Genomic DNA, 56,248 nt, shown 5'->3' on the forward strand with positions numbered 1-56,248 from the left:
CCCCTCTGACCGGCCTCAGGTAAACTATTTCTCTTCACCAAGAGCCATGTGCACAGCGCGATCTCTGCAACTGCCATTGTCAACATTATTAATACCAGGAAGTGCTCGGGAAATTCGATATCTATGAAGAAGATCGAATATGTGAGGGAGGCAACTATCAACAAAACGCCAAGGAATCTTGGGATATATCCCGACACGAAGACCACATAGCCTAGTAGAAATATATGGGATGCAAAGAAAATATAGCCGACGCCCTTTATGGCGGCATAGCCGTAAGCGTCGATCGTTTGAAAAAGCAGCGCGAGAACTCCAACCATCAATACGACTGCGTATAGCAACCGGAGCGCACCAGTCAGCGCCGCAAGCTTCCTATTCACAGGATTGAGAACAATATAGAGACCAATTCCGATAATGGAGTCGATCACGAGCACAACTAAGTAACCGATCGAGGCGAAAACGAGTACCGTGGGATTTGCCTTAATGTCCCGTGCCAATGCAGACGTGTCTCCGGGCACAACGAAATTGGCAAGTAGAAAGTCATCGACCAGTGTTACAATCAAAACCGATGCTAAGAATGCGATACCAACAACCGTCGCCGCTATTTTAGCGGAAATCGCAGTGGTGAGGCTTTTTGAAACTTGCCGTCCCATTCAAACGTTACGCTCCTAACAGTATCGTTTCGAAATAATAGCGATCTTCCATTTCGCAGGGTTGATTTCTGTCAGATCTGGCGACTGGCGACTGGCGACTGGCGACTGGCGACTGGCGAAAATGTTTGCTTGGTCAGAAGTTCCGCAAAGGCAATCGCTCTCTGGCGTCGGCTTTGGGCTCGAAGCCGCCGTTCGCTGCACTTTGCACCAATGTCCGCTCTGGGCTGGAGCCCACGTCACTTGAGGTCCAAAATCGGGACCGCTTTTAGGACCACAATCTTTAAATGGGCCTCTCGCAAGTATCTATTTTTGAATGATAAATCTGAAGAGTAGATTGCCTCTCCTGGGCACCATTTATTCCCCTAAAAATCTGATACATACGACCACCGTGCAATTTGTGGCCATCTTGCCACGTCCGGCGTCCAGCTGAAGGAATGCCACGCTTTTGGCAGATTTCCCTGGCATCACACGCGGCAGACCGCACGCAAAATGATGAACCGGAGAACCGTCGATGCTTGGAAAACTATTTGGCCGCAATGGTGGTGCAAAGCCGAAAAAGGATGTCGCGATCATCCATCAGTCCGTTCCGGATGAGGTCTTGAACATCCAGCCCGAGCACCCCGAGACGCTGGATACGTCATGGATGGACAGCACAAACATCGTCGATAAGCCCGCGTCCGCAAAAACGCGAACTCCGTCCGCTGCTGCGGTGCAGCCACCAAGCCCCCCTGCCCAGATTCAAATGCCGCCCGCCGCACCCAGCGCATTTGCCAACCCCAAAGCGGCGACCGGCGTGCGCTGTCCCCATGGTTGGCTGGTTGTGGTTGAAGGCCCCGGCGTGGGCGAGTGGTTCGTTCTGGAAGGCGGTGTGTCGCAAATTGGTCAGGATGCGGATCAGACGATCCCGCTGACCTTTGGCGATACCTCCATCGCGCCCAAGTGCCATGCCCAACTTCAACTGGAGCTGACCGCCGGCGGCCTAGATATCCTCGACCAGGACGACGCCGGGCAGTGATTTCAACGCGCCCTTGATCTGCGGCGAAACGGGCCATCCGTCGCCGATAGATACAGTAACGTCTTGCAGAGCGCCCGGCAGCGGCACCGCAAGAGCCGTCAGGCAAACCTCGCCGCGTGTGCGGATCGATTGATCAACCTTGAAGCGTTCCAGCACGGATTGCACCATCTGCACCGCGCCTTCGTCGTCGATCATCACATTCAGTCCGGCCGTCGCAGCATCAACGATCCCGTCAATCGGCGCGACCGAGCGGGCAATGGGATCAAACTGGCCCTCGTTGAACCGGGCTTCCAGCGTCATCACGACCTGCGTGGTTTGCTCGAACACTTTGCGCACGGTCTCGAAGTCGTCGGGGAACAAAGCCATGCCCGAGACCTGACCCGTCGGATCGGAGATGTTCATGCGGAAAAAGCGGGTACCACGACCGGATTTGCGTTCCTGCAAGGCGGTCACCACAACGCCGACCCGCGCAATCGCGGCGCCATCCGCTTCGGCCTTAACCTGCAAGTCCGCGAGGTTCATCAGGCCTTTGCGCTTCAAGGCGGGCGCATAATCATCAAGCGGATGCCCGGAAAGATAGAACCCGATCGCAGTCTGTTCCTGATCCAGCCGCTCATTCGGCAACCAGTCTTCAACCGGTGACAGACGCGGTTCCGGCAAGTCGTCGCCCGCCTCTCCGAACAGGGATACCTGCGCACTGGCGCGCTGCTCGTGGATCGCAGCAGAATACGCGGTCAGGCCGTCCAATGACTGAAATATCCGCCGCCGGTTCGGATCAAGCTGATCGAACGCCCCGGCGCGCGCCAACATCTCCATGGGGCGCTTTCCGACCCGCTTCAGATCGACCCGCCTCGCCAGATCGAAGACATTCACGAACGGCTTGTCTCCGCGCGCCTCGACAATCAGTTTCATCGCCTCGACACCCACGTTCTTCAGCGCGCCAAGGGCATAAACCAGCTTTTGATCTCTGACCGAGAACACGGCCTCGGATCGGTTCACACAGGGTGGCACAATCTCGATTTCCAGCCCGCGCCGCACTTCGTTCGCGTAAACATCCAGCTTCTCGGTCAGGTGCAAATCGCAGTTCATCACACCGGCCATGAATTCGACCGGGTGGTTCGCCTTCAGCCACGCCGTTTGATAGCTGACGACCGCATAGGCAGCAGCGTGTGACTTGTTGAAACCATAGTTCGCGAACTTGTCGAGAAGGTTCCAGACCTCCATAGCTTTCTTCTTGTCGACGCCGTTCTTCGCAGCACCTTCCAGAAATTTCGGACGTTCGGCGTCCATTGCCTCCTGAATTTTCTTACCCATCGCACGGCGCAAAAGGTCAGCACCGCCCAGCGAGTATCCCGCCATTTCCTGCGCGATCTGCATCACCTGTTCCTGATAGACGATGATGCCTTGGGTCTCGTCCAGAATATGGTCAATCGACGGGTGCAAACGCTCGCGCTCGGCACGCGCGTTCTTCACGTCGCAATACTGCGGGATGTTCTCCATCGGTCCCGGACGATACAGCGCGACCAGCGCCACAATGTCCTCGATACAGGTCGGGCGCATCCGCCGAAGTGCATCCATCATGCCCGAGCTTTCCACCTGAAACACCGCGACCGTGCGGGCCTTGGCATAGAGCTCATAGCTTTTCTCGTCATCCAGCGGGATCAGCCCGATATCGTTCTCGGTGCCTGGGTCCGGTTCGTAAAGCCTGGTCCCGTCCGCGGCCACGTCCAGCGACCGACCGCTCGCCAAGATCTGATCAATCGCGTTCTGAATGACCGTCAGCGTTTTCAGGCCCAGAAAGTCGAATTTTACCAACCCGGCTTGCTCGACCCACTTCATATTGAACTGCGTAGCCGGCATTTCGGACCGTGGATCGCGATATAAGGGCACCAGTTTGTCCAAAGGCCGGTCGCCAATCACCACGCCCGCCGCGTGGGTCGAAGCGTTCCTGAGCAGCCCCTCGACCTGTTGACCGTAGTCCAACAGTCGCGCCACAACCTCTTCGGCCTTCGCCTCTTCCCGAAGGCGCGGTTCATCCGCCAATGCCTTCTCGATCGAGACGGGTTTCACGCCCTCAACCGGGATCAGCTTCGACAGGCGATCGACCTGCCCATAGGGCATCTGCAAGACCCGACCCACATCGCGCACGGCGGCCTTCGATAACAAGGCACCAAAGGTGATGATCTGCCCCACTTTATCGCGCCCGTACTTCTCCTGAACATAGCGGATCACCTCTTCGCGGCGATCCATACAGAAATCGATGTCGAAATCTGGCATCGAGACGCGTTCGGGGTTCAAAAACCGCTCGAACAGCAGGGAATAGCGCAAGGGATCAAGGTCGGTGATTGTCAGTGCATAGGCCACCAATGAACCCGCACCCGAGCCACGCCCTGGTCCCACAGGAATGTGGTGGTCTTTGGCCCACTTGATGAAGTCCGCAACGATCAGGAAGTAACCGGGGAACCCCATCCCCTCGATGATCCCAAGCTCGAACTCCAGCCGCTTTTCATATTCCTCGACCGGCGCAACGGCTTCGATAACCGCAAGCCGATTCTTCAGCCCCTCGAATGACTGACGTCGCAATTCTTCGATTTCGTCGTCGGCGAACTTCGGCAGGATCGGGTCGTGCCGCTCGACAGCAAAGGCACAGCGGCGGGCGATTTCGACCGTGTTTTCCAGAGCCTCCGGCAAATCTGCAAAAAGCGTCGCCATCTCGGCAGGCGTCTTGAAATAGTGCTGTGGTGTCAAACGTCGGCGCGGGGCCTGCTGGTCCACATAGGCCCCTTCAGCGATACAAATCAGCGCGTCATGCGCCTCATACATTTTCTGGTCCGTGAAATAGACGTCATTCGTCGCAACCAGAGGCAGGTCCATTGCATAGGCCATTTCGATCTGCGGCGTTTCGGTCAGCTTTTCGGCCTCAGGCACCTGACCGTTCTCGGTCGGATGCCGCTGCAGTTCCACATACAGCCGATCGCCAAATGTGGCTGCCAGTTGCGTCATCAGTCCTTGCGCTTTTGGCTTCTGCCCTGCCCGCAACAACCGCCCGACCGGACCATCAGGCCCGCCCGTGAGACAAATCAGCCCTTCCGAAAACTCGGCCAATTCGTCCAGAGTAACATGCGGATAATCTGCCTCGCGCAGATACAAAGCCGAATTCAGCTTCATCAGGCATTCATAGCCCGCGCGCGTCTGGGCCAGCAAAACAAGCGGCGCGGGGCGCAGGGGCTTTTCACCGGGAGCGGGCGTCTCATACGCCAGATCTACCTGACAGCCGACAATCGGTTGGATCCCGGCATCAAGCGCGGACACGGAAAACTCCAGTGCCGCGAACATATTGTTCGTATCGGTCACCGCAACGGCAGGCATTCCGGCTTTCTCGCAAAGCCCGGGCAGCTTTTTCAGCCGCATCGCCCCCTCAAGAAGCGAATATTCCGTGTGCAGGCGAAGGTGGATGAATTTCGGATCTGTGCTCATCCGACTACCGTATTTTGCGCGTGCGCAGTGGGAAAGCACCAAGTGCAGATCATCCACAGAAATAAGTTAGCTATATGGCTAAGTATCTTGACTCGCGGCGGCGGCATCCATTACTTAGCCATATGACTAACAATCTTGACACCTTCTTCGGAGCCATGTCCGACCCGACCCGCCGCGCGGTGATTGAGCGCCTCGTTTCTGGCCCCGCAGCCGTTAGCGAGCTGCATGCGCCCCACGACATCGCGCTTCCGACATTCATGCGGCATCTCATGGTGCTTGAAGAAAGCGGCCTTGTACGCAGCGAGAAAAAGGGTCGCGTGCGGACAGTTCATATCGAAGCTGCCCCGCTGGCGGCGGCAGAAAGCTGGCTGCAAAAACAGCGTGCCATGTGGGAAGGGCGTCTGGATCGCCTGAGCCTCCTGGCAGAATCCATCGCGAAAGCCGAGAAAGGATAGATTTATGCCGCTAGATACCACTTCCTTTAATGTCATCCGCACCTTGCCCCTTCCGCCTGACCGGTTGTTTTACGTACTCACCGACGCCAAGCACCGCGAGAAATGGGGCGCGCCAGATGCGGATACCGTCCTCATCGTCGAGAAAGAGGACGTCAGGGTCGGTGGCCAAGACCGCCACCGCTGCGGGCCCAAGGACGCCCCGAAATTCCTCGTAGATACGCGATGGTATGATCTTGCCGCACCCGAGCGCGCTGTCTTCACAGAAACGCTTGTCTTTGCCGGACAGGCCGCAATGACCAGCCTTGTGACATACAGCTTAACCCCAAAAGGCAATGGCACAGAACTTGGTGTAACTGTGGCCGTGTCGTCCTTTACCGGGCCCGAAACTCTTGGAGAAGTGCGTGCCGGCTGGGAAGGTGGCCTCGTAAATCTTGAACGGCATGTCAACGGGCTGGACCAATGATCCACTTTGATCCCGAACGCGATCTTCGCATCGAGCAATTCATCAAGGCCTCGCCCGAAACCATATGGCGTTGCTGGCAGGAACCGGACCCCTTCAAGCAATGGTTCACTCCGCCCGGCGTCGAAGTGACTGACGTCGTGAATGACGTACGCTCGGGTGGTCGCGCCTATGTCGTGATGAAGCTTCCCGATGGCACACTCATGCCGAATGAAGGCTGTTTCCTCCACGCTGAATACCCGACGCTTCTGGTTTATGGCGATGCAGTAACGGCCGATTGGCGGCCCGGAAATGCACCCTTCATGACAGCGATCGTCGAATTGATCGCTCAAAACGAAGGCACACTTTATCGTGCCACCGTCCTCCACAACGATGCCGCAACCCGCAAAAAGCACGAAAGTTTCGGATTTCATGACGGCTGGGGCACGACTTTGAAGCAATTGGCTGATCTGGCGAAGGCCCTGTAATCTACTGTTTTAAATGAGTTATCCAGCATCCTCAAAAATATCCGAAGACACTTTCAGAGATCGGGCGCGCGTATTTTCTTGCTAAAAGCCACCTTGACCGCTCACTCTAATTGCACAGACTGAAGGCGCTCGCTCTCTACGCCGCATCGACAGCGCGCACTGGCCTTTTGATCTTCGGGTAACGCGGCAGGATTTCATATGACGATCAGGTTTTCTCTAAACGGGGAAACGGTAGAGGTGGATGTTCCGCCAACCACGACGTTGCTCGACTGGCTGCGCGAGGACCGCGCATTGACCGGAACCAAGGAAGGTTGCAACGAAGGCGACTGTGGCGCTTGCACCGTCATGGTTACCGGAGACGATGGCGCGCGTGCGCTCAACGCCTGCATCCTGTTCATGCCTCAGCTACACGGTAAAGCGGTTCGGACGGTCGAAGGGATCGCAGGGCCAGGCGGGGCGCTTCATCCGGTTCAGCAAGCTATGATCGAGAAACACGGCAGCCAGTGCGGGTTTTGCACACCGGGTTTCGTGGTCTCTATGGCGGTTGGTCATATGCGTGGTCGCAAAGACCACGACGATGTTCTTGCGGGCAACCTTTGCCGTTGCACGGGATATGCGCCAATTGTTCGTGCGGCCGAAGCCGCAAGCACTTTTCCAGTCCCCGACTGGGTACAAGATACGCCGCTCGACGTTGCGCCACTTGGCTTTGCCCCTGAAACATCCGACCAACTTGCGGAATGGTATCAAAAGCACCCGAATGGTACGTTGATCGCCGGAGCTACAGACGTGGGTCTGTGGGTCACCAAACAGCTACGCGAACTTGAAGACGTCGCCTTCCTGAACCGTTGTCGCGATCTTCAGCAGATTGAAGAGCAGGAAGACAAAATCAGAATTGGCGCCGCTGTGACGATGGCCGATCTGGCAATTGTCATAAAAAAACTTCATCCGTCCTATGCGGAACTGATCCGCCGCTATGGCTCGGAACAGGTTCGCCAGGCTGCGACCATCGGCGGGAACGTCGCCAACGGTTCCCCTATCGGGGACAATCCGCCAGCCCTGATTGCGTTAGGGGCAACTCTGGATTTGCGACACGGAGAGACGCGCCGGACGTTGCTGGTCGAGGATTTCTTTCTTGAGTACGGCAAACAAGATCGCAAACCCGGCGAATTCGTCGAGGCCATAACGATCCCGAATTCCGCGCCGGATTTGCGGTGCTACAAGATTTCCAAACGCTTCGATCAGGATATCTCGGCGGTTTGCGGGTGCTTCAACATTAGAATTGAAGACGGAAGGGTGGCGTCGGCCAAGATCGCCTTCGGGGGCATGGCTGGCATCCCGAAACGGGCGTCGCATGTGGAGGCGGCCTTGCAGGGCCAGACATGGTCTGAAGAGACTATTTCAGCCGTATTACCTCAGTTTTGTGATGATTTCACTCCGCTTAGCGATATGCGCGCCAGTGCGGATTATCGCCTGAAAGCAGCCCGGAATCTGTTGGTGAGATACTTCCACGAGATGTCCGGAAACAGCGTTTCCGTGCTGGAGGTGAGCGCATGAGTGTCTCTAAACCGCTCCCACATGATGCTGCGGCTCTGCATGTCACAGGACAGGCACGATACGTCGATGACATACCGCTTCCCAAAGGGGCCTTGCATCTGGCATTCGGTGTTTCAGACGTGGCCCATGGGCACCTCAGGTCAATCGACCTTGCAGCCGTTCTTGCAGCCCCGGACGTGGTGGCTGTACTGACCGCGAAGGACCTTCCCTTCCACAACGACGTGTCGCCATCTCCAAGTCCCGAGCCGCTTCTGGCCGTGGATAAGGTGCACTTTGTTGGGCAGCCCGTGTTTCTTGTTGTTGCGAAGAGCCATCTGGCGGCGCGCAAGGCCACCAGGCTGGGGAAGATTGAGATAGATACGCTGCCAGCCATTCTGACGATCAACGATGCGCTTGTCGCCAAGTCCCATTTTGAGGACGGCCCGCGCATTTATGAGAAAGGCAGCGCCAACGACGCAATCGAGGCGGCCGAGCACATGCTTGAAGGCTCTATCGATATCGGCGGTCAGGAGCATTTCTACCTCGAGGGTCAGGCAGCCGCTGCCTTGCCGCAGGAGGGGGGTGATTTGGTCGTTTACTCCTCGACGCAGCATCCCACGGAAATTCAGCACAAGGTTGCCGAAGCCTTGGGCAAGCCCATGAACGCAGTGCGCTGCGAAATCCGTAGGATGGGAGGCGGATTCGGCGGAAAAGAAAGCCAGGGCAATCACCTGGCCGTGTCCTGCGCCGTTGCGGCGTCGATCACGGGCAAACCCTGTACGATGCGCTATGACCGCGATGACGATATGATGATCACCGGAAAACGGCATGATTTCCGGATCGATTATCGCGTCGGCCACGACGCAGAGGGCCGCATTTCTGGCATTGCTTTCCTGCAGCTCTGTCGATGTGGTTGGTCGATGGACCTGTCTCTGCCGGTTGCAGATCGTGCGATGCTGCACGCCGACAACGCATATAACATCCCGAATATGCGGATTGAGTCGCATCGACTCAAGACGAACACCCAATCCGCCACTGCGTTCAGGGGCTTTGGCGGCCCGCAGGGCATGGTCGGTATCGAACGCGTTTTGGATCATGTCGCGCATGCGGTCGGTCGTGATCCTCTGGAAGTGCGCCGGTTGAATTATTATCGCCCTTCTGGCGATGCCTCCGGCGGGGATATTTCAGCCAAAAAGAAAGTGCAGACGACGCCCTATCACATGCCCGTCGAGGATTTTATTCTGCACGAGTTGACCGACGCCTTGATCAAAAACAGTGGCTATTACGGACGAAAAGAGGCGGTTTCTGAGTGGAACGCGAAGAATGCGATCCTGAAGAAGGGCATTGCGTTCACACCTGTCAAGTTCGGGATCAGCTTTACGCTGACACATCTAAACCAGGCCGGGGCATTGGTGCACGTCTATCAGGACGGCTCGATTCACATGAACCACGGCGGCACCGAAATGGGGCAAGGTTTGTTCCAGAAGGTTGCGCAGGTTGCGGCGTCGCGTTTCGGGGTGGATGTCTCAAAGGTGAAGATCACCGCGACGGATACCGGGAAGGTCCCGAATACCTCGGCGACAGCGGCCTCATCCGGGTCTGATCTGAACGGTATGGCCGTCAAGGCAGCGTGCGACACCATTCGCGATCGGTTGGCTGAATTCGTTGCACGGCGCGCTCAGGCAGATATTGCGACGGTCCGGTTCGAGGACGGTATGGTCACTGTTGCAGGTGAGAGTTTGCCATTCGAGGCCGTCGTGTCCGACGCCTACATGAACCGCATCAGCCTGTCTGCCACCGGGTTTTACAAGACGCCCAAGATCGTTTGGGATCGAATCAAGGGAGAGGGGCGCCCTTTCTTTTATTTTGCTTACGGCGCGGCAGTTACCGAAGTGGTTTTAGACACTCTTACAGGGGAAAACCGCATTTTGCGGACCGATATTCTGCATGATGCAGGCGCGTCTTTGAATCCTGCGCTGGATATTGGTCAGGTCGAAGGCGGCTATGTTCAGGGGGCTGGCTGGCTGACCACGGAAGAACTGGTCTGGGACGACAAGGGCAATCTGCGCACCCATGCGCCGTCCACCTACAAGATCCCAGCGTGTTCGGATCGCCCTGATATTTTCAATGTCGCGCTTTGGGATGGCGCAAATCGCGAAGACACGATCTATCGCTCGAAAGCGGTTGGCGAGCCACCGCTGATGCTTGGGATTTCGGCGTTTCTTGCGTTGTCCGATGCTGTTTCGGCATGTGGTGAGGGTTATCCCGATCTTGAGGCGCCAGCGACGGCTGAACACGTTCTGGAAGCTATCGAAAGGGTGCGGGCATGACGTTTTCCCCGGCCGACATTCGTCGCCTTGCCCCGGTCGCACGGGTGGTCGTTGCCGAGACCAAAGGCTCGGTCCCGCGCGAGGTCGGAGCCTCCATGCTGGTGACCGCAGAAACCTTGGAAGGCACCATCGGTGGCGGCGCTTTGGAGTTTGAAGCGATCAAATCCGCGCGTGCGGCGCTCATTGCCGGAACTGATCGGTTCGAGAGAAAACCGCTTGGCCCGTCTCTTGGTCAATGCTGTGGTGGCGCGGTATCTCTGTTGACTGAAATTTGGAATGAAAGACGCCTTGATGCCCTTGTTAGTGACGTAATTGCACGGCCATTGCCAGGAAGAGCCACTGAACAGCCCTTGGCGGTAAAGCGCGTATTGGCCCATCACCGCTCCAAGGGGATGATGCCGGAACCCGGGATTTTTTCCGGCTGGATGATCGAACCGGTGACACATCCCCGCCGGTCGATCTGGGTCTGGGGCGCTGGGCATGTGGGGCGCGCAATCGTGTCGGTTCTGGCGCCACTTCCTGAGCTTGAAGTGGTCTGGATAGACACCACGCGTGGGCGGTTTCCGACCGATATTCCGAAGAGTGCCAGAACTCTGATCGCGGAAGACCCGGCGCGCCTTGTGCCACATGCGCCAGCGCACGCCGAGCATCTGGTCCTGACCTTCTCGCATGCGCTGGACATGGAGCTTTGCCATGCCGTCCTGTCGCAGGGATTCGGTCATCTCGGGCTGATCGGCTCCGCGACCAAACGCGCGCGGTTTCGGTCCCGGCTTTCAGCGTTGGGACATACATCTGCACAAATTGACCGCATGGAATGCCCTATTGGTGATCCTGCGCTTGGAAAACACCCCCAGGCAATCGCTTTGGGGGTGGCCGCGGCCATACTGAAATCACATCGCGAGGGGACAGAAATGTTGGGTGAACGCGCGTGACGGCTTTGCTGTCCGTTCAGGGTCTACGCAAGGCCTATCCGGGCGTCGTCGCAAATGACGACGTGTCCTTTACTGTCGGAAAAGGCGAGGTCCATGCGCTTCTTGGCGAAAATGGCGCCGGAAAATCGACGCTTGTGAAGATGGTCTATGGGTTGGTCAAACCTGACGAGGGGCAGATGGTCTTCAAAGGCGACCCCTACACGCCCGGAAGTCCGCACGAGGCGCGGTCGACCGGAATCGCGATGGTGTTTCAACACTTCTCGCTGTTCGAAGCTTTGGACGTTGCTGAAAACGTCGCCCTTGGTATGGAAAACCCGCCACCGATGCGCGAGTTGGCCGCAAGCATCCGGGAAGTTTCGGAAACTTACGGCTTGCCGCTGGATCCTTCGCGTCTGGTGGGCGATCTTTCTGCCGGCGAACGTCAGCGTGTCGAAATCATCCGCTGCCTTTTGCAGGATCCGAAGCTCTTGATAATGGATGAACCGACATCGGTTCTGACCCCGCAAGAGGTCGATATTCTGTTCGAGACCCTGCGCAAGCTTCAAGCCGAGGGCACGTCGATCCTCTATATCAGTCACAAACTTGAGGAAATCCGCGCACTTTGTGACGGCGCAACCATTCTGCGGTTAGGCAAAGTCGTCGGGTCCTGTGATCCCAGAGAGAGATCTGCGCGCGAGTTAGCCGAGATGATGGTGGGGACCGAATTGAAGTCACCCGCCGCGACGCGTCATGAGCTAGGAGATGTGTCTCTAACTCTGAAGAATCTGTCTGTGAAGTCGGCTAATCCTTTTGGAACGTCGCTGAAGAACGTGTCGTTCGACGTGCGTGAAGGTGAGGTACTCGGAATTGGGGGCGTTGCGGGAAATGGTCAGGACGAACTGTTGGGTGCGCTTTCGGGTGAATTGAGAACCGCTCCGGACGCAGTGCAGCTTAAAGGTCAACCAATCGGTCATCTAGGCCCGAACCAGCGGCGCAGTCTTGGCGTGCTTGCGGCGCCGGAAGAGCGTTTGGGCCATGCCGCCGCCCCGGATATGAGCCTTGTGGAAAACGCTGCGCTTTCTGGCTGGGTCCGCATGGACATGGTCCGGAACGGGTTCATTGACTGGACGATGGCACGCAATTTTGCCGAGAAAGTCATTGCCGACTATGACGTCAGGACACCCGGTTCGGCCAACGCGGCCCGCGCGCTTTCCGGCGGCAACCTGCAGAAATTCGTCATCGGGCGAGAGATACTTCAAAAGCCGGATATCCTGGTGGTCAATCAGCCGACCTGGGGCGTGGATGCAAGTGCTGCCGCGTTTATCCGTCAGGCAATTCTCGATCTTGCGGCAGGCGGCGCTGCCGTTGTGTGCATCAGTCAGGATCTTGATGAGTTGATGGAGATCTCCAACCGTTTTGCGGCCCTTAACGAGGGCCGTCTGAGCGAACCACGCCCAGCACGAGGGCTTACCATCGACGAGATTGGCCTCATGATGGGGGGCGCGCACGGCATGGAAGTGGCGCACATCCACGAAGAGGAGGGCGCATTATGATCCGACTCGAAAAACGGCCCACACCGTCACAAACATGGGCATATCTAACGCCTTTGGTTGCTGTTGTCGCTACGATGATCGCGGGCGGCGTTCTGTTTGCCTTCCTTGGCAAAGACCCGATTGTTGCGATCCGCACGATCTTCTGGGACCCGGTCTTTGGTGAGTTTGCGTTCTATTACCGCGGTCAACTCTTGGTCAAAGCCGGTCCCTTGATCCTGATCGCGATCGGCCTGTCGCTTGGCTTCAAAGCAGGTATTTGGAATATCGGCGCGGAAGGCCAGTACATCATGGGCGCGATCTTTGGCGCGGCCGTAGGTCTGGCGTTCTATCCGATGGAAGCGCGCTGGCTGATCTTTCCGCTGATGATTGTCGCAGGAGCTTTAGGCGGCTTCCTCTGGGCGATGATTCCCGGCATCCTGAAGACGCGGTTCAACACGAACGAAATCCTCGTATCCTTGCTGTTGGTCTACGTCGCAGAATCCATTCTGGCGTCGATGTCGCTTGGTTTGTTGCGCAATCCCGAAGGCGCAGGCTTTCCCGGATCGCGCAACCTGAGACAGTATGAAAGTGCTGCGAACAACGAGCTTATTGCAGGTTGGGGTATGCATTGGGGTGTCGTCGCGGCATTCATTGCGGTGATCTTCGCCTATATTCTGCTTAGCCGTCACATCATGGGTTTCAACATTCGCCTAACTGGCGAAAGCCCCCGCGCAGCTCGGTTTGCAGGCGTCAATCCGAACCGTTTGATCCTGTTCTGCCTTGGTCTTTCCGGAGCGCTTGCGGGCTTGGCCGGCATGTTCGAAGTCGCGGGCCCGGCGGGTCAAATCAGCATCGACTTCAACGTCGGCTATGGCTTCACCGCCATTATCGTGGCCTTTCTGGGACGACTACATCCGATCGGTATTCTGCTTGCGGGATTGCTTATGGCGCTGACCTACATCGGTGGCGAGGCGGCACAGGCATCACTTGGCCTTCCTGCGGCAGCGATTCAGGCATTTCAGGGGATGCTGTTGTTCTTCCTTCTGGCTTTCGACGTGCTTACGAACTTCAAAGTCCGCTTCGGACGGGAGGCCACGGTATGAACCAAGGCACAAATACCCCTTTGTCAGGCACTATTCCGGCTTCACCCTCATATTCGACGGAGGCGTTCTAGATGGACCTTTCAATCAATCCGATTCTGCTGGTCGCCTCTCTCATGGTTGCCTCAACCCCGATCCTTTTGGCCGCTATCGGCGAAATGGTCGTCGAAAAAGTGGGTGTTCTGAACCTTGGTGTCGAAGGCATGATGATCGTCGGTGCGATCTGCGGTTTTGCGATTGCCGTCGAAACCGGCTCGCCGGCTGTTGGCTTCGCTGCCGCCGCAATCGGTGGCGCAATCTTGTCGATGCTGTTTGGCTTCCTGACCCAGTATTTGCTGTCCAATCAGGTTGCGACGGGCCTTGCGCTGACGCTCTTCGGGCTAGGGCTCTCGAGTCTCATGGGACAAAGCTATGTCGGCATCAAACCACCGTCGACGCCCAAGCTCGATATCCCCCTGCTTGGCGATATCCCCGTCCTCGGCCCGATGCTCTTCAGTCACGATCTGATGGTTTACGTGTCTTTGGCCATTGTCGCCGGCGTCTGGGGTTTCCTCAAATACACGCGTGGCGGTCTGATCTTGCGCGCGGTCGGGGAAAGCCACGATGCGGCGCACGCACTTGGCTACAACGTGATCCTTGTGCGTCTTGCCGCCATTGGCTTCGGTGGCGCGTGTGCTGGCCTTGGCGGCGCCTATCTGAGCCTTGTGCGCGTGCCGCAGTGGACCGAGGGCATGACCGCAGGCGCGGGTTGGATCGCGCTGGCCATTGTCGTATTCGCCTCCTGGCGCGCGGGCCGTGTTTTACTTGGTGCCTATCTTTTCGGCGGGATCACGGTATTGCAGCTGAACTTGCAAGCCGCAGGTGTGGCAATTCCCGTCGAGCTCTTGTCCATGTCGCCATACCTGATAACCATCCTTGTGCTGGTCATAATCTCGTCCGATCGAAATCGCGCGGCGCTCAATGCGCCGGCATCGCTTGGACGGGCCTTTCACGCCTCAAGCTGAGGCACACTGTAGAGTTAATGGGGAGTTAACTATGAAGAAACGTACATTACTACTGACCGGGGTCGCTGCTGCAGCGATTGCCACGGGGGCCTTCGCTGACGGACACGCTCCGCTGAAGGTTGGCTTTGTCTATGTAGGCCCCGTCGGTGACGGCGGCTGGACCTACGAGCACGACCAAGGTCGTCTCGCGGTTGAAGCGCATTTTGGCGACAAGGTCGAAACCGTGTTTCAGGAAAACGTTCCTGAAGGTGCCGACGCCGAGCGCGCCATGACGCAAATGGCGCTTCAAGGCGCGGACCTGATCTTTACGACGTCCTTTGGTTACATGGACCCGACGATTGCCGTCGCCGCCAAGTTCCCGGATGTGAAGTTCGAGCATGCAACCGGCTACAAGCGTGCCGACAACGTGTCGACCTACTCGGCTCGTTTTTACGAAGGCCGCGCCATCCAGGGTCACATCGCGGGTAAGATGACGAAGACCAACAAGATTGGCTACATTGCATCGTTCCCGATTCCCGAAGTGATCCGGGGCATCAACTCGGCGTATCTTCACGCCAAGAAGGTCAATCCGGACGTCGAGTTCTCGGTCGTTTGGGCCTACACATGGTTCGACCCGGCAAAAGAAGCTGACGCAGCCAAAGCTCTGATCGAAAACGGCGCTGACGTGATCCTGCAGCACACCGACTCCACTGCGCCTCAGGCCGCAGCAGCAGAAGCTGGTGGCGTGATCACTTTCGGTCAGGCCTCGGACATGGGCGAATACGCTCCGCTTCCACGGGTGTCCTCAATCATCGACAACTGGGCACCATACTATATCCAGCGCGTTCAGGCCGTCATGGATGGCACTTGGGAAAGCGTTGACACATGGGACGGCATTGGACCGGGCATGGTCGGTATTGGCGAGATCACCGACGCTGTTCCGGCTGACGTCAAAGCTGAAGCGGAAGCGATGCGCGATGCGATTGCAGCGGGCGAGTATCACCCCTTCACCGGCCCCATCAACAAGCAGGATGGCTCGGTTTGGCTGGCAGACGGTGAAATTGCCAGTGACGGCGATCTGGCCGGGATGAGCTTTTACGTTGAAGGTATGACCGGGGAAATCCCCAACTAAGCGCTCGGCGTTATGTGAAGGAAGGCCGCCTGCGGGCGGCCTTTGATTTTGAGCCTCCGGCGGTGGTATTTGAAAAAGGGTGAATGAGCGATGCTGGCGACAATTTCAGGTAAAAAGGCGTCCCGGTTCAGTTTCGGAACGATGCAGTTCGGGGCAAAGGCAAGTGAGGCCGATAGCGCAGAGATGTACGCGGACTGCCGCGCTGCGGGCATCAACTTCTTTGACACGGCTCATGCCTACACCGAGGGCAATTCAGAACGGATTCTGGGCCAGCTTGCCGCTGACGAACGCGATGACGTGTTCATCGCCACAAAATGCGCCGGCACGGTTGTTGCAAAGCCGGATGTCATCCGCGCCGAATTTGACGAAAGCCGCAAGCGGTTGGGGATGGATGGTGTTGATCTTCTCTATCTGCACCGCTGGGATCCGGAGACACCGCTCGAGGCTACTTACGAAGTCATGGCCGAGTGGGTGAAGGAAGGGTCGGTGCGCTATGTCGGTGTGTCCAACTATTCCGCCTGGCAAGTTATGAAGGCGCGACAATTGGCGCAATCCATGGGGATCGATATACACGTCATTCAGCCGATGTATAATCTGGTAAAACGCCAGGTCGAGGTTGAGATTTTGCCGATGGCCATTTCCGAGGGCTTTGCGGTTTGCCCTTATTCTCCACTCGGGGGCGGGCTTTTGACCGGCAAATACGCCGCCGGACAGGGGGGGCGTCTTGAAGATGACCCGATGTACAACAAACGGTATGGCACGGCTTGGATGTATGAAGCGGCGGAGGGGCTTTCGCGGCTGGCATCGAAGGTTGGTGTCGATCCGGCGACACTTGCGGTGTCTTGGGTTGCGCAGCACAAGGGCGTCTATGGTCCGATCATTTCCGCCCGATCTGCCGCGCAACTGGCCCCGTCTTTGGCGGCGGTCACCTTCGAGATGGATAAGGCCATTTACGATGAGATATCAAGGCTATCGCCCACGCCTCCGCCTGCAACTGACCGTTTGGAAGAGGCTGGTTAGGCCGGCTGGCGACAGGAAACTGGACTGTTCGATTTGAGAGCATCATGGATTTAAATGACCCACACCACGGACCCATCGTCGACTTGATAGCACAGGCGAGACGCGTATCGCGCGGATGGTCAGGCTTGTCGGCCTCTGACAGTGTCATGACTGGTGCCGAGCGCGATGTGCTGGATTTTCTAGTCTTCGAAGGCGCCGCGACCGTTCCGCAGATCGCGCGGAGCCGTGGCGTTTCCCGCCAACATATCCAAAAGCGGGCCGACGCCTTGGTCGAAAAGGGGCTGGCGGAGTTCGTGGAAAACCCCGCCCATAAGTCATCCAGGCTTCTTGAAGCCAGCATCAAGGGCGAGCGCACTCATGCGACCGCGTCTCGGGGTGAGGCGAAGGTTTTGCAGCAGTTGTCGGGCAAGATAAGTCCCAAGGATATCGAAACCGCACGTGCGGTCTTTCGGACGATTGCAAAGGCGGTTGAAGACAGCGAATGACTCGCGTTCTGGTCATTGGCGGAGGGATGGCCGGGGCATCTGCTGCTGCGAAAATTTCATTGGACGCGCAAGTCACCCTTCTCGAAGCGGAGCCCGCACTTGGTTACCACGCAAGCGGGCGGTCCGCCGCGATGTTCGAAGAACATTACGGCACACCGACAACCTGTGAACTGAACCGCGCATCGCGCGCCGAACATGAGGCCCGCGGAGTTCTGAGCCCGCGGGGATTGATGCTTATTGGCAAGGACAGCGATCAGTTGCAGTTCGAAGCCGATTTGACGACGATGGGAATGGAGGAATGCGCGGTGGCAAATGCCTTTGTGCGGGTGCCGATCCTTAGCCCGGACGTCACACGGGCGGCAATCCATGAAGACGCGCATGACATCGATACTGACAAGTTGCTGCAGGGTTTTGCGAGAGACGCGCGGGCGAACGGTGCGCAGGTCCTGACGGGCCAGCGTGTCACGGGAATTTCCAGGGGCACGGTGTGGAAAGTGGCCACCGACAGCCGTGAATTCGAGGCCGATATCCTTGTGAACGCCGCAGGCGCCTGGGCTGACCAGATCGCTGAAATGGCCGGTGTTGCACCGATCGGACTTCAACCAAACCGCCGCTCGATGGCACGCCTGCCCGCGCCCGATGGGCATGATGTTTCCAAGTGGCCGATGCTCTTTGGTCCGGGCGAGAGCTGGTACGCCAAGCCGGATGCCGGAGGTTGGATCGTGTCGCCGGGAGATGAGGACCCGATGGATCCGATGGATGCCTGGCCAGATGACATGGTGCTGGCTGAGGGGCTGGATCGTTATCAGCAGTATGTCACAAGCCCGGTGACACGGCTTGAAACCTCATGGGCGGGACTTCGGACGTTTTCACCGGACCGCAGTCTGGTTATCGGGCATGACCCTGATACTGATGGGTTTTTCTGGTGTGCCGGGCAGGGTGGCTATGGCATTCAAAGCTCACCCGCCGCGTCTTCTTGTCTGGCGGATTTGCTGGCAGGTCGTCGCCCAGTGCTGCGGTCAGAAACCGTGCAAGCCCTGAGCCCGTTGCGATTTCGCTGACGCTTAGGCGTAGTCAGGAATGTATGAGACTCGCTCGCGTATCTTGTAGCGTGGTGCCGGGTAGTCTTTGAATTTCGGACCCAGATCAGGAAAGAGTTTTCTCAGTTCCTCGCGCACGGTGCGGGGGGCTTCCTTAAGGCTTTCGGTCGTTGGCGAAAAGCTTTCAACCGGCAGGCCATTCGCGCAGAGCACCTGATGTTCGTCAAACACGACGTTGTAATAGGTCACTTCGTCGGGAGCGCGATCGACAAAGATGCTGTCATTCAGATCTGAAATATCTCGTGCAGGCACAAGGCAAGCTACGTTGTCAGCCTCATCCTCCAGACGCCATCCGGGAATAAGCAGGCGATGCGCGGGCGCGACCGAAATATCGCGCTGTGGCATCATCGGACCGATTGCCCGGGTGCGCAAGAAAATGGGCGCCAGCGACGGATCAGCGGCAATTTCAGCAGCGGTCACCGTGCGGGTCCAGACCATCCGTACCGGCTGCAATCCATTGTCGCGCGTGACGACAAGATCCCCGACGCGCAGAAACTCGACACGCCTTGGGCCGCAGGGGGTGCGCAAGTTCGCACCGGCACAAAGCCCGGCGACACCGGTCTTGCTTACCTTTTCGGCCTTGGTGATTTTAGCAGCCATCGTCATCAAGACGTTCCTTCCGCAACGCAGATCCTCTTTCCCCCACCCAAGGGTTCAAATGTGACCAGATTAGGGACAGGTCATGTTGAATCCGGGATTGCTGTGAACAATAGCCTGTTATTTGTTTCGCAAACGTCAACAATAACGGAGGAGCGCGCGTATAGGCGTGAGATCGACATCAACAGTTCGCGCTGTCAGCGGGAATTGTGTCAGTGAAGTTTGTTCGGTCTCTGCGCTTGGGGCGACTGCATTTCAGCCGTGATCGCCTCGGCTGCTGCTTTTGGGTCACCAGCCCGGTGAATGGGTCGGCCAACCACAACATGGTCAGCTCCCGCTGCAATTGCCTCGGCAGGGGTCATGACCCGCTTCTGGTCCCCAAGATCCGCCCCCGCCGGGCGCACGCCAGGCGTGACGATCAGGCGCCCCTCTGCCTGTGGCAAGGCGCGGATCAAGCCGGCTTCCTGTGGCGAAGCGATAACCCCGTGCGCTCCGGCTTCAAATGCACGTCCGGCGCGTTCCTGAACCAGATCCGGAATGCTTCCCGGGCGGATCTGCGCCGCGTCAAGGTCACCGCGATCCAGCGAGGTCAAGACGGTCACGGCGAGGATTTTCAGATCACTTCCACCAGCCCCTTCACGCGCCGCTCTTACAACGTGCGGATCACCATGCACTGTCAGGAAATCAAGGTCGAACTGCGCCAAACCCCGGACCGCGGCCTCAATCGTCGCACCTATGTCAAACAGCTTTAGGTCCATGAAAATCCGCTTGCCGTGCTCTTCCTTCAGCTCGACGGCAAGCGCCAGACCTCCTCCGGTCAGCATTCCCAGGCCGATCTTGTAAAAGGAAACTGAGTCCCCAAGCCTGGCGGTCAAATCCAGCCCTTCCAATGCGTTCGGGACATCAAGGGCAACAATCAAGCGGTCATCTGCGTTTGTCATGGCTGCCGACCTAGCCTGCGACCGACGCAAGAGCAAGAGAATGTGCCTGCCATATGGCTTTGGCCTTGAGCCGCTCAAGTCGCGTTCCCATATAGCGTTTGAGGCTCATCAATAGCATGCCGCTTGCCGGGTGTTAAAATCAGAGCGCTTTTAAAGGAGAGACCCATGGACTTAGAAAAGTTCACCGAGCGGTCGCGCGGCTTCTTGCAGGCCGCACAGACGATCGCAATGCGGGAAAGCCATCAGAAACTGGCGCCCGAACACTTGCTGAAAGCATTGCTGGACGATGATCAGGGCCTTGCGACCAACCTGATCAAGGCAGCAGGCGGCGCGCCGGAACGCGTCGTCGAAGCGGTGGACGCCGCACTTGCCAAGATCCCAAAAGTCACCGGGGACGTTGGCCAGACCTATATGGACCAACAGACCGCCAAAGTTCTCGACGAAGCGCAGAAACTTGCCAAAAAAGCAGGCGACAGCTTTGTGCCTGTCGAACGCATCTTGACGGCGCTTGCCGTGACACGGTCCAAGGCAAAAGACGCGCTGGATGCGGGTGCTGTGACCGCACAGAAGCTGAATGCGGCGATCAACGATGTCCGCAAGGGCCGCACTGCTGACACAGCCTCTGCGGAAGAAGGCTATGACGCTCTGAAAAAGTACGCGCGCGACCTGACCGAGGCTGCCCGCGACGGCAAAATCGACCCGATCATCGGGCGCGACGAAGAAATCCGCCGCGCTATGCAGGTGCTCTCGCGCCGCACTAAGAACAACCCCGTTCTGATCGGTGAACCCGGCGTCGGTAAGACCGCCATCGCCGAAGGCCTCGCCATGCGCATCGTCGACGGCGATGTGCCGGAGTCCTTGCGCAACAAGCAGCTCTTGTCGCTCGACATGGGTGCGCTGATTGCCGGTGCGAAATACCGCGGTGAGTTCGAAGAACGCCTGAAGGCCGTTCTTTCCGAGGTCACGGCGGCCGCAGGCGAAATCATCCTGTTCATCGACGAAATGCACACGCTTGTCGGCGCGGGTAAAGCCGATGGTGCAATGGATGCCTCGAACCTGCTGAAACCCGCCCTCGCGCGCGGCGAATTGCACTGTATCGGCGCGACCACCTTGGATGAATACCGCAAGCATGTCGAAAAAGACGCGGCGCTTGCTCGCCGCTTCCAGCCGCTCATGGTGAACGAACCGTCGGAAACCGATACGGTGTCGATCCTGCGCGGCATCAAGGAAAAGTACGAGCTGCACCACGGTGTGCGCATCTCGGACGCGGCCCTTGTGGCGGCGGCGACCCTGTCGCATCGCTACATCACAGACCGCTTTCTGCCGGACAAGGCCATCGACCTGATGGACGAAGCCGCCAGCCGTCTGCGCATGGAAGTCGACAGCAAACCCGAAGAACTCGACGCGCTGGACCGCGAGATCCTGCAAAAGCAGATCGAAGCGGAAGCCCTGAAGAAAGAAGACGACAAGGCCTCGAAGGATCGGCTTGAGAAGCTTGAGAAGGAACTCTCGGACCTTCAGGAAACCTCGTCTGAAATGACTGCGAAATGGCAAGCGGAACGGGACAAGCTGGAAGGCGCACGCGATCTCAAGGAGCAACTTGACCGCGCCCGTGCCGAGTTGGATCAGGTCAAACGCGAAGGCAACCTGCAACGCGCAGGCGAGTTGAGCTATGGCGTCATTCCGGGTCTCGAAAAGCAGTTGTCAGTGGCTGAGTCAGCGGATGATCTTATGGTCGAAGAAGCGGTTCGCCCCGAGCAGATCGCCGAAGTTGTCGAGCGTTGGACTGGTATTCCGACGTCCAAAATGTTGGAAGGCGAACGCGAAAAACTTCTGCGCATGGAGGACGAGCTTGCCAAGCGCGTCGTTGGTCAACGTCCGGCCGTCAAGGCGGTTTCAAATGCCGTCCGACGCGCACGTGCCGGGCTTCAGGACGAAAATCGCCCTCTGGGTTCGTTCCTGTTTCTTGGCCCGACCGGCGTCGGTAAGACTGAGCTGACCAAGGCGCTTGCAGAATATCTGTTCGACGACGAAAGTGCGATGGTGCGGATCGACATGTCCGAGTTCATGGAAAAGCACTCGGTCGCCCGCCTGATCGGCGCGCCTCCGGGCTATGTTGGCTATGACGAAGGCGGTGTGCTGACCGAGGCCGTGCGGCGCAGGCCGTATCAGGTGATCCTGTTCGACGAGGTCGAAAAGGCGCACCCCGAGGTCTTCAACGTCCTGTTGCAGGTTCTCGACGATGGCGTTCTGACCGACGGTCAGGGCCACCGCGTCGACTTCAAGCAGACGCTGATCGTGCTGACGTCGAACCTTGGCAGTCAGGCGCTCAGCCAACTGCCCGACGGTACGGACGCCTCAGAAGCGAAACGCGATGTCATGGACGCCGTACGCGCCCACTTCCGGCCCGAGTTCCTGAACCGGCTGGACGACCAGATCGTGTTTGATCGTCTGACGCGCGTAGACATGGACGGTATCGTTGATATTCAGCTTGGCCGCCTGCGCAAGCGTTTGGCAAAGCAGAACATCGGCCTTGAACTGGATGAAGCCGCCCAGAAGTGGCTGGCCGACGAAGGCTATGATCCGGTGTTCGGCGCACGGCCTCTGAAGCGGGTCATCCAGCGCGCCCTTCAGGATCAGCTTGCCGAGATGCTCCTTGCGGGCGACATCGGTGAAGGCACAACCGTCACCGTCACGGCGGGTGCCGATGGTCTCCTTGTGGGCGACCGCGTATCGACGTCAAACCGTCAGCCACCGGAAGACGCGGTGGTGCACTAAAGTCCCGAAAGGCCCCGCGCTATGCGGGGCCTTTTGTTCATGGGCGAGTTGAAAGGCCAAAGCCTGAATCCGCCCTTACCCACGGTGGAGGCTTCACGTGACGGACGCAATACTGGCCTACGAACCCCAGATCAGGATCTCGGTGTTCATTGCAATTCTAGCGGTCATGGCGCTCTGGGAAGTCGCGGCACCGCGACGACGTGTCGAAATTCCCCGCCTTCTGCGTTGGTCAAATAACCTTTCCCTCGTGGTCCTCGATGCGCTGATTGTCCGCCTGGTTTTTCCTGTGGTCGCCGTCGGATTGGCGCTGATCGTCTCGGGAAATGGCTGGGGTCTCTTCGCACTTGTGGACGTCCCGAACTGGCTCGCGATCGTGGTGACCATCCTGATCCTGGATCTGATAATCTATCTGCAGCACGTGGTCTTTCATGCCGTGCCAGCGCTGTGGCGACTGCACCGAATGCACCACGCCGATCTTGAATTCGACGTGACAACCGGGTTGCGATTTCACCCTGCTGAAATTCTCCTGTCCATGGCAATCAAGCTGCTTGTAGTTCTGGCGCTTGGCCCCCCGGCCATCGCGGTCCTGATCTTCGAAGTCCTGCTGAACGGGTCTGCCATGTTCAACCACTCGAACATTCGGCTGCCTGCGCGTGTGGACGCGGTCTTGCGGTGGGTAATCGTGACCCCCGACATGCACCGTGTGCACCACTCGATCCACCCCTCCGAGACCAACAGCAACTTCGGGTTCAACGTGCCGTGGTGGGATCGACTGCTAGGCACCTATAAGGCGCAACCGCGCGACGGTCATGAAGGCATGACCATCGGCATCGAGCAGTTCCGAAGTCGCCGCGAACTCTGGATCGACCGTATGCTGACCCAACCTCTCAAAGGTCCGGCAAGTGGATATCCGATAAACCGAACTGGCAAATCCGAAGTCAGCGACCAAGTGCCGCCTGAAAACTGAAGGCCCCTGACAAGCGGTCTGTCACGTCAAGCCTTCGCACGCCACCCAAAGCGCCTCGGGCACAGTGACTGTCTCCATCGGAACACGCCCAAATCCCGGCAATCGGCCGCGCCCATCCGCCTCAACACCTGCAATTAGCCCGGCCAAACGTTCGCCGAACTGGGGTGACGTTCCGGGATCGATCAGAATGAACACCTGCCCCAGATCGTGCGGCTCGCCTTCCGGTGCCTTCAACGGCTTCACGTCCTGAGACAAGCGTCCCCCCGTCAGACCTGCCGCCAAAATCTCGACCATAGCACCAATGCCCCAGCCCTTGGCGCCACCAGTGGACAACAAAGACCCCTTAAGCGCCGCCTCGGGGTCGGTTGTCGGATTGCCATCGGCATCCACAGCCCATCCCTCGGGAATTGGCTCGCCCGCTTCTTTAGCCATGTTCACAGCCCCAAGCGTGACAACAGTCGTCGCCTGATCAAACGCAAATGCGACACCGCCTGCGCCGTCCGGCACAGCAAAGGCTATCGGGTTCGTTCCAATCACCCGTTTTGACCCACCAAAGGGTGCCACAATCGGGCTGGCGTTGGTCACACCCAAAGCGATCAGCCCAGCCGCCGCCCCACGTTCTGTGAACCACCCCAAAGCGGTGCAGGTGTGCGCTCTGCCGATATACACTGAAACGATTCCCGTTTCGCGCGCAACTGTGACGGCCTGATCGAACGCCGCATCAAAAGCCACCTGCGCAAACCCATCGTCTGCGTACACCTTCAAAACCGAAGCGCGAACCGCCTCGACCGAGGGCGTCGCCCTGCGATTGATCCGCCCGGTCGCAAGCTGACGACAATAGCTCTCCAGATAATACAACCCGCAGATGCGATTGCTCCGAGCTTCGGCCCAGGCAATGGCATCCGCCATGATCCCCGCAGCATTCTCATTCGCACCATGCCGCAGCAAAGCGTCCTTCGAGACGCGCTCAATCTCACGAATGGAAACGTCGGGCATGGGGCAGGGTCCTCTCATTTGACCCGTCCAACCTAGTCACCCCAGCGCGCCCCGCAACCGACTAATCACCCCCGCCGGGAAGGCATCACGCCACCGCTGCGTTCGGTAATCTGCGCTGCCGCATGCGCAACCGATGCCCCAAACTCGGAAATTCGCGACGGATCAAACCGAATGCTCGGCCCCGAGATCGACACGCCCGCACAGGGCTTGCCGTACTCATCGAAAATCGCACTGCCGATACAGGACATCCCGTCGTGGCGTTCTTCCTTGTCAAAGGACCAGCCGCGTGCGCGGATCGTCGAAAGATCCTCAAACAGATCCGTGGGGCTAGTGTGCGTGTTCGCAGTGAACCTTTCTAATCCCGCGCGCGTCAAAAGTTGTCGCACCTGGTCTTCGGGCAGCGCCGCAAGGATTGCCTTGCCCGTTCCGGATGCATGCATCGCTGTCCGCGTGCTTGGCGGGAAAAACGCCCGGATCGGATTGTGCGTCTCGATCTGCCCGATGAACACAACCTCGGCCCCCTGCGGAACCGCGAGGTTCGCCGTCTCGCCTGTCTGTTCCATCAAAAGCTGCATCACAGGTCGCCCGATTTCGGCCAGATCGCGCCGCTTCAGAAATGCGGACCCCGTGCGAAAGGCCTCGATCCCGATCAGCCAGTCCTGACGCTCTTCATCAAAGGTCACAAACCCACGCTTCTGGAGTGTCGTCAGAATCCGATGCGTCGTCGCTGTCGGCACCCCGACTGCCAGCGAAAGATCCGTCAGTGTCATCCGATCCGCGCGCGCAATCGCGCTCAGAACCCCCAAAGCCCGGTCCAGGGATTGAAGCGTCCCGGCACTGCTTTCCGAGAACTGAGACTTTGGCCGTCCGCGCTGGCGCTTTGCTTGCTGCATGGTCCGAATCCTTGATGGCGATATCTGGAGCATAGTCTGATTAAACTGAAAATAATTTTCAATACTAAAAAATAGACGGAAAATGAAAAATTAAAAATTAATAAAGTCAGTATGATAGGCAATTAGTTATTTAAACGGAAAACGTTTTCAAGAAAATTGCACTAACTCAAATAGATGGTATGTTGGCTCAAGCAAATCGGAGAATCGAACGATGTCAGACCAGAACCCAGTCTTCATTCCAGGCCCAACAAACATTCCTGATCGCTTGTTGTCGGCCATGCATGTGCAAACGCGCGACCACCGAGCGCCGGATTTTGTCGAGACATTCGCGCCCGTTCTTGAAGACACCAAAAAAGTCTTCGCCACGACCACCGGCAAAGTCATTACGTTCCCATCCAGCGGTACCGGCGGCTGGGAAGCAGCCGTCACCAACACACTCAGCCCTGGCGACAAGGTTCTTGTTGCACGCTACGGCATGTTCAGCCACCGCTGGATCGATCTTTGCCAGCGGCACGGTCTCGACGTGCAGATCATTGAATGCCCATGGGGCAGCGGTGCGCCTGTCGACCGGTTCGAGTCAGCCCTTGCGGCTGACACCGGCCACGAGATCAAAGCCGTTCTTGTCACCCACAACGAAACCGCAACCGGGGTTAAGTCCGACATCGCCGGTGTGCGTAGCGCAATGAACGCCGCAAGCCACCCCGCACTTCTCATGGTCGACTGCGTGAGCTCGCTGGCATCGATGGATTTCCAAATGGACACTTGGCAAGTCGACATTGCTGTGTCCGGCTCGCAAAAGGGTTTCATGCTGGCCACCGGCATGGCGATCCTCTGCGTCAGCCCAAAGGCACTGGCCGCCATGGAGACAGCCAAACTGCCGCGCATCTTCTTCGACTTCCGCGACATGATGAAAGCAAACGCCTCTGGCGGTTTCCCCTATACGCCACCGCTGCAACTGATCTACGGCATGCGCGAGAGCCTGAAGATGCTGTTCGAGGAGGGTCTCGACAACGTCTACGCCCGCCACTTCCGCCTCGCCGAAGGCGTGCGCCGTGCCGTTGATGCATGGGGCCTCAAGCTGGTCGCCCAATCGCCTGACCTGTATTCCGACACCGTCAGCGCGATCTACGTGCCCGAGGGTTTCGACAGCAACGCGCTCACCGCTCATGCTTTCGACGCGTATGGCGTGTCCTTCGGCATCGGCCTTGGCGAGATGAACGGTAAAGCCTTCCGCATCGGCCACCTCGGCAGTTTGACCGACGTCATGGTTCTTTCCGGTCTGGCAACGATTGAAATGGCGATGGCCGACCTAGATTACCCGGTGAAGCTGGGAAGCGGCGTCGCTGCCGCGCAGGAGTACTTCCGTACTTCCCGCGCCCCTGCCGCCAAAGCCGCAGCATAAAGGACAAGACACATGCTGGATTACACCACAGCCGAGGGCCTGACGATTGAGCACATGCGCGAGGCGCACGAGCGGATCAAACCCTACATCAACCGCACGCCGGTTCTGCGATCGCAGTATCTGAACGATCTCACCGGGGCCGACATTTACTTCAAGTGCGAGAACTTTCAGGAAGCTGGCGCCTTCAAGGTGCGCGGTGCCTGCAACGCGGTTTTCGGGCTGACGGATGAACAAGCCAGGAACGGCGTCTGCACGCACTCCTCCGGCAACCACGCTCTGTCGCTCAGCTATGCGGCCGGTCGTCGAGGCATTCCGTGCAACGTTGTCATGCCGCGCACGGCTCCGCAGGCCAAGAAAGACGCTGTGAAACGCTACGGCGGCACGATTACCGAATGCGAACCGTCCACAACCTCGCGTGAAGCCTCCTTCGCCGAGGTCCAGGCCCGCACCGGCGGCGAATTCGTCCACCCCTACAACGACCCCCGAGTCATCGCTGGTCAGGCGACCTGTTCGGCGGAGCTTCTTGAACAAGTCGACGGCCCGCTTGACGCCGTGGTCGCCCCCATCGGTGGCGGCGGCATGATCTCGGGCACTTGCCTGACGATCTCGAACCTCGCCCCGAACACCAAGATATACGCGGCGGAACCCGAGCAGGCCGATGACGCTTACCGCTCCTTCAAAGCGGGTCACATCATCGCCGACGACGCGCCCGAGACGATTGCCGACGGTCTCAAGGTGCCGCTGAAGGAAAACACCTGGCACTTCGTGTCGCACTTCGTGACCGACATCCACACTGCGTCCGAACAAGAAATCATCGACGCGATGAAGATCACGTGGAAATACCTGCGCATCGTCATGGAGCCAAGTTGCGCCCCGCCATTGGCGACGATCCTGAAGAACCCCGAGGTTTTCAAAGGCAAGCGCGTCGGCGTCATCGTCACGGGCGGCAACGTCGATCTCGACAAGTTGCCGTGGCTCTGAGCCCCGAAATTAGAACAAACGAACAAGACAGCCCCTAAAGGAGCAACGATATGAACAAGGCAATCAACCTCTCCGACCTCGAAGTCGGCTACGACATCCCTGCCTCCATCGGCATGGACGAAGCCGACATCTCTACCCCGTCGCTGGTCCTCGATCTCGACGCGCTTGAGCGCAACATCAAGAAGATGGGCGACTGGGCGAAAGAGCACGGCATGCGCCACCGCGTGCACGGCAAAATGCACAAATCCGTTGACGTGGCCCTGCTTCAGGAGTCGCTCGGCGGCTCTTGTGGTGTCTGCTGCCAGAAAGTCTCGGAAGCCGAAGTCTTCGCGCGCGGCGGCATCAAGGACGTTCTCGTTTCAAACCAGGTGCGCCAGCCGGAGAAAATCGACCGCCTTGCGCGCCTTCCGAAGCTCGGCGCACGCACCATCTGCTGCGTGGACGACCTTGCGAACGTTGCTGACCTTTCAGAAGCGGCTGTCCGCCACGGTACGCAAATCGAATGCCTCGTTGAAATCGACTGTGGCGCAGGCCGCTGCGGCGTGACGACAACGCCCGCCGTAGTCGAAATCGCAAAAGCCATCGACGCGGCCGAGGGCCTCAAGTTCGCTGGCATCCAGGCCTATCAGGGCGCGATGCAGCACATGGACTCCTACGAGGATCGCAAAGCCAAGATCGCCCTGGCAGTTGCTCAGGTGAAAGACGCCGTCGACACGCTGAAAGCAGACGGTATCGAGTGCGACATCGTCGGCGGTGGCGGCACCGGTTCCTACTACTTCGAAGGCACCTCGGGCGTTTACAACGAACTTCAGTGTGGATCCTACGCCTTCATGGACGCCGACTATGGACGCATCCTCGACAAAGACGGCAACCGCATCGACCAGGGCGAATGGGAGAACGCGCTGTTCATCCTGACTTCGGTCATGAGCCACGCCAAGGCCGACAAAGCCATCGTAGACGCAGGCCTCAAAGCCCAGTCCGTCGACAGCGGCCTGCCAACGATCTTCGGCCGCACCGACGTGCAATACGTCAAATGCTCTGACGAGCACGGCGTTGTTGCTGACCCCAACGGCGTTCTTAAAGTGAACGACAAGCTCAAGCTGGTCCCTGGTCACTGCGACCCGACCTGCAACGTGCACGACTGGTATGTCGGCGTACGCAACGGAAAGGTCGAAACGCTCTGGCCCGTCTCGGCGCGCGGCAAAGCCTACTAAGCCGCCCGGCACGAAATCATGAAGGGCGCCTCTGATCGGGCGCCCTTTAAAGTCAAAACGCACAGAAAGACCTCAGACCATGACCGATACACAAAACGACGGCCTGCTCATTGTTGGCGAAGATCTCTGCGAGAAACTCGTTGGCCGCGCTGACGCCTTTGAAGCCGTTGAGGCCGTTTTCGCCGCAATGGCCAAAGGCGACGCCTATAACTTCCCGGTCATCCGCGAAGCCATCGGATATGCCGACGCGCTCTATGGCTTCAAGTCGGGGTTCGACCGTGCAGGTAAAAACCTTGGCGTGAAATCCGGCGGCTTCTGGCCCGGCAACATGGCCAAGGGCCTCACCAACCACCAGTCCACCGTGTTCCTGTTCGATCCAGACACCGGCAAACTTTCTGCCCTCGTCGGTGGCAACTACCTTACAGCCGTGCGCACCGCCGCGTCCTCGTCCGTCTCAATCCAGCACCTTGCCCGCAAGGATGCCAAAGTGCTCGGCATGGTCGGCGCTGGTCACCAGTCGCACTTCCAGATGCGCGCCGCCGCCGAACAACGCGACTTCGAGAAAGTCGTCGCCTGGAACCCGCACCCCGATATGCTTCCGAAGCTTGGTGAAACCGCCAAAGAACTCGGTCTTGAATTCGAAGCCGTCACCCCGGAACAGCTTGGTGCGCAGGCCGACGTCATCATCACGATCACATCCGCCTTCGAACCACTACTGATGAAGGACTGGATCAAACCCGGCACCCACATCGCCTGCATGGGCACGGATACCAAAGGCAAGATGGAAGTCGATCCTGCCCTCGTCGCCGCCGCCACCGTCTTCACCGACGAGATCGCTCAGTCCATCAGCATCGGCGAAGCACAACACGCCATTGCCTCGGGCGCCCTGAAGGAAGACCAGATCACCCCCATCGGCAAAGTCATCAACGGCGACCACCCGGGCCGCACCAGCGAAGCCGAGATCACCTTGTTCGACGGCACCGGCGTTGGCCTGCAAGACCTCGCCGTGGCCTCGGTCGCTGCGCGCCTTGCCGCCGAAAGCGGCGAAGCGATCCGCGTCAAGCTCTGACCCAAATGCAAAAAAGCCCTGCCAAAGAGCAGGGCTTTTTCATTTCTGTCGTTCAGCGGTTCTTAGGCTGTCTGATCGTCCAGCTTGGCGTCCGGTGCGTTTTTCGCGACCGAAGCAATACCATTCTCACAAGCCGAGTTGCTCTCGTACAACTCGGAAGTCCCGATCACCTGACCGTTGGCCGCCTTCAGGTTGAACATCGGCTTGCCCGACTTGGATGTCTTACGCTCAAACCGCGCGTCATTTGCCGAGTTCTTGCGAACCGACTCGATGCCGTTCATGCAGCTTGGTTTGCGCTTGTAGCCTTCACTGGCCAAAATCGTCTGGCCATTGCCAGCTTTCAGACGAAAGCGAAACTCGCCGCCCTTGTCTTTGTAAACTTCAAATTTCCCTGCCATCCTGACTGGACCTCTTGCTTTTGGTTAACACGACACGCGTGACTCCCGCGTGGTGACCACACTACCGCATAGTTTCATTTCGCCAAGATGCCTGTCGCGCATTTTTTGGGCGTTTCGGGGCATTTGGGCCCGGTTATAGGCAACGGACTGGCGTTTTTGCGCCAGAACAATCCCAGCCCCCTCCCCAGAATTGTCCCGAATGCCCGCTTTCCACTCGGCAAGACTTCGCGCGATCATTCGAATTTGACTGTTCTGCCCCACCGCCGCCGCATTGTTTGCACATTTCAATCCCACCTTCATGTCATCCCAAGCGGTATTGGGAGTGGCACAAAGGAGGCGCGACAAGCGCACAAGCTATGAGTAAAGTACATCGAATTGCAGGTCTGAAAATATCAAGGGTCGTCCAGCGGACACCGTCGACCGATCCGCTTCAGGATTTCTGGACGCCGAAAGACGCCCTTCCTGATCTTGAGCCCCCCGAAGAAAAGCTGCGCCGCAATGGTCGGCAGATCTTCTCGGCGGATACCATTACATTGTCGCACAGCTCGTCGATGGAGGACGTGTTCGATCCCAAAAGGCGCCCTGAAAACGGTAACGCGACCGAGCGGGTCACGGTTTATGTAATGAACCTGATCGTGATGGTCATGGCGCTGCCCGTCGGGCTGGGGTTGTTGTTCTTCAACATCCTGTTCGGCGAAAATCTCCGCACGACAGCCCATGTCATCGCCCTGACAGGGATGGCCATGGCACTGGCGACCATGCCGGGCAACACCGACCTTTTGCGGTTCCTCTAAAAGAATATCGCTTACGAAAAATAGGCACTCTGCAGGCTATCCGGCAGAGTGTCTCTCGCCCAAACATGCGTGTGGATCGAAAAGACCACGGCATCGCTTTTGGGCAACCGTGTCATGACTTGTCGCTCGGATCGCAGAAACCGTAGCGGTTTGCCGTCGGACGGGTCGGGCTCGGCCTCGCGCCTCGGATGATGCAAAACCCCGGCAGCATGTCGCAGGATATTGGCCCGCCACAAAGGGCGCCCAACCTTGATTCCGTCAAACAATCGCTGCACCCGGCGGGCGATATCGTCATCATAGGACGCCACCGGAACATGGATCCGCGTCAAAGGCCGTCCGATCTTCTCGGCCAGCGTCCAGTGTGATGGAAAACACAGGATCGCACCTGTCAGCACATGCTCGCGCCCGCGCCGCTGCAAGATGCAGATATCCTCTTGGATTAACCGCCCGATGGTCAGCAACGGTCTCTCCCGATTGACCACGACCTCCACACCATCCGGCCTGTAAACCAAACGCGGGCCAACAACATAGGCGGGGTTCCCGGAACAGACCTCCAGCACCAGATCAAGACACTCCTGCGCCGCCGCTTCGGCCTCCGGCTCCTGCGCGTAAACCTCCTGCGGCAACCCAGAGATAAGATCGTCCCTCAGGCGCATTTGCCCGGCGAAGGCATCGTCCACCACTAGCCAGTCTGCGTCTCCCAAAGGCTGCACGCCGGGCAAAGCCCGCCTACCCGGCTCCAGCCAGGTGATCCCCTCCAAGGATTGCTGCAAGACAATGTCGTCCATTGTTTCGATGTAACCGCCGCCGATCCTCCGCGCCAGATCATGTCGCCGCCAGAGTAAAGAAATGTCGCATTTGCGTCGGACGCGCGCTCGGGACGGGTCGATCCTGACCGCAAGGGAGACCCTTCAATGAACCAGCATTTCAGCGACAACCGCAAGATTGACCCTACCAAAGGCACGCATCTTGATGACGGCACCCCGAACGACGCTGACCGTATTGAAATCGGCCCGACGCGCCTCGCCTTCGCCGAGTGGGAAGCCGCGGGTCTCGAGCTTCCAAACCTCGCCGAAATGCGCCGTTTCCGCTGGAAGCGCCTGACCCAGCACATCGTCGACCGCGGCTACGGCGGCCTCTTGATGTTCGACCCCCTGAACATCCGGTACGCCACCGACACCACCAACATGCAGCTGTGGAACACGCACAACCCCTTCCGCGCAGTCCTTCTTTGCGCCGACGGCCACATGGTGATCTGGGACTACAAGAACGCGCCGTTCCTGTCGAACTTCAACCCGCTCGTCAAAGAAGTCCGAGGCGGCGCTTCAATGTATTACTTCGCAAAGGGCGACAAAATCGACGAAACTGCCGATAGCTTCATCGCTGACGTCGAAGACATCATGCGCGAGCACGCAGGCACCAACAAGCGCATCGCCGTCGACAAGATCATGATCCCCGGCTACCGCGCTCTGATCGCCGCGGGTTTCGAGGTCGAGGAAGGGGAGGAAGTCACCGAACGCGCCCGCTCTGTCAAAGGCCCGGACGAGATCAAAGCAATGCGCTGCGCCTCACACGCCTGCGAGGCGTCCATGTACGTCATGGAAGACTTCGCGCGCGCCAATGTCCCCCTCGGCAACACCAGCGAAGACGATGTCTGGGCGGTACTACACGCTGAAAACATCAAACGCGGCGGCGAATGGATCGAAACGCGCCTGCTTGCCTCCGGCCAACGCACGAACCCGTGGTTCCAGGAGTGCGGTCCCCGCACCACGCGCAACAACGAAATCATCGCCTTCGACACCGACCTGATCGGCAGCTACGGCATCTGCGTCGACATCTCGCGCACATGGTGGATCGGGGACCAGAAGCCGCGCCCCGACATGATCGACGCGATGAAACACTCAGTCGAGCACATCATGACCAACATGGAAATGATCCGCCCCGGCGTGCGCATCGAAGACCTCAGCCGCAACACCCACAAACTCCACGACAAATTCCAGGCCCAGAAATACGGCTGCCTGATGCATGGTGTGGGTCTCTGCGATGAATGGCCCATGGTCGCCTACCCGGACAAGATGATCCCCGGAGCCTTCGACCATGAACTGGAAGCGGGCATGACGATATGCGTTGAAGTCCTTGCCGGCGAGGTTGGCGGGGACTTCTCGATCAAGCTGGAAGATCAGGTGCTGGTGACCGAAGACGGATATGAAAACCTCACGCAATACCCGTTTGATCCGGCACTGATGGGCGAAGGGTAGAATTCACCGGGCGTCAAAGCGGCAATGACCGCCTCGCGGGACGAAGCTGCCTTACGTGTTCGCTTGATTGGGCATAGTCCCCCACAAAACAGGAGATCAATTTGCATTGATGAAGTTCCTGAAGCGGCCATCGATAATCTCGGCCCAACCCTCCACATAATTCTTTCTGATTTCGGCGGCCTGGTCGCCTCGCGCTTCCCAGCCATCATGTATCAGTGTGACCACTGTCTTGCCGTCGTCCGTCGCTTCAAATTCAACCGAGACCGTCGTAGCTTCCGCCTCTGACAACCCAGGATACCAACGGAAAGCGACGCGTCGACCTTCTTCATAGTCTATGATGATGCCCCAGATTCTGTTTTCCCCGGTTTTCGAGATTTCAAATATCTGCCCGCCTTCATATCGTTCAATGACGACGGTATCGGGTGCAGGCTCGCCAAGATATGGGCTGACGGAATGCGTATCCAGTGGCCACCAGTGTGAGGCATCCGACATGAATGCATCGAAAGTCTCATCGGGTGACCGATTGACCTCAGAAACAACTTTGATCGCATTTAGTGACATGTCATTCCTCCTCTTGTTCATTGAGCGAAGCCAGCAAATCCGACCAATGCGCCGTCCAAAATGCACGGATCTCATCCAATTTCGCTTTGTTGACGCAATAAATGTTTTGCGCCCCTTTGGGCTTGGCGTAGATCAGGTCTGCGTCCCTCAGAACTTTCAGGTGTTGCGACATTACGGGCTGCGATACGTCAATACTTGCTGTCAGTTCGCGCACAGACATTGGTCGCTTCGCAAGCAGATCGACGACGCTTTGACGAATGGGGTTTGAAAGGGATTTGAATTCAATTTCATAAGGCATTCCTAATGATAAGAATATCCTAATATTAGGTCAAGCGGGAAATCCGGGTAAGCCGCCTCGTTGCGACAATGCGGATATCGGTCGCTCGAAGCCAACGCAGCATTGGTCAGAATGGGCTCAAAACCTCTAATCGCGTCCCCCTCCTCAAACCGTCCACTTCACCGTCTCAACCCCGATAAACCGCCGCATCCGCTCCAGTTCCGCCGCCAGTTTCTCACGCCGACTGCCGGGCCATTTCACCCCCAGTTCCGGCCAAAACCCGATCACGTTCAGAAACGAAGCCTTCCTGTCCGCCTTGATCTCAATCCGTCCGACAAAACGATCCCCCTCCAAAATCGGGAACACGTAATACCCCCAAATCCGTTTTGCCGCAGGCACGAACATCTCGACCCGATATTCAAAACCGAACAGTCGCGCCAATCTGTTGCGATCCCGGATCACCGGATCAAACGGGTTCAGGATCCTGAGCCGTCCGGTCGCCTTTCCAAGCCCTGCCAGCCGCGCCTCGATATCCGCCAGCGCCATACCCTTCACCCAGTCGCCGGACGCAGTCTCGACCTCAACCGGCACCAAATCCCGCTCATTTTGCGTGATCCACTGCCGCACTTCATCCGAGCCAACTGCGTCCCAATACCTCTGCACATCCCCCGGCGCGCCAAACCCCATCCGGTCCAGTGCCGCGCGACACAGCCAATCCACCTGCGCGCCATCCTCTAACCCGCACTCATGCGGCAACGCCGGGAACACCCGCTCGCCCAGATCGTAATATTTGTTGAAATTCACGCGATGGCACGTCGCCAACTCGCCGGTGTACCACATGAAATCCAACGCAAGTTTGTGCGGAGGTCGCGACCACATCTCCTTTGGTCCCTCAACCTTCGTATCAAACGCGTGCGTCGACAAAGCCCCCTCATCACGGATCCGCGCCTTAATCTCTTCTCGTGCCGCCTCATCAGGCAGGTTCTTCCACCACCCCGCACGGCTCATCTCGATGCGCTTGCGGCGAAACTGCCGCTCCCACATCGGCAGAAACTCCATCGGCAGTACCGAAGCATCATGCGTGAAATGCTCGAAGACAGCGCGATCCTTCGCCAACAGACGATCCAGCATAGGCTCGCGATAGTTCTGGTTCCGGCTCCACAGAATATGATGATGCGCCCGCGACACCACCTGAATGGAATCAAGCTGGACAAACCCCAATTCCTTGATCGTCCCAAGCAAATCCAGCGCACCCGTCGGCGCCGTCGCCAGACCTTGCGCTGCCAACCACAGCTGACGCGCGTCCCTATTTGTGATGCGTAGTGGTGTCACAGCCCAGCCTTCATGCACCCGGCCACCCTATACATCCGCCATCCGACCGGGTAGAGGCGGCGCAACAATAACGCGCAGGCAAAGACTGCCACGCGATCCCATTCTTAAACCGAAAGCAGACCAGCCGTGAAACAGGCTCTTCAGGATGCGCTTGATGCGCGTGGGTATTCCACCCTAACCGACGTTCAAACCGCCGTCACCGCAACCGAACTCACTGGAAAAGACCTGCTCGTCTCGGCTCAAACCGGGTCGGGCAAAACCCTTGGCTTCGGCCTTGCCATCGCGCCGAACCTCCTTGGTGACGCCGAAGCGTTTGGACAAGCTGACGCTCCCCTAGCGCTCGTCATTGCCCCCACTCGCGAACTGGCGCTGCAAGTAAAGCGTGAATTGGCATGGCTATACGCCAAAGCCGGGGCCGTCCTGGCCTCGACCGTTGGCGGTATGGACATGCGCGACGAACGCCGCGCCCTAGCGCGCGGTGCGCACATCGTTGTCGCCACACCGGGCCGTCTGCGTGACCACATCATGCGCGGCTCGATCGAACTTGGAAATCTAAAGGCCGTCGTTCTCGACGAAGCCGACGAGATGCTCGATCTTGGCTTCCGCGAGGATCTTGAGTTCATCCTCGAACAGGCCCCAACCGACCGACAGACGCTGCTTTTTTCCGCGACAGTTCCGGCGCAGATCGCCAAGCTTGCCAAAAGCTATCAGAGCGATGCCGTCCGCATCGCCACCACGAGCGGTGCTTCCCAGCACGCCGACATCGACTATCGCGCCTTGCGAGTTTCGGCTCGTGACGGCGAGAATGCGATCATCAACGTACTGCGCTACTATGAGGCGCCAAACGCAATCGTCTTCTGCAACACCCGCGCGATGGTCAATCGACTGACAACAAGACTGTCAAATCGGGGCTTCTCCGTCGTGGCGCTTTCCGGCGAATTGTCCCAAGGCGAACGCACCCACGCGCTCCAAGCGATGCGCGATGGCCGTGCCCGTGTTTGTGTCGCCACCGACGTCGCTGCGCGCGGCATCGACCTGCCAAACCTCGAACTGGTGATCCACGCCGAACTGCCAACCAACCAGGACACCCTTCTGCACCGTTCAGGCCGCACGGGAAGGGCAGGTCGCAAAGGCGTCAGCGCGATGATCGTGCCACCGGCAGCCCGCAAAAAGGCCGAACGTCTTCTTGGTTGGGCCAAGCTCAAAGCCGAATGGGCCGACGCGCCGTCTGCTGACGAAGTCTCGGCCCGCGACGACGATCGCATGTTGGCAGACCCGGATTGGACAGCCGAAATCGAGACTTCGAACCAGACGACAGTTGACAAGTTAGTTGCCATATTTACACCCGAGCAACTCGCCGCCGCCTATGTCCGCCTCTACCGCGAAAAGCACACGGCACCCGAAGACCTGTCCGATCTCTCTGAACCCGAGAAGCCCCGCGCACCTTTTGGTCCCAGCGTGTGGTTCTCCCTCGAAGGCGGTCGCGCCGCCAATGCCGAACCACGCCGGTTGCTGCCGATGATCTGCAAAATGGGTAACGTCTCGCGCGAAGATATCGGCGCCATCCGCATCCAACCCGATGTCTCGCTGATTGAAATCCGAGAGAGCGCAGTCAAGACCTTTACGGACGCAGTTGGACCCAAAATGACCCTCGAAGGCGGTGCCAAAATCACCCGCGTCTCGGGTGCACCAAAATTCGACAAAGGACCCCGACGCGAAGGACCGCCACCAAAGCCGCGCGCGCCGCGCCACGACGACTCACCAGCGCCCGCACCCGCCAAGACCAAAGGCACCACGACTCCCGTCGATTGGAACGACGACCCAGCGCCTCGTCAAAAGAAACCCAAGGGCGGCAAGCCGAAACCGAAATACGAGAAAAAGCCCGAAGCGCCCAAGGCCGATGCATGGAAACCTCGCAAGCCAAAGGGCGACGGGAAACCACAGCAGGAGCGCGGCGCCAAGCCGCCCCAAGGCAAGCCATCCAGCAAGAAAAACCGCGCGCGGCAGGCCGCTGCCAAAGATGGCGCAAGCACGCGCGTGCATCGGATGCAAAAACCCAAGGGCAAACCCAAAACGGGCAAAGGTAGGCCTCAGACCTAACCGTGCTCTTTCATCAGGCGCGACTTCTGACGGTTCCAGTCGCGCTTGGCTTGGGTCTCACGCTTGTCCGGCGCTGACTTGCCCTTCGCGATGCCGATCTTCACCTTCGCCATGCCGCGATGATTGAAATACATGACCAGCGGAACAAGCGTCATCCCCTTGCGCTGGGTCGCGTTCCACATGTCGGACAACTGCTTTCTGGATACCAGAAGTTTGCGCCGCCGCCGGTCCTCATGCCCGAACATCGCCTGTTTGTAGGGCGCGATATAGCTGTTCACCAACCACAACTCGCCGTCGTCAACCGTCGCATAGCTTTCCGCAATGTTGGACTGCCCGGTGCGAAGTGACTTCACTTCCGACCCCATCAGCTGAATGCCGCATTCCACGTCATCCTCAATGGCATAATCGTACCGTGCGCGCCGGTTTTCGGCGACGACCTTGTAGTTCGAGTTGTCTTTTTCTTTGGCCATGACGGGCAGCAGATAAGCTCTCGGCCTCTCCAAGTCCAGTCCACTTGACCTCGACCTCGCAGCGCACAACATAGGCACATGATTGAACAACTTCTTATCGGAAGCGCACTGATCCTCGGGTCGGTCATCATAGCCACGGTTTCGTGGTGGGCGCTGGAAGCGATCCTGATCCGCCTTCACGGCTGGTCCGCGCGCCCCCCGCACGGCCCCAAACTGGTCGTGATCCTTTCGCTGGCGCTGTTCTGGACGTTGTTCATGATGACGGTGTCCGTCTGGGTCTGGGCGGTATCGCTCTTTTGGCTCGACATCTTCATTACGCTGGAAGCGTCGGTCTATTTCGCCCTCGTCGCCTTCACGACCCTCGGATTCGGAGACATTCTTTTGCCGCAGGAATGGCGCCTGCTCGGGGGATTGGCCGCCGCCAACGGGCTTTTGATGTTTGGCCTTCTGACGGCGATTCTGGTGGAGATCCTGCGTGACACCCGAGCGCGGCAGCGGAAATTCTACTGACGCCCTCGCGCCAGAATATAAAGCCCCGAAGCCACGACGATCACGCTCCCCGCGATCATGTTCGGTTCAAGGCTCTCGCCAAAGATCACCACGCCAAATCCGACGCCGAACAGCAATCGAGAATAGCGAAATGGCGTCACCGCTGACACGTCGCCGGTCCGCATCGCCTGCGTCAGTGACGAATAGCCGAGGACCCCGAACAGACAAGCCAAGGCCAGTGGCAGCCACGCCGCCCCAGGCATCACGAACGCCGCGCCTTCCCAGACAGAAAAACCAAAGCCCGCGACCAGGATCATCCAGAAACCCCAAACGCCCAGAACCGCCCATCCCATCGTCTTCGGTGCCGCGCGGGTCGCCAGATCCCGCCCCGCAAAGCCCAGCATTCCCAAGACCGCCAAAATCGACAGTACCGAAAAGCTCTCTGCGCCCGGCTGCAAAATCACCAGAACCCCGCAAAGTCCTAACAGAATCGCTGTCCACCGCCGCCATCCCACGGTTTCCCCAAAGAACAACGCGGCCCCCGCAACCACAACGATCGGTGTCGCCTGCAAAATCGCCGTCGCTGACGACAAGGGCGTCAACACAATCGCCAGCGTAAAGAACAGGCGCCCCATGATCTCGAAGGCATTGCGCACCATCATCGTGCGCTCGACTACCGCGTGCGGCAACAACGACTGTCCCAACGCCACCGCGATCACGGCAAAGATCAATGACCCGCCCAAACCGAACCAGATCATCACCTGACCGATAGGCACCGTCGCGGCCGCGGATTTCAGAAACATGTCCTCCACCGCAAACCCGGCCATCGCGGCAACCATCCAAAGACTGCCGACAAGGTTCGCTCGATCCGCGCGCGCGGCGTCAGAAGTCAGCCGATCAATCCCGCATGTACCATCGCGGCGCGGATCTTTTCTTTCGTGCCGTCTGTCACACCCACCAACGGCAACCGAACCTCATCCGCACACTTGCCCAGCAACGACAATCCGTATTTCGCACCGCAAAGCCCGGGCTCGGTGAAAATCGCATCATGCAACGGCATCAGACGGTCCTGAATTTCCAGACCTTTGGCAAAATCCCCTGCCAAGGTCGCCGCCTGAAACTCTGAACACAACTTCGGAGCCACATTCGCCGTCACCGAAATGCACCCATGCCCGCCATGCGCATTGAACCCAAGCGCCGAGGCATCCTCTGCCGAGAACTGCAGGAAATCCAAGCCACATGTGATTCGCTGCTTGGACACCCGCGTCACATCCGCCGTCGCATCCTTCACCCCTGCAATCCGGGGCAACTTCGCCAACTCTCCCATCATTTCGGGCGACATATCAATCACCGAGCGAGGCGGAATGTTGTAAATGATGATTGGCAGATCGCTTGCATCGTGCACAGCCTTGAAATGCGCATACAGCCCGGCCTGGGTCGGCTTGTTGTAATATGGCGTGACCACCAGTATCGCATCCGCACCGACCTTCGAGGCGTGTTGCGCCAAACGCACACTTTCGCGCGTGTTGTTCGACCCGGCCCCGGCAATCACCGGAACCCGCCCCGCCGCCGCCTTCACGACTGTCTCGACCACCGCGTCGTGCTCTTCGTGGCTCAGCGTCGGGCTTTCCCCGGTCGTGCCCATAGGAACAAGGCCGTTCGAGCCCTGCTCGATGTGCCACTCAACAAGGTGTTTCAGCGTGTCGAAATCCACTTCGCCGTCCCGAAATGGTGTAACAAGCGCCGGCATCGACCCTCTTAACATGACACGCTCCTTTTTGTGAGTTCACAGTGGTTTTACAGCGCGCGGACACTATCCTTGAAGGGAAGAATTGCCAAGACGCGCCTGCATGGTTTAAGACGATATAGCTGAGGGGCAAGGATTGAACGGACCAGCATCCATGATCAAAGCCCTTTTCACAGCGGTTTTCCTGATTTGGATAGGATTCGGCGCCAGCGCACAGACCACGCGCGAAGGCCAAGCACTCGCACGCGCTCTCGACGCCATGAGAGCCGGTGAATGGTACGCGGCCCTGCGCACTGCCGAAGGCATCAATCCCGTCGCCCGCGACATTATCGAATGGCACCGCCTGCGCGCGCGGCAGGGCGATTTCGACAGCGTAATCCGCTTCCTTGATCGCCGCCCAGACTGGCCGGGTCTCGACTACCTCCGCGAGCGCTCCGAAAGCGCGCTTCCGCTGGCCGCCCGACCCGAGGACGTCATCGCTTTCTTCAATGGGGCGCATCCCCAGACCGGCACCGGCGCGGTGGCTCTGATCTCGGCGTTTCGCGCCAAGGGCATGGAGGCAGACGCCGAAGCCGAAGCCCTCCATGCCTGGCTGACCCACCGCTTTTCCGACGCAGATCAGACGAAACTCCTCTCGTGGTATGGCCGCGCGCTTGCACCGCACCACGCCGACCGCCTCGATATGCTCTTGTGGCGCGGGGCCGACAGCGACGCTCGCAGCATGATCCCTCTGGTGCCGAGCGGTTGGGCGGAACTGGCAAATGCTCGACTTGCCCTGCGCGCCGATCAGAATGGCGTCGACGCCCTTGTTGTGGCCGTTCCCGAAGACCTCGCCGATCATCCGGGTCTGCTCTTTGAACGGATGCAATGGCGCGCCCGTAAAGGACGAAACGACGGCGCGATCGAAATCATGCTCGCTCAAAGCCCCGATAAGCTCGGCCAGCCCGAGCGGTGGGCGGGCTGGCGTCGCAGCCTTGTGCGCACCGAAATGCTGGCAGGCCGCACGACGCAGGCCTACAGACTCGCGGCGGGGCATGGCCTGACAACAGGCGCGAATTTTGCCGACCTCGAATGGCTGGCAGGCTACATCGCGCTGACCTACGAACGCGACCCCCAAACCGCGCTCGGCCACTTCCTGCGGTTTCGCGGTTCCGTCGACACCCCGATCTCGCTTGGCCGCGCTGGCTATTGGGAAGGCCGTGCACACGAAGCCCTCGGCGACGCCGACACGGCGCGCCTCGCCTATAGTTTCGGGGCCGAATACCAAACCAGTTTCTACGGCCTTCTTGCAGCCGAAAAAGCAGGCCGCCCGATGGACCCAGCGCTCTACGCATCCGTCCCATCACCCGACCTCAGCAACGCAAGCTTTGCCAAAGGCTCGGTCTTCGAGGCCGCTCTTCTGCTCGATGCCGCAAACGAGAGAGCTCTCGCCGAACGCTTTCTGACCCACCTGACCGAAAGCCTCAGCGTCGATGATATCGTCCGCCTCGGGGCCTTTGTCACCGCCCGTGATAAGCCCCATTACGCAACAATGATCGGCAAACGCGCCGCATCCTTCGGCACCACCGTGCCCTTCGCGTATTACCCGGTCACCGACCTCGGCGTTGACCAGATGCCGGTGCCGAGAGAACTCGCGCTGGCCATTGCGCGGCGTGAAAGCGAATTCGACCCCTTCGTCACATCCGGCGTCGGCGCGCGCGGCCTCATGCAGGTCATGCCCGCCACCGCAAAAGAGGTCGCGGGCTTTCTCGAAATCCCGTACGACGGTGACCGTCTGCTCAATGACCCGGCCTACAACGCCCGCATCGGAACGGCTTATCTCGACGAATTGATGACGGTCTTCGACGGCAATATCCTGATGGTCGCCGCCGCCTACAACGCTGGTCCAAGCCGCCCCCTGCGCTGGATGGACGAACGCGGAGATCCCCGCCGGGGCGAAATGGACGTGATCGACTGGATCGAGCACATCCCCTTCAACGAAACCCGCAACTACGTCATGCGGGTCGCCGAAAGCCTGCCCGTCTACCGGGCGCGCCTCACAGGCCAGCCCCAGCGCATGAATCTGGCACAAGAACTGGTCGCAATGCCCGGACACACTCGAAGCGCTTCCAAAGGCGAGGTGATCCGCCCAAAATCTCGCCCCGCGCTTTTGACGGACTGAAATACCGCTGCACCACCGACGCGCCACCGACTTAGAGCCGAGAGCGCCCACCTGTAACAAAATCCTAACCGGCGGACCGCAAACTCTCGGAGATTAACCACGCCCTAACCAAGCGCGCGGTTGCACCGACGTAATACCGACGTGGCACCGACGTCATACCGACGTTCACGACTTCCAATAAACACATCAAAAACAGTCACTTAAAAATTTTTAGGGTCAGAATTCGAAAAATCAGCAAAAACCACCGCTTCGAACGCTATTTCTCAACAGCACGAGGCCCAGGCGCCAATAAACTCCCCGGCCACCGTGTAAACCTTAACGCTGCCACCCCGTATTTGGGTCCAAAGATCCCGCAGGAGGCGCCCTCGGCGCCGGGGGCAGAGCCCCCGAAAGTCTCACCTCAAAGCGCGACCTTTCACAATTGCGTCCGGTCCGAACCGCGCGCGGATACTGTCCGAGGCACGCTCCGCACCGGCGCGCAGACTGGCGCCGGGGTCCAGAAGGTCCCCCTCCACATCGGCGGTCGACGCTGGCGACAAATGCGAGATACCGACGCCAAGCAGACGGAATGGACCCTCGTCTGAAACCTGGTCGAACAATCCCCGCGCCGTGCGATAAATGCGATCCGCGATCTGCGTCGGATCGCCCAAAGACACGCGACGCGTCAAAGCCGAATGGTTTGACCGCTTCAGCTTCAACGTCACCACCCGCCCGGCCTTGTTCTTCGCTTTCGCCCGATCCGCTACATTCTCGGCCAGCCGCCAGATATGGCCGTCAAGAATATCGACATCACTTGTGTCTTCCCCGAATGTGGTCTCGTTCGAGATCGATTTCACTGGCGCATGCGCAGAAACACGGCGGCGATCCTCACCTCTCGCCAGATGCCAAAGGCGTTCGCCCATCCCGCCGAAACGCGCCACCAAATCCACCTTCTCCCACCTCAGCAAATCGCCAAACGTCCGTATTCCGGCCTTGTCCAGCGCTGCCTGCGTCTGCCCTCCGACACCCCAAATGAGCCGCACCGGCCGGTCTTTCAGGAACGACGCAGTTTCTGCCTTTCCAATGATCGAAAACCCCTTCGGCTTGTCCAGATCCGAGGCCACTTTCGCCAGAAATTTGTTGTGTGACAGACCAATAGACCCTGTCAGCCCCAGTTCATCCTCCATTCGTTTGACCAGCCGCGCCAGCATCACTGCAGGCGGCGCGTGATGAAGACGAGCCGTTCCCTTCAGGTCCAGAAACGCTTCGTCCAAGGACAGGGGCTCGATAACCGGCGTCAAGTCGTCCATCATCGCCCTGATCTGGCGGGAGGCCTCGACATAGGCGCTCATCCGCCCCTTCACGACAACTGCATCCGGGCAAAGCTTCAATGCCTGAAACATCGGCATCGCCGACCGCACCCCGCGGATACGCGCGATATAACACGCCGTCGAAACGACGCCCCGCCGCCCTCCGCCGATGATCACGGGCTTGTCCCGCAAGCTGGGATCGTCGCGTTTTTCAACGCTGGCATAGAACGCGTCACAGTCCATATGGGCGATGGAAAGATCAAAGAGTTCAGGATGTGAAATTACACGGGGCCGCCCGCACTCAGGACACCGTTTTCCGGCGTCGAAAGTCTTCAGGCAATCGCGGCAAAGGGCGGGCATCTTATCAACAACTCAGCTATGATCCCTCTAATCTACCCAACCGGAGAGATCAGTGACAGAGCCTTTCCATGGCGCAAAAATAGCCCATCTTGTCGAGGATCAGATCGTCACGATTCTGCGCGATGACATCCCCACGATACCTTGGCCGGATCACTGGGACCTGCCCGGAGGCGGGCGCGAGGGCAACGAAACGCCAGTCGAATGTGCCTTGCGCGAACTGCACGAGGAGCTTGGCCTCACTCTCGACCCGGCTTCGGTCAATTGGTTAATGCGCGACACATCACCTCTCGGTTTCCGGTGGTTTCTCGTCGCCGAGTTGCCGTGTTTTGATACATCAATGGTTAATTTCGGAAACGAGGGGCAGGAATGGCGACTTGTAAAACTCGACTGGTATTTGTCGCATGAGAAAGCGATTTCCAACCACAAAGAGCGCCTTAGAACGTACCTCCGACATCGACCGGGCAAACTGTTCAAGGGTACCGAAAATCACAGAAATCTCTGATTCCAAGCGGAATTCTTCCTTTCCTGCGCCTTCACTACGCGTCGCAGGCATTTATGAACCAACCCCATAAGTCATTGAATTGACATAATCCAACGCCCATATCTCGGGCATATCAAAAAGAGCTATTGGGACAATCGATGGAAGACATTCTTGCACAGCTTGGCGGAGGCGGCATTGCGACCATCCTTTTTGCCGCTTTCATTCTTATCAGCCTCTACAAGGGTATTCGGATCGTCTCGCAATCCGAAAAGCATGTTGTCGAGCGTTTCGGACGCCTGCGCACAGTGCTTGGCCCAGGCATCAACTTCATCGTACCGTTTCTGGACCGCGTTGCGCACGAGATCTCAATCCTCGAACGTCAGCTACCGAACGCCAGTCAGGACGCCATCACGGCGGATAACGTGCTGGTGCAGGTTGAAACCAGCGTGTTCTACCGCATTACCGAACCTGAAAAGACCGTCTACCGCATCCGTGATGTGGATGCAGCCATTGCCACGACAGTCGCGGGTATCGTGCGTGCGGAAATCGGTAAGATGGAACTCGACGAAGTGCAGTCGAACCGTGCGACACTCATGACCACAATCAAGGGCGCTGTCGAAGAACAGGTCGACAACTGGGGCATCGAAGTGACGCGTGCGGAACTGCTTGATGTAAATCTGGATCAGGCCACCCGCGATGCGATGCTTCAGCAGTTGAACGCCGAGCGTGAGCGACGCGCGGCAGTGACCCGCGCGGAAGGTGCAAAACGCGCGGTCGAACTGAACGCAGATGCCGAACTCTATGCCGCCGAGCAGGCCGCAAAGGCCCGGCGTGTCGGCGCTGACGCAGAAGCCTATGCCACCAGCGTCGTTGCTCAGGCGATCAAGGAAAACGGTATCGAAGCGGCGCAGTATCAGGTTGCACTGAAACAGGTGGAATCCCTCAACGCCCTCGGCGCCAGCCCGTCAAGCTCGACCGTTGTTTTGCCTGCAAGTGCTCTTGAGGCATTCGGCGACGCCTTCAAGATGCTGAGAGGTCGTTCGTAATGCTGTCAACATGGTGGACATGGATCATCGCGGCGATGGTCCTTGCAATTCTCGAGGTCTTTCTGCCTGCGCAAATCCTACTGGGATTTGCAATCGGCGCAGTCGGAGTCGGTCTTGGGCTGCTGATCGGTGTTCCCGGTCTTGCCGGATCGTTTCCGGCGCTCATGCTGGCTTTTGCCGTCATGTCACTAATCGGCTGGTTGGTGTTGCGTCGCGTCCTTGGCGTCTACAAAGGCCAGGTGAAAGTCTGGGAGCGCGACGTCAACGAGGACTGACATGCTCTGCCTGCCGCCTACTGAATGTCGCCGAAAGCCGCCTCCAGCCGGTTCAATGCTTCGATCAACTTCGCGCGCGGCAAAGCGATGTTGTAGCGCATGTGTCCAGAACCGCCGATCCCGAATTGCGTTCCCGGATTAGAGATCACCTTTGCGTCCCGGACAGATCTCTTCAGTAACTCGGCATCATCCATGCCAAGCTCTTCGAAACTGACCCACGTCAGATAGGTCGCATCCATATCCATGACGGAAACGCCGGGAATTGCATCCATGCGCTCTTTGAAGATCCGGAAGTTCTCGGCCAGATAGACCTGAGCCGCATCCATCCACGCGTGGCCACCGGAAAAGGCGGCCTTGATGATCGCCATGCCATACCGGTTCGGCGAGCTCTCGCGGTCAAGGATGACAGGCGCAAGCCGCGCGCGCATTTCGGCGGTTGGATAAATGGCAATCCCGGTCTCGGCACCCGCCGTATTGAACGCCTTTGAAGCCGCAATCAGGATAGCAATCCGATCCGCATATTCGGGGGCAGCCACCAAAGTCGGCACAAACTTCGCGCCCGGGAAGGTCAGGTCCATGTGAATCTCATCCGAGATCAGGACCAGATCATGTGCTGCACAAAACGCGGCGACCGCGCGCAGCTCTTCGACGCTCCAAATCCGCCCGCCCGGATTGTGCGGTGAACAAAGCGTAACAATCCTCTCGTTGCCCTTCAAAGACCCTGCCAGGCCTTCAAGATCCATCTCAAATCGTCCGTTTTCCACCACGAGCGGGCTTTCCACCACGACACGGCCCATCGCTTCGATCTGGCGGAAAAACGCATGATAGACAGGCGAAAACACGATCACGCCATCGCCCGGTTCAGAATAGGCACTGATGATGTCGCCGTACCCGCTGATTACCCCGTGTGTATACCGTGCCCAGCTTGGATCGATCTCGTAGCCATGCCGATCTTTCAGCCAAGCTGCCAAGGACTCGTCCACCGGCGTGGTATTCCCAAAATACCCGCAATAGCCAAACTCGATCTCTTCGCGCAAAGCATCAAGGATCACCGGTGCCGCTTTGAAATCCATATCGGCGACCCACATCGCAATCGCGTCCGGGTCATCAAATCCATAGGCGCGAGCGATATTGTCATACTTGGAGGTATGTTTGCCGCGAAGTGGCAGAGGGGTGTCGAAATCGAACGCCATAAGGAACCTGTGAAAGCCGAGAGTGAAGCGGGAACCTAGCCATATTCACACCCGCTGCAAGACCCGATGACTTGTCCGAGGCGATTGCTTCACTTAGATGAACGATATGGCACTGAAATCGATCCTTCTTCACCCCGACCCCCGGCTGAAAGCAACAGCCGCACCGGTGACCGACTTTGATAAAACGTTGGCCCGCCTGGCCGATGACATGCTTGAAACCATGTATGACGCACCGGGCATCGGACTTGCGGCTCCTCAGGTTGGCGTCGGCAAACGCCTTCTGGTCATGGACTGCGTGAAAGAGGAAAACAGTGCGCCGCGGCCAATGGTTCTGATCAACCCGGAAGTCACCTGGGTTTCCGAGGAGCGCAACACCTACGAAGAAGGCTGTCTGTCGATCCCTGACCAATACGCCGAAGTCGAACGACCGGCCGAGGTCGAGGTGTCGTGGCTCGATCTTGCCGGCGCACAGCAAACCGAACGCTTCGGCGGTCTCTGGGCGACCTGCGTTCAGCACGAGATCGACCACCTGAACGGAAAACTGTTTATCGATTATCTGAAGCCGCTCAAGCGCCAGATGATCACGCGCAAAATGGTAAAGCTGAAGCGCGAGAAGGCCCGCGCGTGATCCGGCCCATCCTTTTGTGGCCTGACCCTGTTCTGTCGCAAAAATGTGCGCCAGTGCTTGCCCAAGACGACAAGCTCCGCGCTTTGTGCGACGATTTGCTTGAAACGATGTATGCAGCACCCGGGCGGGGCCTCGCCGCTCCACAAATAGGCGTTCTGCAACGGGTCTTCGTCATGGATACCACCTGGAAAGAGGGCGAGCGCAGCCCTCGCATTTTCATTAACCCCGAGGTATCCGACGCATCGCAGTCGCGTCTGACTCGGCCTGAAGGCTGCCTGTCGATTCCCGGTGTGACCGCCGATGTCGAGCGCGCCGAGGCGATTACACTTGCCTGGACTGCACTGGATGGCAGCATCTTCGTTGAACGCCTCACTGGTTTCGATGCCGTCTGCGCGCAGCACGAATTCGATCATCTCGAAGGCCTGGTGACATTTGATCGGCTGCCGGGCGACCAGCGCCGGTCCATCGAAGCCAGCTATTTCGCATGACCCTTCGTCCTTTTGTCACATGGCCTGATGCCCGGTTACGTACGCCCGCTGCAGCTGTCGGACCGATAACGGACGACATCAGGACACTTTGGGACGAGATGATCGAAACCATGGACGCCATGCCCGGATATGGCCTCGCTGCGCCGCAAATCGGGGTCATGCTGCGCCTTGCTGTCGTCGATTGCTCAACCGAACGCGGTCAGGCGATCCGCCTCGCCAATCCCGAGGTTGTCGCCGTATCGGACGATACAACCGACTGGGACGAGGCTTCGCCAAACCTGCCCGGAGTGGCTGCCAAGATCACACGTCCGGCCGAGGTCACCGTCTCGTTCATCGATCGTGACGGAAATCGGGTTACGCGAGATTTTTCCGGTCTCTGGGCGACGTCCGTGCAACACCAGATCGACCATCTCGCGGGTGTCATGTATTTCGACCACCTCAGCAGTATCAAGCGCCAGATGCTTGTAAAAAAGGCAAGGAAACAAAAGCGATGAGACTTGTGTTCATGGGCACCCCTGAGTTTTCGGTTCCTGCCCTCAATGCCCTGCACGAGGCGGGCCATGACATCGTCGCGGTCTATACCCAGCCACCGCGTCCCGCAGGGCGTGGTAAGAAAGATCGCCCTTCGCCGGTGCAAGTGTGCGCTGAAGCGCTCGGGCTCACTGTCCGCCACCCTAAGACCCTGCGCGACAGTGCCGCACAGGGGGCGTTTGCGGATCTGAACGCGGATGCCGCGATTGTGGTGGCCTACGGTCTGATCCTTCCGGCGCCGGTTCTTGCCGCGCCACGTTTTGGGTGCATCAACATTCACGCTTCCCTGCTGCCAAGGTGGCGCGGCGCCGCCCCGATCCATCGTGCGATCATGTCAGGCGATACCGAGACCGGTATCTCAATCATGTCGATGGACCTGGGCCTCGACACTGGCCCAGTCCTGATGACCGCCAGAACCCCGATCGGCCCTGCAGAAACCACCGGGGATCTGCATGACCGTCTGGCGGCTATCGGCGCAGACCTGATCGTCGACACGCTTGAAAAACTCGAAACGCTTACGCCCGTGCCGCAACCCGATGACGGTGTGACTTACGCGGTCAAGATCGACAAATCAGAAGCCAAAATTGACTGGTCTCGCGATGCCGACGCGGTGGATCGCCAAATCCGGGCGCTTTCTCCTTTCCCAGGCGCCTGGTGCGAGATCAACGGCGAACGCATTAAACTCCTGCGCTCGATCAGCGCGCCTGGGTCCGCCGCACCCGGGACGCATCTGGGTGATTTCACTATCGCTTGCGGAAGCGGTGCAGTGCGCATCCTTGATGCACAGCGATCAGGCAAGCGGCCCATGACCGCAGAGGAGGTCTTGCGCGGCATGACATTGCCCAGGATCCTCAGCTAAGACTTTCACATTCACCCTTTCCAAAATACCATCAAGGAGTCCGGGGGGCAGAATGACCCCGGCTTTTGGATAAGGAATAGACGCATGTTCTTCGCATTCTGGGGCTCACTGGTGATCGGCGGTATTACAGCCTATCTGGCCGAGAAATGGGATTTCACACACCATGGATATCTCCAGGCCATCATCATTGCGACCGGGAGTGTGGTTTTGTTGTACATGGCGCGCGTGATGTTCGGGATTTCTTTCGGTAGTCACGGAGTCAACGCCATCGTCGGAGCGCTGGGCGCACTGATTCTGATCCCATCGGAAGTGATAGCCCGCAAGCGGCGCAACAAACGTTAGCGCGGCGGGCGCGAGCGATAGACCGGCAAGCGCCATCCAAAGGCCAGCGAGCCTCCTCGCAACCGGAACGTCACCAGACCGGCTGCGAAAAGCGCCGTTCCAGTGCCAAGATACCCTGATACAAACCAGCCCGCCAAAGCGCCCAAGAAAGCTGCTGTCACATATAACTCGCCCTGCCTGAGAACCATGGTACCTCGTTGGCAACGACATCTCGCATCAGCCCACCAAAAGTCCCGGTCAAGACGCCGACAATCGGCGCGACGAACCCGGATTGCTCTGTTGCAGTCGCAACGGCCAGACCCGCAGGTACCGCAATCGACAGGGCCGCCGCATCCAGCCACGCCAGCCATTGCGCACGGCTCTCCATCAAATGGGCGCTGAAAAACACCAGGATTGCAGCTCCTGCCGCAATCAGCAGAACAATTGGTTGATCGATCCAGAAAACGGGATTTCGATCCAGCAACAGATCACGAACCGTGCCGCCACCGACGGCCGTCAAAGCCGCGAAAAACAAGAAGCCTACGATATCCAGCTGCGCCCGCGACGCCTCCAAGGCGCCGGTGAGCGCAAAAACAAAGACCGCCGCTGCATCAAGGACGAAAGCCAGCGTCACGGCACTTTCGACGGCTTGAATGGCGCCATCCCTTCGCGCGCCAGTTCATCAGCCCGCTCGTTTTCCGGATGTCCCGCATGACCTTTGACCCACTCCCAGGTTACGTCATGTCGCGACTGTGCTTCATCGAGACGTTTCCACAGATCGTCGTTCTTCACCGGTTTCTTGGCCGACGTCTTCCAACCATTGCGTTTCCAGCCGTGAATCCAGCTTGTCACGCCGTTCTTCACATAGGTTGAATCCGTGACGATCGTGATTGCCGTGTCCCGCGCCAAGGCTTCCAGAGCATTGATCGCGGCCAGCAGTTCCATCCGGTTGTTTGTGGTCAAAGCCTCTCCGCCGGACAGGGGCCGCTCTTTGACAACGACGTCGCCATCTCTGGCCTGCAACAACGCGCCCCATCCACCGGGGCCGGGATTGCCGGAACAGGCGCCGTCGGTAAATGCATAATACGTGGTCATTCGGGCAACTCATCCAGTCTGACGTAACCGGGCAGGGCCGCGATCTGCGCCAGCCAGCGGTTAATGCCGGGAAAACGGTCCATTTCGAACCCGCCCTGTGATCCAGCGGTGTGCGTATAGGCGTAAAGCGCGATATCCGCCACGCTTGGGCCGTCGCCAACCAACCAGTCGTGTAAGCTCAGATGGTTTTCCATAACCTGCAAAACCCCGTGACCGCCCACAAGCAACTCATCCAGCCGCTCTGGCGTCGCCAGATGCTTGCGGCTGGCATATTTCTGGATTCCTGCCCGCACGGCGATTACCGTTTCGTGCCGGTTCTGCTCAAAAAACATCCAGCCGAGAACCCGCGCCCGCTCCAAGGGGTCGTCTGGCATCCAAGCGGTGCCTTCCGCCAGATAGCACAGGATCGCGTTTGATTCGGGCAGGGCCGTCCCGTCTTCAAGAACCAGAACCGGCAGCTTTCCCATCGGCAGGGTCCCGCTGGCATGAGCCTCTGCCAAGGCGGGCGACTCGAATTCCAGCGCAACATGCCGATAAGCGCGACCCAAAAGCGCAAGTAACAGGCGCAGCTTGTAGCTGTTGCCGGAAGACGGCATCGAATAGAGTGTGAGTGTCATTTGACCTTTCCGGCCAACAGGATGATCCACGGCGCGACGGTGCCATCAAGCCCTTCATCGGCCCCGAAACTCCGCTCGATCACGACAAAACCCGCATCTTCCAGCAGGCCTGTAATCTCGGCGTCGGTGTAATAGGCGTAAAAACGTCCTAACGCGTCACGCTTTTCCCCTGTGCCCGTCTTTAATCCGATGTGAAAAAAACCTCCCGGAACCAAGGCTTTCGAGACCCGTGCAAGATGCTCTGGCATCTCGGCCTTCGTAGCGTGGAGCAGCGAGAAATTCGCGTAGACGCCGTCATAGGTGGCCACGTCATCCAGCGTTTCAAATCCGCCAATCGTCACCTCTACATCGTTCTCGGTGCGCGCGATCTCGGCCATCTCGACTGAGGCATCCAAAGCATCAACCTTGAAACCGGCTTTTTTCATGAAGGCGGACGAACGCCCAGTTCCGCACCCCAGGTCAAGAACGCGACCGTCCTTTGGAACAGCCAGCATAAATGCTGCCAGATGCAGATCCGGCTTGGCGGTAGTGAACCGCTTGGCATAGTCCTTGGCCTTCTCGGCATAGGCGTTAAGTGTTTCTTTATCCGTCATCAGACCACTAATAAACTCAAGCACGACACGACCACCACGGTCAAAAGAAGCCGTAACTGCATCCACCACTCGGGCGCAAGTTGCTGGCGCCAGAAATGCCAGTCCAGCGCCAAAAGCCCGATGAATCCTGCGATCAGGTAAATCGCTGAAGTCGCGGGCCCGCCTCCAACAGTGAAAAAGACCCACAAGGCCGGCACGACCGAAAGCCCGTACCCAACCGCTGCGGCTTCGCCTTCGGCGCGCGTGGCGAACCCCCATAACACCCCGGACATGAACGCCAGAATGATCGTGCCATACTGCAACATGACGAACGGACCCGCAAAGCGTGGACCGATATTGCGCACACCCCATGCGGCCAAATCACCCGATACCAGTGTGGCGGCACCCCAAAGAAATGGCAAAAGGCCCGCAAGGCCCAACAGAAGCGGCGCGCGGGGAATACTCATGCACGTTCCAGTGCCAGCCGTCCTGCAAGGGCTGCAAAAATCGCGGCAAAGCTGCGGTTCAGCCAAACCATGACGCGCTCGCTCTGCAACAGGTAAGCCCGAGCGGCGGCGGCAAAGACTCCATAGGCGATGAACACAGCGAATGTCATTCCCATGAATACGGTCCCCATCGCCACCATTTCCGCAGACGCGGTTGCAGGATTGCCCGACAGGAAAGGCGGCAAGAGAGCAAGGAAGAAAATCGAGAGCTTCGGGTTCAAAATATTGATGAGAGCACCGCGTCTTGCGATCCGCCAGTCTGCCTCGCGGCTGCGGTCAGGCTGGATCGCCAAGGCTCCACCTGAATGGACCGCCTGCCATGCAAGGTACAGCAAGTAGGCGACACCGGCGAACTTCACGATGGTGAAAAGAACCGCGCTTGTGTGCAGGATTGCGGCCAGTCCAAGTGTCGCCGCCAGCAAATGCGGCACAATACCAAGTGTGCATCCAAAGGCCGCAGCGATTGAAGCGCGCCGTCCCTGGCCCAATCCCAATGCTATCGTATAGATCACTCCGGTACCGGGCGCGACGACCACGACTAAGGCTGTCAAAAGGAATTGCAAAGTCATGCGGCAGGTTCCCTCAACACGCGCGGTACTTTGAATTCCACACGTTCCTTTGCAGTCTCGATAAGCTCGACCGTGACATCATAGCGTTCGCGGAACGCGTCGATTACCTCGTTTACCAACACTTCCGGCGCACTTGCGCCTGCAGTCAATCCAACCGATTTGATCCCATCCAGTGCGCGCCAGTCAATCTCGGTAGCCCGTTGCACAAGTTGCGCGTATCCGCAGCCCGCAGTCCGCCCGACCTCGACAAGCCTTTTCGAATTCGACGAATTCGGTGCACCGATCACCAGCAGTGCATCGACTTTTGGGGCAAGGGCCTTTACGGCTTCCTGCCGGTTGGTCGTCGCATAGCAGATGTCCTCCTTATGCGGCCCCACAATGGCGGGGAAACGCGCCTGAAGGGCGCTGACAATATCGGCGGTGTCGTCAACCGACAGCGTTGTCTGCGTGATGAACGCCAGCCTTTCGGGATCGCGTGGTTCGACCGTCACGACGTCCGCAACGGTTTCGACAAGGATCACTTCGCCGTCGGGCAGCTGTCCCATGGTCCCGACCGTTTCGGGGTGCCCTTCGTGCCCGATCATGACCATTTGCAAGCCATTGGCGTGGTGACGCTCGGCTTCGATGTGGACCTTGCTGACCAGAGGGCAGGTGGCATCGACGAACAGCATCTCGCGTTTCGCGGCCTCTGCAGGCACGGCTTTCGGCACGCCATGGGCCGAAAAGATCACGGGCCGGTCATCGGGGCACTCGTCCAACTCCTCGACGAAAACCGCGCCTAACTCCCTTAGCCCATCGACGACATATTTGTTGTGCACGATCTCGTGGCGCACATACACCGGAGCGCCCCACTTCTCGATCGCCAATTCGACGATCTTGATTGCGCGATCCACACCCGCGCAAAAACCGCGCGGTGCAGCAACATACAAGGTCAGGGCAGGTTTGGTCATTTTAAAGGTCTCCGCATTGAAGACCTATGCGCTGTGCGCCAAGGCGTCCAGTCCCGGCTTGACCTTCCGGCGGTGGAAGCCTCTATCGACGAAGAAAAATCAACATGAGGCGATTCGATGCGGCAACGCTTGATCTTTGGAATTCCGGCCCTCGGTGTCCTTGTTGCGGCCGTTTTCTGGATGCTCCCGACACAGACAAACGGGCTTGGCCTTCACCTTGACGCCGAAGCTGTGGCTCTGGGCCAGAGGCTCTATTCCGAGAATTGCGCAGCTTGTCATGGCGCAGACCTCGAAGGTCAGGCGGATTGGCAAAGTCGCGACGCCGACGGGTATCTGCCGGCCCCGCCACACGATGAAACGGGCCACACTTGGCATCACCCGACCGAACAATTGTTCGCTATCACCAAATTTGGCACTGAAGCGATTGTCGGCGGTGGCTACAAATCGAATATGGCCCGGTTCGGCGACGTCCTGAGCGACGACGATATTTATGCCATTCTGGCCTTTATCAAAAGCACCTGGCCTGACCGCATCATTGAACGACACGATCAGATGGACGCCAGTGTCGCGTCGGCCAGGCGCCCGTGACTATTCCGTGTCGCCTTGGGGTTCGCGGGTCGGTCGTCCAATCACGTCACGCAACTCTTCAAGCTCGATGAAATTGTCGCACTGACGGCGAAGCTCATCCGCGATCATCGGCGGCTGGCTGCGAATGGTCGAGACCACCGACACACGCACGCCCTGACGTTGCAGGCTTTCGACCAGAGGCCGAAAATCCCCGTCCCCGGAAAACAGCACAACGTGGTCGACGTGCGGCGCAAGGTCCATCGCATCGACCGTCAACTCGATGTCCATATTGCCTTTGACCTTGCGACGGCCCTGACTGTCGGTAAATTCCTTGGCCGGCTTCGTGACCATGGAATAGCCGTTATAGTGCAGCCAATCGACCAGCGGACGAATGGGTGAGTATTCGTCATTCTCCAGCAGAGCGGTGTAGTAAAACGCGCGCAACAACTTGCCGCGACGCATGAATTCCTGACGCATGAGCTTGTAATCAATATCAAACCCAAGCGATTTCGCGGCGGCATATAAATTGGCGCCGTCGATGAACAGCGCAAGCCGTTCGTCTCTATAGAACATAATAGCCCTTCCGATTTGTCATACTTGCCGGGCTAAATCCGTGAGTGTGAGTGGAAACATTCACCCGACCAGGGTGCGATATAAGCCAAAAAATATATTCGGTTGCAACTATCTATTTTATACAAATTCTCTGTGCGCGTTCCTTAAACATCAGTCCGGGCACTTTTTAACGCTTTTCAGCCACGATTCTCGATGACGTAACGGATATGGAGGAAATTGGCGAAACGCACAGGTCTTGGCGCCGAATTCCAGC

57 protein-coding genes and 1 pseudogene are annotated in these 56,248 nt (G+C 58.4%); 34 read left to right on the forward strand and 24 right to left on the reverse strand.

The genetic code is table 11. The features are described from left to right. A partial coding sequence (locus tag BOA8489_RS15685; protein WP_093975259.1) for a DUF4386 domain-containing protein occupies positions 1–650 on the reverse strand: 650 nt, incomplete at its 3' end. 511 nt (positions 651–1,161) lie between these two features. Here BOA8489_RS15685 and BOA8489_RS15690 point away from each other — a divergent pair. After that, positions 1,162–1,665: a hypothetical protein gene (locus tag BOA8489_RS15690; RefSeq protein ID WP_093975260.1), complete on the forward strand. Its 504-nt coding sequence runs from the start codon at positions 1,162–1,164 to the stop codon at positions 1,663–1,665. On the opposite strand, the gene dnaE is transcribed toward BOA8489_RS15690, so the two are convergent. Beyond that, on the reverse strand, positions 1,630–5,142 hold the full coding sequence (dnaE, locus tag BOA8489_RS15695; protein WP_093975261.1) for a DNA polymerase III subunit alpha: 3,513 nt from the start codon (positions 5,140–5,142) through the stop codon (positions 1,630–1,632). The two genes, BOA8489_RS15690 and dnaE, sit on opposite strands and share 36 nt — an antisense overlap. 122 nt (positions 5,143–5,264) lie before the next feature. Here dnaE and BOA8489_RS15700 point away from each other — a divergent pair, with 122 nt between their 5' ends. The 13 genes from BOA8489_RS15700 (at position 5,265) to BOA8489_RS15760 (ending at position 18,611) form a co-directional block, all read left to right on the forward strand. Then, positions 5,265–5,597, forward strand: a complete 333-nt coding sequence (locus tag BOA8489_RS15700) for an ArsR/SmtB family transcription factor (protein ID WP_093975262.1) — start codon at positions 5,265–5,267, stop codon at positions 5,595–5,597. A gap of 4 nt (positions 5,598–5,601) precedes the next feature. Further along, positions 5,602–6,060 (forward strand): SRPBCC domain-containing protein, encoded by a 459-nt coding sequence (locus BOA8489_RS15705; RefSeq protein WP_093975263.1) that lies wholly within the window; start codon positions 5,602–5,604, stop codon positions 6,058–6,060. Continuing rightward, complete coding sequence (locus BOA8489_RS15710) at positions 6,057–6,524, forward strand: SRPBCC domain-containing protein (protein ID WP_093975264.1); 468 nt, start codon at positions 6,057–6,059, stop codon at positions 6,522–6,524. The genes BOA8489_RS15705 and BOA8489_RS15710 overlap by 4 nt, the downstream gene beginning before the upstream one ends. 198 nt (positions 6,525–6,722) lie before the next feature. Beyond that, complete coding sequence (locus tag BOA8489_RS15715; RefSeq protein WP_093975265.1) at positions 6,723–8,078, forward strand: xanthine dehydrogenase small subunit; 1,356 nt, start codon at positions 6,723–6,725, stop codon at positions 8,076–8,078. Continuing rightward, on the forward strand, positions 8,075–10,387 hold the full coding sequence (gene xdhB, locus BOA8489_RS15720; protein WP_093975266.1) for a xanthine dehydrogenase molybdopterin binding subunit: 2,313 nt from the start codon (positions 8,075–8,077) through the stop codon (positions 10,385–10,387). Before BOA8489_RS15715 ends, xdhB begins: the two co-directional genes overlap by 4 nt. Then, a complete protein-coding gene (xdhC, locus tag BOA8489_RS15725; RefSeq protein WP_093975267.1) occupies positions 10,384–11,319 on the forward strand; it encodes a xanthine dehydrogenase accessory protein XdhC in 936 nt (311 codons plus the stop codon). Before xdhB ends, xdhC begins: the two co-directional genes overlap by 4 nt. After that, positions 11,316–12,851 carry an ABC transporter ATP-binding protein gene (locus tag BOA8489_RS15730; RefSeq protein WP_245813907.1) on the forward strand — a complete coding sequence of 512 codons (1,536 nt, stop codon included), beginning with the start codon at positions 11,316–11,318 and terminating at the stop codon, positions 12,849–12,851. Before xdhC ends, BOA8489_RS15730 begins: the two co-directional genes overlap by 4 nt. Next, entirely contained in the window at positions 12,848–13,933 is a 1,086-nt protein-coding gene (locus BOA8489_RS15735) for an ABC transporter permease (protein WP_093975268.1), read from the forward strand. The genes BOA8489_RS15730 and BOA8489_RS15735 overlap by 4 nt, the downstream gene beginning before the upstream one ends. Before the next feature lie 71 nt (positions 13,934–14,004). Then, a complete protein-coding gene (locus tag BOA8489_RS15740; protein ID WP_093975269.1) occupies positions 14,005–14,934 on the forward strand; it encodes an ABC transporter permease in 930 nt (309 codons plus the stop codon). Positions 14,935–14,965: 31 nt separating this feature from the next. After that, positions 14,966–16,045 (forward strand): BMP family ABC transporter substrate-binding protein, encoded by a 1,080-nt coding sequence (locus tag BOA8489_RS15745; RefSeq protein ID WP_093975270.1) that lies wholly within the window; start codon positions 14,966–14,968, stop codon positions 16,043–16,045. A gap of 90 nt (positions 16,046–16,135) precedes the next feature. Next, a complete protein-coding gene (locus BOA8489_RS15750) occupies positions 16,136–17,065 on the forward strand; it encodes an aldo/keto reductase (protein WP_093975271.1) in 930 nt (309 codons plus the stop codon). A 44-nt stretch (positions 17,066–17,109) separates the two neighbouring features. Further along, positions 17,110–17,550: a MarR family winged helix-turn-helix transcriptional regulator gene (locus BOA8489_RS15755; protein ID WP_093975272.1), complete on the forward strand. Its 441-nt coding sequence runs from the start codon at positions 17,110–17,112 to the stop codon at positions 17,548–17,550. Further along, positions 17,547–18,611: an NAD(P)/FAD-dependent oxidoreductase gene (locus BOA8489_RS15760; protein ID WP_093975273.1), complete on the forward strand. Its 1,065-nt coding sequence runs from the start codon at positions 17,547–17,549 to the stop codon at positions 18,609–18,611. The genes BOA8489_RS15755 and BOA8489_RS15760 overlap by 4 nt, the downstream gene beginning before the upstream one ends. Before the next feature lie 3 nt (positions 18,612–18,614). On the opposite strand, the gene BOA8489_RS15765 is transcribed toward BOA8489_RS15760, so the two are convergent. After that, positions 18,615–19,256, reverse strand: coding sequence for a Hint domain-containing protein (locus BOA8489_RS15765; protein WP_093975274.1), 642 nt, complete (start codon positions 19,254–19,256; stop codon positions 18,615–18,617). Between the two features lie 203 nt (positions 19,257–19,459). Continuing rightward, positions 19,460–20,188 (reverse strand): orotidine-5'-phosphate decarboxylase, encoded by a 729-nt coding sequence (gene pyrF, locus BOA8489_RS15770; RefSeq protein WP_093975275.1) that lies wholly within the window; start codon positions 20,186–20,188, stop codon positions 19,460–19,462. A gap of 165 nt (positions 20,189–20,353) precedes the next feature. Between pyrF and clpB the strand changes: the two genes are divergently transcribed. Continuing rightward, positions 20,354–22,966 (forward strand): ATP-dependent chaperone ClpB, encoded by a 2,613-nt coding sequence (gene clpB, locus BOA8489_RS15775; protein ID WP_093975276.1) that lies wholly within the window; start codon positions 20,354–20,356, stop codon positions 22,964–22,966. Between the two features lie 97 nt (positions 22,967–23,063). Beyond that, positions 23,064–23,933, forward strand: coding sequence for a sterol desaturase family protein (locus tag BOA8489_RS15780; RefSeq protein ID WP_245813909.1), 870 nt, complete (start codon positions 23,064–23,066; stop codon positions 23,931–23,933). A gap of 21 nt (positions 23,934–23,954) precedes the next feature. Here BOA8489_RS15780 and BOA8489_RS15785 read toward each other — a convergent pair whose 3' ends face one another. Further along, complete coding sequence (locus BOA8489_RS15785) at positions 23,955–24,929, reverse strand: Ldh family oxidoreductase (protein ID WP_093975277.1); 975 nt, start codon at positions 24,927–24,929, stop codon at positions 23,955–23,957. 65 nt (positions 24,930–24,994) lie between these two features. Further along, positions 24,995–25,822, reverse strand: a complete 828-nt coding sequence (bhcR, locus tag BOA8489_RS15790; RefSeq protein ID WP_093975278.1) for an HTH-type transcriptional regulator BhcR — start codon at positions 25,820–25,822, stop codon at positions 24,995–24,997. A 211-nt stretch (positions 25,823–26,033) separates the two neighbouring features. Here bhcR and bhcA point away from each other — a divergent pair, with 211 nt between their 5' ends. From bhcA to bhcD, 4 genes are all read left to right on the forward strand, one after another. Then, positions 26,034–27,224: an L-aspartate--glyoxylate aminotransferase BhcA gene (gene bhcA, locus BOA8489_RS15795; RefSeq protein WP_093975279.1), complete on the forward strand. Its 1,191-nt coding sequence runs from the start codon at positions 26,034–26,036 to the stop codon at positions 27,222–27,224. A 12-nt stretch (positions 27,225–27,236) separates the two neighbouring features. Continuing rightward, positions 27,237–28,205: a beta-hydroxyaspartate dehydratase BhcB gene (gene bhcB, locus BOA8489_RS15800; protein WP_093975280.1), complete on the forward strand. Its 969-nt coding sequence runs from the start codon at positions 27,237–27,239 to the stop codon at positions 28,203–28,205. 50 nt (positions 28,206–28,255) lie between these two features. Beyond that, a complete protein-coding gene (bhcC, locus tag BOA8489_RS15805) occupies positions 28,256–29,419 on the forward strand; it encodes a 3-hydroxy-D-aspartate aldolase BhcC (protein ID WP_093975281.1) in 1,164 nt (387 codons plus the stop codon). A 79-nt stretch (positions 29,420–29,498) separates the two neighbouring features. After that, positions 29,499–30,488, forward strand: coding sequence for an iminosuccinate reductase BhcD (gene bhcD, locus BOA8489_RS15810; protein ID WP_093975282.1), 990 nt, complete (start codon positions 29,499–29,501; stop codon positions 30,486–30,488). A 62-nt stretch (positions 30,489–30,550) separates the two neighbouring features. Here bhcD and BOA8489_RS15815 read toward each other — a convergent pair whose 3' ends face one another. Next, positions 30,551–30,886: a YegP family protein gene (locus tag BOA8489_RS15815; protein WP_093975283.1), complete on the reverse strand. Its 336-nt coding sequence runs from the start codon at positions 30,884–30,886 to the stop codon at positions 30,551–30,553. 356 nt (positions 30,887–31,242) lie between these two features. Between BOA8489_RS15815 and BOA8489_RS15825 the strand changes: the two genes are divergently transcribed. Then, a complete protein-coding gene (locus BOA8489_RS15825; protein WP_093975285.1) occupies positions 31,243–31,680 on the forward strand; it encodes a hypothetical protein in 438 nt (145 codons plus the stop codon). An 11-nt stretch (positions 31,681–31,691) separates the two neighbouring features. Here the strand turns inward: BOA8489_RS15825 and BOA8489_RS15830 are convergent, their stop codons facing one another. Further along, positions 31,692–32,468, reverse strand: a complete 777-nt coding sequence (locus tag BOA8489_RS15830) for a heme-dependent oxidative N-demethylase family protein (RefSeq protein WP_093975286.1) — start codon at positions 32,466–32,468, stop codon at positions 31,692–31,694. Between the two features lie 126 nt (positions 32,469–32,594). Between BOA8489_RS15830 and dddP the strand changes: the two genes are divergently transcribed. After that, positions 32,595–33,938, forward strand: a complete 1,344-nt coding sequence (gene dddP, locus BOA8489_RS15835) for a dimethylsulfonioproprionate lyase DddP (protein WP_093975287.1) — start codon at positions 32,595–32,597, stop codon at positions 33,936–33,938. A 96-nt stretch (positions 33,939–34,034) separates the two neighbouring features. Here dddP and BOA8489_RS15840 read toward each other — a convergent pair whose 3' ends face one another. The 3 genes from BOA8489_RS15840 to BOA8489_RS15850 form a co-directional block, all read right to left on the reverse strand. Further along, the gene (locus BOA8489_RS15840) at positions 34,035–34,499 is read right to left on the reverse strand and encodes an SRPBCC domain-containing protein (RefSeq protein ID WP_176440337.1); all 465 of its coding nucleotides are present in this window, start codon (positions 34,497–34,499) and stop codon (positions 34,035–34,037) included. Between the two features lies 1 nt (position 34,500). After that, positions 34,501–34,797 (reverse strand): ArsR/SmtB family transcription factor, encoded by a 297-nt coding sequence (locus tag BOA8489_RS15845; protein WP_093975289.1) that lies wholly within the window; start codon positions 34,795–34,797, stop codon positions 34,501–34,503. Between the two features lie 144 nt (positions 34,798–34,941). Next, entirely contained in the window at positions 34,942–36,108 is a 1,167-nt protein-coding gene (locus tag BOA8489_RS15850) for a winged helix-turn-helix domain-containing protein (protein ID WP_093975290.1), read from the reverse strand. 126 nt (positions 36,109–36,234) lie between these two features. On the opposite strand from BOA8489_RS15850, the gene BOA8489_RS15855 reads away from it, so the two are divergent. Further along, the gene (locus BOA8489_RS15855) at positions 36,235–38,208 is read left to right on the forward strand and encodes a DEAD/DEAH box helicase (protein WP_093975291.1); all 1,974 of its coding nucleotides are present in this window, start codon (positions 36,235–36,237) and stop codon (positions 38,206–38,208) included. Here BOA8489_RS15855 and smpB read toward each other — a convergent pair. Next, entirely contained in the window at positions 38,205–38,678 is a 474-nt protein-coding gene (smpB, locus tag BOA8489_RS15860) for an SsrA-binding protein SmpB (protein WP_093975292.1), read from the reverse strand. The two genes, BOA8489_RS15855 and smpB, sit on opposite strands and share 4 nt — an antisense overlap. Positions 38,679–38,756: 78 nt before the next feature. Here smpB and BOA8489_RS15865 point away from each other — a divergent pair, with 78 nt between their 5' ends. Beyond that, positions 38,757–39,188, forward strand: coding sequence for an ion channel (locus BOA8489_RS15865; protein WP_093975293.1), 432 nt, complete (start codon positions 38,757–38,759; stop codon positions 39,186–39,188). On the opposite strand, the gene BOA8489_RS15870 is transcribed toward BOA8489_RS15865, so the two are convergent. Further along, positions 39,182–40,006, reverse strand: a complete 825-nt coding sequence (locus BOA8489_RS15870) for a DMT family transporter (RefSeq protein ID WP_093975294.1) — start codon at positions 40,004–40,006, stop codon at positions 39,182–39,184. The two genes, BOA8489_RS15865 and BOA8489_RS15870, sit on opposite strands and share 7 nt — an antisense overlap. 50 nt (positions 40,007–40,056) lie before the next feature. Then, the gene (dapA, locus tag BOA8489_RS15875) at positions 40,057–40,932 is read right to left on the reverse strand and encodes a 4-hydroxy-tetrahydrodipicolinate synthase (protein ID WP_093975295.1); all 876 of its coding nucleotides are present in this window, start codon (positions 40,930–40,932) and stop codon (positions 40,057–40,059) included. A 136-nt stretch (positions 40,933–41,068) separates the two neighbouring features. Here dapA and BOA8489_RS15880 point away from each other — a divergent pair, with 136 nt between their 5' ends. Next, positions 41,069–43,075, forward strand: a complete 2,007-nt coding sequence (locus BOA8489_RS15880; RefSeq protein WP_093975296.1) for a lytic transglycosylase domain-containing protein — start codon at positions 41,069–41,071, stop codon at positions 43,073–43,075. Positions 43,076–43,470: 395 nt separating this feature from the next. Here the strand turns inward: BOA8489_RS15880 and BOA8489_RS15885 are convergent, their stop codons facing one another. Further along, entirely contained in the window at positions 43,471–44,724 is a 1,254-nt protein-coding gene (locus BOA8489_RS15885) for a DNA polymerase IV (protein WP_093975297.1), read from the reverse strand. Positions 44,725–44,776: 52 nt separating this feature from the next. Between BOA8489_RS15885 and BOA8489_RS15890 the strand changes: the two genes are divergently transcribed. The 3 genes from BOA8489_RS15890 (at position 44,777) to BOA8489_RS15900 (ending at position 46,526) form a co-directional block, all read left to right on the forward strand. Beyond that, positions 44,777–45,226: an NUDIX domain-containing protein gene (locus BOA8489_RS15890; RefSeq protein ID WP_093975298.1), complete on the forward strand. Its 450-nt coding sequence runs from the start codon at positions 44,777–44,779 to the stop codon at positions 45,224–45,226. 137 nt (positions 45,227–45,363) lie between these two features. Next, the gene (locus tag BOA8489_RS15895; protein WP_093975299.1) at positions 45,364–46,251 is read left to right on the forward strand and encodes an SPFH domain-containing protein; all 888 of its coding nucleotides are present in this window, start codon (positions 45,364–45,366) and stop codon (positions 46,249–46,251) included. Further along, complete coding sequence (locus BOA8489_RS15900) at positions 46,251–46,526, forward strand: NfeD family protein (RefSeq protein ID WP_093975300.1); 276 nt, start codon at positions 46,251–46,253, stop codon at positions 46,524–46,526. Before BOA8489_RS15895 ends, BOA8489_RS15900 begins: the two co-directional genes overlap by 1 nt. A 17-nt stretch (positions 46,527–46,543) precedes the next feature. Here BOA8489_RS15900 and BOA8489_RS15905 read toward each other — a convergent pair whose 3' ends face one another. Then, complete coding sequence (locus BOA8489_RS15905) at positions 46,544–47,719, reverse strand: MalY/PatB family protein (RefSeq protein WP_093975301.1); 1,176 nt, start codon at positions 47,717–47,719, stop codon at positions 46,544–46,546. A gap of 106 nt (positions 47,720–47,825) precedes the next feature. On the opposite strand from BOA8489_RS15905, the gene def (BOA8489_RS15910) reads away from it, so the two are divergent. From def (BOA8489_RS15910) to BOA8489_RS15930, 5 genes are all read left to right on the forward strand, one after another. Continuing rightward, positions 47,826–48,347, forward strand: a complete 522-nt coding sequence (def, locus tag BOA8489_RS15910; RefSeq protein WP_093975372.1) for a peptide deformylase — start codon at positions 47,826–47,828, stop codon at positions 48,345–48,347. Further along, on the forward strand, positions 48,344–48,835 hold the full coding sequence (gene def / locus BOA8489_RS15915) for a peptide deformylase (protein ID WP_093975302.1): 492 nt from the start codon (positions 48,344–48,346) through the stop codon (positions 48,833–48,835). Before def (BOA8489_RS15910) ends, def (BOA8489_RS15915) begins: the two co-directional genes overlap by 4 nt. Then, the gene (def, locus tag BOA8489_RS15920; protein ID WP_093975303.1) at positions 48,832–49,329 is read left to right on the forward strand and encodes a peptide deformylase; all 498 of its coding nucleotides are present in this window, start codon (positions 48,832–48,834) and stop codon (positions 49,327–49,329) included. The genes def (BOA8489_RS15915) and def (BOA8489_RS15920) overlap by 4 nt, the downstream gene beginning before the upstream one ends. Next, a complete protein-coding gene (gene fmt / locus BOA8489_RS15925) occupies positions 49,326–50,225 on the forward strand; it encodes a methionyl-tRNA formyltransferase (protein WP_093975304.1) in 900 nt (299 codons plus the stop codon). Before def (BOA8489_RS15920) ends, fmt begins: the two co-directional genes overlap by 4 nt. Before the next feature lie 84 nt (positions 50,226–50,309). Further along, on the forward strand, positions 50,310–50,567 hold the full coding sequence (locus BOA8489_RS15930; RefSeq protein ID WP_093975305.1) for a hypothetical protein: 258 nt from the start codon (positions 50,310–50,312) through the stop codon (positions 50,565–50,567). Here BOA8489_RS15930 and BOA8489_RS15935 read toward each other — a convergent pair. From BOA8489_RS15935 to ispH, 7 genes and pseudogenes are all read right to left on the reverse strand, one after another. Continuing rightward, positions 50,564–51,180: pseudogene (locus BOA8489_RS15935) on the reverse strand (trimeric intracellular cation channel family protein). The gene BOA8489_RS15930 and the pseudogene BOA8489_RS15935 overlap by 4 nt on opposite strands. Next, entirely contained in the window at positions 51,177–51,641 is a 465-nt protein-coding gene (rnhA, locus tag BOA8489_RS15940) for a ribonuclease HI (protein ID WP_093975306.1), read from the reverse strand. The pseudogene BOA8489_RS15935 and the gene rnhA overlap by 4 nt, the downstream one beginning before the upstream one ends. Continuing rightward, positions 51,638–52,258 carry a glutathione S-transferase family protein gene (locus BOA8489_RS15945; RefSeq protein WP_093975307.1) on the reverse strand — a complete coding sequence of 207 codons (621 nt, stop codon included), beginning with the start codon at positions 52,256–52,258 and terminating at the stop codon, positions 51,638–51,640. The genes rnhA and BOA8489_RS15945 overlap by 4 nt, the downstream gene beginning before the upstream one ends. Beyond that, positions 52,255–52,851, reverse strand: a complete 597-nt coding sequence (locus BOA8489_RS15950) for a class I SAM-dependent DNA methyltransferase (protein WP_093975308.1) — start codon at positions 52,849–52,851, stop codon at positions 52,255–52,257. The genes BOA8489_RS15945 and BOA8489_RS15950 overlap by 4 nt, the downstream gene beginning before the upstream one ends. Next, the gene (locus BOA8489_RS15955; RefSeq protein WP_093975309.1) at positions 52,851–53,297 is read right to left on the reverse strand and encodes a DUF3429 domain-containing protein; all 447 of its coding nucleotides are present in this window, start codon (positions 53,295–53,297) and stop codon (positions 52,851–52,853) included. The genes BOA8489_RS15950 and BOA8489_RS15955 overlap by 1 nt, the downstream gene beginning before the upstream one ends. Continuing rightward, positions 53,294–53,905, reverse strand: coding sequence for a LysE family translocator (locus BOA8489_RS15960; RefSeq protein WP_093975310.1), 612 nt, complete (start codon positions 53,903–53,905; stop codon positions 53,294–53,296). The genes BOA8489_RS15955 and BOA8489_RS15960 overlap by 4 nt, the downstream gene beginning before the upstream one ends. After that, positions 53,902–54,855 carry a 4-hydroxy-3-methylbut-2-enyl diphosphate reductase gene (gene ispH / locus BOA8489_RS15965; protein WP_093975311.1) on the reverse strand — a complete coding sequence of 318 codons (954 nt, stop codon included), beginning with the start codon at positions 54,853–54,855 and terminating at the stop codon, positions 53,902–53,904. Before ispH ends, BOA8489_RS15960 begins: the two co-directional genes overlap by 4 nt. A gap of 117 nt (positions 54,856–54,972) precedes the next feature. On the opposite strand from ispH, the gene BOA8489_RS15970 reads away from it, so the two are divergent. Further along, a complete protein-coding gene (locus BOA8489_RS15970; protein ID WP_093975312.1) occupies positions 54,973–55,443 on the forward strand; it encodes a c-type cytochrome in 471 nt (156 codons plus the stop codon). On the opposite strand, the gene BOA8489_RS15975 is transcribed toward BOA8489_RS15970, so the two are convergent. After that, complete coding sequence (locus tag BOA8489_RS15975) at positions 55,444–55,995, reverse strand: LabA-like NYN domain-containing protein (protein ID WP_093975313.1); 552 nt, start codon at positions 55,993–55,995, stop codon at positions 55,444–55,446. Between the last annotated feature and the right edge of the window lie 253 nt (positions 55,996–56,248).

Origin of the sequence: Boseongicola aestuarii (assembly GCF_900184815.1) — a bacterium.
GTDB classification, from domain to species: Bacteria; Pseudomonadota; Alphaproteobacteria; order Rhodobacterales; family Rhodobacteraceae; genus Boseongicola; species Boseongicola aestuarii.

Bases quoted from the DNA above. Each gene is read 5' to 3' on its own strand.
- BOA8489_RS15690 (WP_093975260.1), top strand. From the start codon at position 1,162: ATGCTTGGAAAACTATTTGGCCGCAATGGTGGTGCAAAGCCGAAAAAG.
- dnaE (WP_093975261.1), bottom strand. From the start codon at position 5,142: ATGAGCACAGATCCGAAATTCATCCACCTTCGCCTGCACACGGAATAT.
- BOA8489_RS15700 (WP_093975262.1), top strand. From the start codon at position 5,265: ATGACTAACAATCTTGACACCTTCTTCGGAGCCATGTCCGACCCGACC.
- BOA8489_RS15705 (WP_093975263.1), top strand. From the start codon at position 5,602: ATGCCGCTAGATACCACTTCCTTTAATGTCATCCGCACCTTGCCCCTT.
- BOA8489_RS15710 (WP_093975264.1), top strand. From the start codon at position 6,057: ATGATCCACTTTGATCCCGAACGCGATCTTCGCATCGAGCAATTCATC.
- BOA8489_RS15715 (WP_093975265.1), top strand. From the start codon at position 6,723: ATGACGATCAGGTTTTCTCTAAACGGGGAAACGGTAGAGGTGGATGTT.
- xdhB (WP_093975266.1), top strand. From the start codon at position 8,075: ATGAGTGTCTCTAAACCGCTCCCACATGATGCTGCGGCTCTGCATGTC.
- xdhC (WP_093975267.1), top strand. From the start codon at position 10,384: ATGACGTTTTCCCCGGCCGACATTCGTCGCCTTGCCCCGGTCGCACGG.
- BOA8489_RS15735 (WP_093975268.1), top strand. From the start codon at position 12,848: ATGATCCGACTCGAAAAACGGCCCACACCGTCACAAACATGGGCATAT.
- BOA8489_RS15740 (WP_093975269.1), top strand. From the start codon at position 14,005: ATGGACCTTTCAATCAATCCGATTCTGCTGGTCGCCTCTCTCATGGTT.
- BOA8489_RS15745 (WP_093975270.1), top strand. From the start codon at position 14,966: ATGAAGAAACGTACATTACTACTGACCGGGGTCGCTGCTGCAGCGATT.
- BOA8489_RS15750 (WP_093975271.1), top strand. From the start codon at position 16,136: ATGCTGGCGACAATTTCAGGTAAAAAGGCGTCCCGGTTCAGTTTCGGA.
- BOA8489_RS15755 (WP_093975272.1), top strand. From the start codon at position 17,110: ATGGATTTAAATGACCCACACCACGGACCCATCGTCGACTTGATAGCA.
- BOA8489_RS15760 (WP_093975273.1), top strand. From the start codon at position 17,547: ATGACTCGCGTTCTGGTCATTGGCGGAGGGATGGCCGGGGCATCTGCT.
- BOA8489_RS15765 (WP_093975274.1), bottom strand. From the start codon at position 19,256: ATGACGATGGCTGCTAAAATCACCAAGGCCGAAAAGGTAAGCAAGACC.
- pyrF (WP_093975275.1), bottom strand. From the start codon at position 20,188: ATGACAAACGCAGATGACCGCTTGATTGTTGCCCTTGATGTCCCGAAC.
- clpB (WP_093975276.1), top strand. From the start codon at position 20,354: ATGGACTTAGAAAAGTTCACCGAGCGGTCGCGCGGCTTCTTGCAGGCC.
- BOA8489_RS15785 (WP_093975277.1), bottom strand. From the start codon at position 24,929: ATGCCCGACGTTTCCATTCGTGAGATTGAGCGCGTCTCGAAGGACGCT.
- bhcR (WP_093975278.1), bottom strand. From the start codon at position 25,822: ATGCAGCAAGCAAAGCGCCAGCGCGGACGGCCAAAGTCTCAGTTCTCG.
- bhcA (WP_093975279.1), top strand. From the start codon at position 26,034: ATGTCAGACCAGAACCCAGTCTTCATTCCAGGCCCAACAAACATTCCT.
- bhcB (WP_093975280.1), top strand. From the start codon at position 27,237: ATGCTGGATTACACCACAGCCGAGGGCCTGACGATTGAGCACATGCGC.
- bhcC (WP_093975281.1), top strand. From the start codon at position 28,256: ATGAACAAGGCAATCAACCTCTCCGACCTCGAAGTCGGCTACGACATC.
- bhcD (WP_093975282.1), top strand. From the start codon at position 29,499: ATGACCGATACACAAAACGACGGCCTGCTCATTGTTGGCGAAGATCTC.
- BOA8489_RS15815 (WP_093975283.1), bottom strand. From the start codon at position 30,886: ATGGCAGGGAAATTTGAAGTTTACAAAGACAAGGGCGGCGAGTTTCGC.
- BOA8489_RS15825 (WP_093975285.1), top strand. From the start codon at position 31,243: ATGAGTAAAGTACATCGAATTGCAGGTCTGAAAATATCAAGGGTCGTC.
- BOA8489_RS15830 (WP_093975286.1), bottom strand. From the start codon at position 32,468: ATGGACGACATTGTCTTGCAGCAATCCTTGGAGGGGATCACCTGGCTG.
- dddP (WP_093975287.1), top strand. From the start codon at position 32,595: ATGAACCAGCATTTCAGCGACAACCGCAAGATTGACCCTACCAAAGGC.
- BOA8489_RS15840 (WP_176440337.1), bottom strand. From the start codon at position 34,499: ATGTCACTAAATGCGATCAAAGTTGTTTCTGAGGTCAATCGGTCACCC.
- BOA8489_RS15845 (WP_093975289.1), bottom strand. From the start codon at position 34,797: ATGCCTTATGAAATTGAATTCAAATCCCTTTCAAACCCCATTCGTCAA.
- smpB (WP_093975292.1), bottom strand. From the start codon at position 38,678: ATGGCCAAAGAAAAAGACAACTCGAACTACAAGGTCGTCGCCGAAAAC.
- BOA8489_RS15865 (WP_093975293.1), top strand. From the start codon at position 38,757: ATGATTGAACAACTTCTTATCGGAAGCGCACTGATCCTCGGGTCGGTC.
- BOA8489_RS15870 (WP_093975294.1), bottom strand. From the start codon at position 40,006: ATGGTTGCCGCGATGGCCGGGTTTGCGGTGGAGGACATGTTTCTGAAA.
- dapA (WP_093975295.1), bottom strand. From the start codon at position 40,932: ATGTTAAGAGGGTCGATGCCGGCGCTTGTTACACCATTTCGGGACGGC.
- BOA8489_RS15880 (WP_093975296.1), top strand. From the start codon at position 41,069: ATGATCAAAGCCCTTTTCACAGCGGTTTTCCTGATTTGGATAGGATTC.
- BOA8489_RS15885 (WP_093975297.1), bottom strand. From the start codon at position 44,724: ATGCCCGCCCTTTGCCGCGATTGCCTGAAGACTTTCGACGCCGGAAAA.
- BOA8489_RS15895 (WP_093975299.1), top strand. From the start codon at position 45,364: ATGGAAGACATTCTTGCACAGCTTGGCGGAGGCGGCATTGCGACCATC.
- BOA8489_RS15900 (WP_093975300.1), top strand. From the start codon at position 46,251: ATGCTGTCAACATGGTGGACATGGATCATCGCGGCGATGGTCCTTGCA.
- BOA8489_RS15905 (WP_093975301.1), bottom strand. From the start codon at position 47,719: ATGGCGTTCGATTTCGACACCCCTCTGCCACTTCGCGGCAAACATACC.
- def (WP_093975372.1), top strand. From the start codon at position 47,826: ATGGCACTGAAATCGATCCTTCTTCACCCCGACCCCCGGCTGAAAGCA.
- def (WP_093975303.1), top strand. From the start codon at position 48,832: ATGACCCTTCGTCCTTTTGTCACATGGCCTGATGCCCGGTTACGTACG.
- fmt (WP_093975304.1), top strand. From the start codon at position 49,326: ATGAGACTTGTGTTCATGGGCACCCCTGAGTTTTCGGTTCCTGCCCTC.
- BOA8489_RS15930 (WP_093975305.1), top strand. From the start codon at position 50,310: ATGTTCTTCGCATTCTGGGGCTCACTGGTGATCGGCGGTATTACAGCC.
- rnhA (WP_093975306.1), bottom strand. From the start codon at position 51,641: ATGACCACGTATTATGCATTTACCGACGGCGCCTGTTCCGGCAATCCC.
- BOA8489_RS15945 (WP_093975307.1), bottom strand. From the start codon at position 52,258: ATGACACTCACACTCTATTCGATGCCGTCTTCCGGCAACAGCTACAAG.
- BOA8489_RS15950 (WP_093975308.1), bottom strand. From the start codon at position 52,851: ATGACGGATAAAGAAACACTTAACGCCTATGCCGAGAAGGCCAAGGAC.
- BOA8489_RS15955 (WP_093975309.1), bottom strand. From the start codon at position 53,297: ATGAGTATTCCCCGCGCGCCGCTTCTGTTGGGCCTTGCGGGCCTTTTG.
- BOA8489_RS15960 (WP_093975310.1), bottom strand. From the start codon at position 53,905: ATGACTTTGCAATTCCTTTTGACAGCCTTAGTCGTGGTCGTCGCGCCC.
- ispH (WP_093975311.1), bottom strand. From the start codon at position 54,855: ATGACCAAACCTGCCCTGACCTTGTATGTTGCTGCACCGCGCGGTTTT.
- BOA8489_RS15970 (WP_093975312.1), top strand. From the start codon at position 54,973: ATGCGGCAACGCTTGATCTTTGGAATTCCGGCCCTCGGTGTCCTTGTT.
- BOA8489_RS15975 (WP_093975313.1), bottom strand. From the start codon at position 55,995: ATGTTCTATAGAGACGAACGGCTTGCGCTGTTCATCGACGGCGCCAAT.